Genomic DNA, 57671 nt, shown 5'->3' with positions numbered 1-57671 from the left:
CCTCAATGGCTGGGTGATAAAGTTTATTTCAGGAGTGACAGGAATGGAGAATTCAATTTGTACAGTTATGATATGAATTCCAAAGAGATTACTCAACTTACCAATTTTAAAGATTTCCCGGTTTTAGATCTTTCCGCAGGAAATGATGAAATCATTTTTGAGCAAGCCGGATACCTGCATACCTATAATCCGGAAACTAATACTACTGAAAAAATAGAGGTTGGGATCGCGACAGATCTTCTTGAACTGCGCCCAAGGTTTGTAAAGGGTGATGAATATATTCGTACCGCCTCCGTTTCGCCTACCGGTGCAAGGGTGGTAATGGATTTTAGAGGGGAAATAGTAACGGTGCCCGCTGAAAAAGGCGATGTGGTTAATATAACTGAAACCCCGGGGGTGCACGAACAAGACCCTGTATGGTCTCCAAATGGAAAATTCATCGCGTATTTTAGCGATGAAAGCGGAGAATATGCACTGCACGTTCAGGATCAAAGCGAACAAAAAGAGGCTAAAAAATTTAAACTTGAGGGTGCAGGTTTTTATGCTTATCCAAAGTGGTCGCCAGATAGTAAGAAAATAAGTTTTGTAGATAATGGGCGTAATCTTTATGTGTTAAACATAGATTCCGGAAAAGTGACAAAAGTTTCTCAGGATGAACGATATATACCGGGAGTTTTTAGGAACCTTTTTGGTAGTTGGTCTCACGATTCTAATTGGATTAGTTACACCATAGTAACAGGAACCAGCTTTGAACAGGCCTATGTGTATTCGCTTTCAGAAGATAAATCTTATGCAATTTCCGATGGTTTCTCCAGCGTTTCAAGTCCGGTTTTTGATCCAAGCGGAAAATATCTTTATATGTTAGCTTCTACAGATGCCGGGCCGGTGGTGAATTGGTTTGATCAGTCTAACCAGGATATGGAAATGACCAGTTCGATTTACCTGGTGACTTTACAGAAGGATGTAGAATCTCCATTTGCAAGAGAAAACGATGTTGAAAAGATTGAGCAGGCAGAAAAAGAGGAAGAGAAAAAGAAGAAGGCGGAAGAAGAGGATAAAGAAATCAAAGTTCCCGACTTGAAAATTGATTTCGAGGGAATAGAAAACAGGATCGTGGATGTACCGCTTCCTGCCGGCAAGTATGCTAACCTAAGTTCGCCAAAAGAAGGAAATCTCTATTATTTAGCTTATCCTCCTCACGAGCAAAACAAGGGAACTCTAAATCTGTACAATCTTAAAGAAAGGGAGAATAAGAAGATAATGCCTGCCACTTTTTACGAGATATCTGCCAATGGAAAAAAGATACTTTATAAGGCAGAAGAAAAATGGGGTCTCGTTGAAATTGATAAAATTGAAGAAAAGCGAACGCTTAATACCGGTGATATTCAGGTTAAAATTGATCCCGTAGCAGAATGGCCAAATATTTTTGATGAGGCCTGGCGAGTTAATCGAGACTACTTTTATGATCCCGGGATGCACGGCGTAGACTGGGATAAAATGAAAGAAAAATATCAGCCTTTTATAGGAGATGTTACTTCCCGAAGCGACCTCTACCGGGTGATGGAATGGATGTTTAGTGAACTTGGAGTTGGGCATCACAGGTTTTCCGGTAGAGGTGACAGGCTTCATTCTAAAGAATCTGTAAAAGGAGGTCTCTTGGGAGCAGATTTCAGTATAGAAGATGACAGGTATAGGTTTGAAAAAATCTATGGCGGGCTCAATTGGAACCCTAATTTGCGTTCTCCCCTTACCGAACCCGGAGTAGATGTGAAAGAAGGCGATTATCTATTGGCAGTAGATGGAGAAGAGCTAGAGGCTAGTGATAATATCTATAAGTTATTTGAAAATACGGCCGGGAAAATAGTGATGCTCACCGTGGGTCCTAATCCTAATATGAAGAATTCAAGAAAAATTAAAGTAACTCCGGTTGAAAATGAAATTGCTTTAAGAAACCGCGATTGGATAGAAGGCAATATTCAAAAAGTTCACGAAGCTACCGATGGCCGGGTTGCCTATGTTTATGTGCCAAATACTGCCACGGAGGGACATGAGTACTTCAAACGCTACTTCTTTCCGCAGGCGAACAAGCAGGCGATTATTGTAGATGAACGTTTTAATGGCGGTGGCCAACTGGCAGATTATGTTATAGATATTCTTAAAAAACCAGAGCAGGCACACTGGAGGTTTCGCTATGGAAAAGATCTAAAATCGCCAAGTGCTTCTATACAGGGGCCAAAAGTGATGATTACTGATGAAACTGCAGGTTCCGGTGGGGATTATCTGCCGTGGATGTTTAGAAAATTTGATCTTGGAACTATCGTTGGAAAAACTACCTGGGGCGGCCTGGTAGGCGTATTGGGTTATCCTGAATTTATAGATGGCGGCTCTGTTACCGCACCTAATGTTGCTTTTTATACCGAAGAAGGTTTTAGTGTAGAAAACGAAGGAGTAGCACCAGATGTTGAGGTGGAACAATGGCCGGAAGAAGTTCTTGAAGGAAGAGACCCTCAACTGGAAAAAGCCATTGAGATTGTGCTGAAACAGCTGGAGGCTAATCCGCCGGCAGAAGTGCCTTCCCCGGTATATCCTGATAAAACTGATAACTAATATTCTTTCGACTTAATTTAAATTTAGAAAGCGGGAATTTGAATTACCAGGTGCGCGTCTAAAAGTCTTATAAAAATGAATAAACTCACTTATTTCTTATTGCTAGCAATTACCCTGTCATCTTGCAAGAATAAGGAAGTCAAAGCCTACGATCTTGTTATTTATAATGCTCAAATTATAGATGTAGAGAGTGAAAGTCTAAGCAAAGGACAATCAATTTTTATTTCAGATGGTGAAATTGTTGAGGTTCGTGAAAGTATTGAGAATGAGAAATTTGTTGCCGATCGATTAATTGATGCCGAAGGAAAGTTTGTAATACCGGGACTATGGGATAACCACGTTCATTTTAGAGGGGGTGATACTTTGGTAGAAGAAAACAAAGACCTTCTACCACTTTTTTTAGCATACGGAATTACCACTGTACGCGATGCCGGTGGTGATATCACTCCGAGTGTAATGGAATGGAAAGATCAAATTGCTAATAGTGAATTAGATGGTCCCAGGATTTTTAGTTCGGGGCCCAAGCTGGATGGTGATAAACCGGCCTGGCCTGGGTCTATAAAAGTTTCAAATTCGAGCGATATTGGAGCTGCCTTAGATTCCCTGGAGAAATTAGATGTAGATTACGTAAAGACCTATGATGGAAATCTTTCCGCAGAAAATTATTACAATATCATTAAAGAAACTGAAAAACGTGGCCTAAAAATCACCGGCCATATGCCCATGAGCGCCAATTTCATGAAAGCGGTTTCGTTAGGTCTTGATGGTGCCGAGCATATGTATTATCCGCTGAAAGCCTGTTCTCCTGCCGCCGACAGTCTTACTAAACCCGATCTTGGCTACGGAATGATAGAACCATTAATAGATACCTACGATCCCGAACTTGCAGCAGAGGTTTTTGCTAAAATGAGTCAAGAAAATGTATACGTAACCCCCACACTTTATATAGGTAAAACCTTGGCGGAAATTTTGGAAGTAGATCACAGGCAGGATTCATTGTTAAACTATATTGGTCCCGGAATTCAAAAAACCTACCAAGGTAGAATAGAAGGAGCAAAAAGAGCAAAAGCATCCGGTAGTAAGATGAGGGAAAAAATGGAAGAAATAAGTGTGCGAATGATTGAGCCAATGGAGAATGCGGGCGTTAAGCTTTTAGCAGGTTCAGATTGTGGGGCATTTAATTCTTATGTCTATCCCGGCGAATCTTTGCACGGGGAATTAAATGCCCTTTCTAAAGCAGGTTTAAGTAATGCCCAGGTATTAAAAAGCTCTATAATTAACGGCCCCGAATTTCTGGATCTTGGAGATAAATATGGAAGTGTGGAAGAAGGAAAAATAGCCGATCTCTTGCTTTTGGAAAATAATCCTCTTGAAAATTTGCAGAACCTAAAGGAAATCACAGCGGTAATAAAAAGCGGAAAGGTGTTTACCCGTGAAGATTTGGGAAAAATGCTTCAGGATATTCAATAATAGTTTCAGCTGCCCAATTTAGCATAGTTAATTAGTTAGGATATATTATTTTCGAAATTCAATTTTCAAGTATAAATAAGGGAAAAACCCCAGTTCGCAAATCATACAATCGCTTATCTTTAATAGGATAAAAATGGAATGTTATGATACAGGGTGGTCTTATAGGTTTGGTGTTTTTGCTTAGTATTAGCTTTAGCGATGATATAAGAGTGGTAGATATGGTTGTGAATAGCTATACCGAAGAATGTGTGGGAGAAAGGGAAGGAAATTGCTTACTCGTGCAGGAAGGAGACCATATAGGTACAGATAACTGGAGCCTTTTTTATTATGAGGACAGCATAGAAGGCTTTGATTATGAGCCCGGTTATATTTATCATTTAAAAGTGAAGAAGAAGAAAATAAAAAATCCGCCTATGGATGGTTCTTCAATTTCATATCGACTGGTAAGGATAATGTCTAAGGAAAAGGTTTAAATTGAAGATCTTCAGGGTTTCTTCTTTTTTATTACTACCATCTTTTTCAAATCTTAGCTAACTTGCAAAGAAAAAATAATTCTTGCCCAGATCTAAAAAGTCATTAGAAGCCAATAAAGTCAGTTTTAAAGGAAGTTTTGCATCCTTAAAATTTGTACCTAGATTTTTTAAGGAAATCAGGAAAGTAAACCCTTTGCTGTTTTACGCTAATGTATTGGCAAGGACCATTAACGCCATTTTACCGGTTGTTATCCTTATTGTAGGAAAATTGATTATTGATGAGGTGGTTTTACAAATTGCGGCCGAAGAAAAAGACCTTGATAGGTTATGGTTACTGGTAGCAGCAGAATTCGGTCTGGCTATTTTATCAGATCTAATGAGTAGGGCGATTAGTTTGACTGATGGTTTGTTGGGAGACCAATATAGCATAGGTACTTCGGTTCGAATTATTAAGAAAACTTCAGAATTAAACCTTGATCAGTTAGAAGATTCTGAGTTTTACGATAAACTGGAACGAGCCCGGCAGCAAACCACCGGTAGGGTTGGGTTAATGTCTAATATTCTTACCCAGGCTGAGGATTTGGTGGTAATTTTCACTTTACTTGCTGGGGTAGTCGCCTTTGAACCCTGGCTAATAATTTTACTGGTGGTTTCCGTAGTTCCTACAATAATAAATGAAATCAAATTTAGTGGCACCAGTTATTCCCTGGCCAGAAGTTGGACCCAAGAACGTCGGGAACTGGATTATTTGCGCTATGTAGGCGCTAGTGATGTAACGGCAAAAGAGGTAAAACTCTTCGGACTTTCAGATTACCTGGCAAACCGATTTAAAAACCTTTCCGACACTTATTATTTAATGAGTAAAAAACTGGCAAAACAGCGCGCCGGTTGGGGTTCAGTTTTCAACGTGATTGGTACAGGAGCCTATTATGGTGCTTATCTTTTAATCGTTTTTAGAACCGTAGCGGGAATTTTTACACTTGGTGATCTTACTTTCCTATCGGGTTCTTTTAACAGACTTCGATCTAAATTGCAGGGCTTTTTTACCCGCTTTACCGCAATTACCGAAAGTGCACTCTACCTTCAGGATTATTTTGAATTTCTGGACCTTAAATATTCCGATGAAACTTCGGAAGAAAAATTACCGCTTCCAAAGAAAATTAAAAAAGGATTTGAATTTAAAAATGTCGGATTCAAATATCCTAAATCTGAAGCCTGGGTGGTTAGAAACATCAATTTTGAATTAAAAGCAGGAGAAAAACTGGCCTTTGTAGGAGAAAACGGCGCTGGGAAAACCACGCTGATAAAATTATTACTTCGGTTTTATGAACCTACTGAAGGTGAGATTCTACTCGATGATATTCCGGTTAAAGAATATAATCAATCCCAATATCAACAATACTTCGGGGTGATTTTTCAGGATTTTGTAAAGTTTGAATTAACGCTTCGTGAAAATATTGCCATGGGCGAAATTGAAGAAATCGGTAATCAAAATCGAATTGACAGCGCTGCGCAAAAAAGTCTGGCGAACGAGGTAATTTCTGATATGCCGCGAGGTTACGATCAGCAATTGGGGAAACGCTTTAAGCAGGGAAAAGATCTTTCGGGTGGGCAGTGGCAAAAAATTGCGATTGCCCGTGCCTATATGAAAGATGCAGAGGTTTTAATTTTAGACGAACCGACTTCGGCGCTAGATGCCCGCGCTGAAACCGAAGCTTTTGACCGATTTATTAAGCTTACTGAGGGGAAAACTGCGGTAATTATTTCGCATCGTTTCAGCACAGTAAGAATAGCCGATAGAATTATGGTTTTAAAAAACGGTGCCGTACTGGAAATTGGAACGCATCAAGAATTGATGCAAAATGATATGCTGTATGCCGAATTGTTCAACCTACAGGCGCAGGGATATCAATAAGAGATCTTTAAACAATGAGCTTAAATCATTACGCAATTTTTACACCCGATTTTTCTCTACTGGGAAAATGGCTACCGCAACTTTTGAAAGGAAATTCTCCAGAAGAATTAAAGGAATTGCAGGGAAAGAAAGGCCTGCTTTTTTCTGAATCGATTTTAAATAAATTTATTGAGGAAGATTATAAACACGGGAACTCTGCCTTGATTTTTAATGAAAATCGTTCCTTACGAACTTTTTCCAGTGGGGAGAAACGAAAAGCTTTGCTGCAATATTTACTTAGTCAGGAGCCTGATTTTCTGGTTTTAGACAATCCTTTTGATAGTCTTGATAAAACATCGGTATCTGATTTAAAATTGACCTTGCAGCATATTTCTAAAACAACTGTTATCATTCAGATTTTTAATCGAAAAGAAGATTTACTGCCTTTTGTAGATTTAATATTGAAAGTCGAAAACGAACAAGTTGTCGAAAGCTTTGAGGTTTCAGAATTCCAGGGGAATAATGAAAGCAATTTTTCAGAAGTAAATATTCCTCCAGCACCAGTAAAATTCCAGGACGTGCCAAATATATTGGTGAAAATGAAAAATGTCTCGGTTTCTTATGGGGGTAAACCGGTTTTAGAAAATATTAGCTGGGAAATTAAAAAAGGAGATTTTTGGCAACTTACTGGGCCCAATGGTGCAGGGAAAACTACTTTGCTTTCTATGATTTACGGCGATAATCCCAAAGCCTATGGCGTAGACTTATACTTATTCGGAAACAAAAAAGGCAGTGGTGTAAGTGTATGGGAGATTAAAAAGAAAATCGGGTATTTCTCGCCTGCGCTTACCGAACTTTTTCACCGAAGAAATACTGTTTTGGAGATGCTAATTTCAGGTTTGGTAGATAGCGTTGGTTTGTACCAAAAACCTGGAGATGCAGATATCAGGTTGGCTAAAGAATGGTTAAAAATCCTGAATTTGGAAGATAAATCAGCTAAGATTTTTACAGAATTATCTGAACTTCATAAAAGAATGGTTCTTATTGGCAGGGCGATGATTAAGCATCCGCCTTTACTTATTTTAGACGAACCCACAACCTCGCTAGACGATAAAAGTGCGCTGCAAATCACTTCGCTCATTAATTTAATCGTCAGGGAAAGTCCTACCGCGGTGATTTTTGTTTCGCATAGAAAAGAGAAAGGTCTGGAACCAAAGGCTATTTACCATCTAATTCCATCAGAAAATGGATCTAAAGGGGAAATACTTGTAGAATAATTGTGGAAAAAATTGAATAACTTCCAGAGATAATTTTCCTTTAAAATATGGGATTCTGTACTTTAGCGGGAAATAAAATTTAAAATTTTGGCAGCCAAGAAATCCCCTAAAGTTACCCCGTTAATGAAGCAGTACAATGCTATTAAAGCAAAGTATCCAGATGCTTTGCTCTTGTTTCGTGTGGGTGATTTCTATGAGACTTTTGGTGAAGACGCGGTAAAAACAGCTAGGATTTTAAATATTATTTGCACCAATAGGAACAATGGCAGCGAGCGTACCGAGCTTGCCGGATTTCCACATCATTCTTTAAACACCTATTTGCCAAAATTAGTAAAAGCCGGAGAACGGGTGGCCATTTGCGATCAATTAGAAGATCCTAAAATGACCAAAAACATTGTAAAACGTGGTGTGACCGAATTGGTGACTCCGGGTGTGGCTTTAAGCGATGAGGTGCTTCAGAGTAAATCGAATAATTTTTTATGCGCTATTCACTTCGGAAAGAAAATCTTTGGAGTTTCGTTTTTAGATGTTTCTACCGGTGAATTTTTAACGGCGCAAGGAAATTCAGAATATATAGATAAATTACTTCAGAATTTTAGCCCTAGTGAAGTCTTGATTCCGAAGAAAAATAAGAAGGATTTTAAGCAGATCTTCGGCGAAGATTTCCATACGTTCTACCAGGAAGACTGGGTGTTTAAACAGGATTTTGCTTACGAAACTTTAAATGAACATTTTCAGACCAAATCTTTAAAAGGTTTTGGAATCGAGCATTTGGAAGAAGGAATTATTGCTTCCGGTGCTATTTTACATTATTTAGCCGAAACCCAGCATCGAAAACTTCAGCATATAACCTCAGTAAACAGAATTGCAGAAGAGGAATATGTATGGATGGACCGGTTTACGATTAGGAACCTGGAGTTATATCATTCTAACGCCGCAAATGCGGTGACCTTATTGGATGTGATTGATAAAACTATTTCGCCGATGGGTGGAAGGCTTTTAAAGAGATGGCTTGCATTGCCTTTAAAGAATGCCGAGAAAGTAAAAAAGCGCCACGAAGTAGTTGGTTTTTTACTCGAAAATCCTTCAGTTTTAGCTGAAATTCAGCAAAACATTAAAAAGATAAGTGACCTGGAAAGGCTTATTTCTAAAGTTGCTACAGGGAAGGTAACTCCACGAGAGGTAATTCAGCTTAATCATTCTTTACAAGCCATAATTCCTATAAAAGAGCTCGCGCTGAAAAGTAAGAATGAAGCCATTAAAGTGATTGGCGATAATTTACACTCTTGCGAGGTTTTGCGAAGTAAAATTACTGAAAGTTTACACGAAGATGCACCGGTAAATATTTTAAAGGGGAATTGTATTGCTGAAGGTTTTTCGGAAGAACTGGATGAGCTTAGAAAAATAGCTTTTTCAGGAAAAGATTACCTCGATAATATGCTGAAACGCGAAACCCAAAGTACCGGGATTTCTTCTTTGAAAATTGGTAGTAACAATGTTTACGGTTATTATATTGAAGTGCGCAACACGCATAAAGATAAAGTTCCCGATAGCTGGATTAGAAAGCAAACCCTGGTAAATGCCGAGCGGTATATTACCGAAGAATTAAAAGAATATGAAGCAAAGATCTTAGGAGCTGAAGAAAAGATCTTGCAGCTGGAACAGCAGCTTTTTAACAAGCTGGTAATTTGGATGAACGATTATATTCAGCCTGTGCAGCAAAACGCCCAACTTATTGCGCAGTTAGATTGCTTGTGCTCTTTTGCTGAGCAAGCTAAAGCTGAAAATTATTGCAAACCTGAAATTGAAGAACATCACGATTTAAATATTGAGGAAGGCCGGCACCCGGTTATTGAAAAGCAATTGCCTATTGGCGAATCTTATGTGACCAATAATGTTACTTTAGATCGCGAAAATCAGCAGGTAATTATGATCACTGGGCCAAATATGAGTGGTAAGTCGGCTATTTTAAGGCAAACCGCGCTTATTGTTTTAATGGCGCAAATGGGAAGTTTTGTACCTGCAAAAGCGGCAAATATAGGTTTGGTAGATAAAATTTTTACCCGGGTTGGCGCCAGCGATAATATTTCTATGGGTGAGTCTACTTTTATGGTAGAAATGAATGAGACCGCCAGTATTCTTAATAATATTTCTGACAGAAGTTTGGTGCTTCTAGACGAAATTGGCCGTGGTACCAGCACCTATGATGGTATTTCTATTGCCTGGGCTATAAGCGAATATTTGCACGAACATCCCGCGAAACCGAAAACACTTTTCGCTACGCATTACCACGAGCTTAATGAAATGTGCGATACTTTTGAGCGGATCAAAAATTTTAATGTTTCGGTAAAAGAATTGAAAGATAATGTGCTTTTTCTTCGGAAACTGGTGCCGGGAGGTAGTGAGCATAGCTTTGGGATTCACGTAGCCAAAATGGCCGGAATGCCACAGCAGGTTTTACACCGCGCAAATAAAATTCTGAAGAAACTGGAGAAATCCCATAAAATGGAAGATTCCAGTGAGCTTTTAAAGAAATCGGCCGAGGAAGAGATGCAGCTAAGTTTTTTCAATCTGGATGATCCTATTTTACAGGAATTAAAAGAGGAGGTCTTACATATAGATATTGATACGCTTACTCCCGTAGAGGCATTAATGAAGCTTAATGAGATTAAAAGGACACTGGTTGGTAAAGAAAAGGCTAAAGCCAAAGCTTAGGTAGTTTCCAGTCTTCGTTTATGGGTTTTAAGTAAAAAATAGGGGAATATATTATTAAGTATTGGTAAACAATGAGTTGTAGTTTGTAAACTTTCGACAAGAATTACTGAAGAAATTTTTTATTTCAAATTTTCCTTATTTTTTATAAAAAGCCTTTGACATTATAAGATTTATATTAAATTTGCATCCGCAATACGCTATTGCAGCCACGTTAAACGTGGAAGTTCTTTTAAACACGCGAAAATAGCTCAGTTGGTAGAGCGCCACCTTGCCAAGGTGGAGGTCGCGGGTTCGAATCCCGTTTTTCGCTCATACATAAAATTACCACGCTCGGGTGGTGGAATTGGTAGACACGTTGGACTTAAAATCCAATGGACAATGTGTCCGTACGGGTTCAAGTCCCGTCCCGAGTACTTAAAGCCTTGTTAATCATCTGATTTTCAAGGCTTTTTTGTTTTTGAAAATTGTATTTGTACGTTAAATTGTACGCAAAATGTTAAAAAATATCAGATTCACTATTTTAACTTTCTCCTGTAAGATTTTTCCGATATTATTGAATCAATCTAACATAAATTGCTTTACTACTTATAAAAACTCACAAATAACATTAAGTAACCACTAATAACAATAAATATTGAAGAATAACACTAAATAATATATTTTATCGATCAGTTATATTTTATGGGTGATTTTAAAAATGATTGGAAATAACCTATATTTTTCTTCTCAATACTTTTAGTTGGTTTTTCTTTTTGGAGTTATATATTCCAGGTTCATTATCGAAGTTTATAAATTACGGAACAACTGAATTTTAAATATTGCGCATCGCGATACGTGATATAAATAATGATGTTTCAGTAGCTTTTTTAAGTTAATGAATTGCCATTAGATTGAAACTGGAATGACAATATTTAATATTGAGTGTGAATTGTATATAAAATTGCATCTTTATTCAAAATCTTTGAAATCTATTTTACGATAAGATTTTGAATTCTTTGGAGATTTTTTCTACTACGTATTCTGGGATATTAAGTTCCTTTGTGAATACCGGCCAATTAGAAATCTGTTCCTGGACTTTCTCAATTATGCCTTTTGGATTTTTTATCGAAAATTCTTCTGCTAACGTAAGCAAATCCTGTAACTGTATGTTCTCTCGCTTATTATTTAAGGAAAGTGCACGACTCACTTTATGATAATTAAAGTCTACGTTTAATGGGTAGGTGAGGTCGTAAGCAGGAGCGAGGTTCCATTTGTCTGTTTTTTTGTCATATATAAAGGAATGATTTTTTAAGTGGTCATCAATATTGGCAAAGACCAAATTGAAAACCATTCGCTTAAAAAGTTCCTGAATCTCATTGTAAGGTACTTTTAAATCCAGAGCTAATTTGAAAAGGTTTTCATAAGATGAGTTCTCTGGTTTTTGAAAGTCCCATCCGGTCAGTCCGCTTGCGGTTAAAACGTGTTGTTTTGTTCCATTTTGCCTATCATATCTCAAGGTGGTGAAATGTTTATCGTTAATCAGTTTAGAAGGCATCATTGTTATTCCTGCAGCGGTAGCCACCTTGTAGTAAGCATATTCTATTACTTCTTTATTATAACTATCTTCATATAGAGAAAGCTTTACCAGGTAATGCTTGTAATCTTTAGAGGAAACGATATCACCCGGAATAATCTCTCCTGTTTCAATGTTTTCGGAAATTAAAAGTTTAGGCCTGGCTCCACCAGCAGAGGTTCCCATTTTAAAAATATTTAATAAAGCAAGATTATCAAATTTCTTTTCTGAAGTTTGCTCTTTTTGATCTATAACTTGCTTTAATACACTAATAATTTCTTCAAGGTCAATTGCTGAAGTTTTTGGGATATTTTGTGCCGGTTCATATTCCAAAGCACCCATACCACGATTAGCTACATAGGTTAACTGCTCCAGTGGGGTGAGTTTAGTTTTATCTTTATTATTGGCTTTAAACCATTCCTTGAAAATGATATTTCCAAACATATCTGGAAGGGAATCAGCTATGGCCGGAGGAAGACCTTTAAAAGTATTTCCTTCAAATTCAGAGAATACCTGTACAGGTTTTATTCGTTTAATGATATATGGAAAAATGTTTCGCAATTCATTGGTTTCTAAAAATTCAGGATTATACTGAAAGAAACTTTTTCGTTGATCCAAATCGTAACCTAACTTTCCAACCTCATAATCAAATAGCTTTACATTTAAGATAGTATTTTTAGCCATAATGGTTAATATAAGGAGGGATTAGTATTTTTTTCATTATAAGCTTTTACACCTTTATAAAACTTCTCCAAATCATCGAAATGGTGGGCAATTTTTAAAATGGTATCAATTGTTGAGTTTTTACCACTTTCAAATTTTTGAATAGTATATCGGGATATTCCCAGTTGATCAGCCAATTCTTGCTGGCTTAATTCAAAACGACCTCTCTGAAGTTTGCACCATTTACCTAGTTCTTCTTTGGTTTGCTTTATAGTGACGAGTTCGAGCATAATGTATGTTATAATAAACAAATATAGCTAAAAATCTTAATATGTGTATTATAATAAACCCAGTAATTAGGTTTATTCTGTCTTTTGCCCCATATTTACCATAACCTTGCGCCGGATCCTATGCTGTTTTTATAGTATACGGGAAGTTAAGCGTTAAGTAAAAACAGCATAGGTCGCATAGGATTGTGGTTCTTTTATTTGATCTATTTAACAGCATTAGCCGCAAACTAAGAATCATTGTTCTTATTTATAAAAATCAGGATGTGTATCAGTAGACTCCGAGCCCATCCAACAAGTATCCGAAAAATGAAACAGCGGTTAAAACAGCTTACATCAAGGAACAATGGATGGGGTGAAGACCAGAGAAAGGAAACACTCAACCACTACGTTAGAGGTTGGATGAACTACTTTAAAATGGCAGATATAAAAAGCCTGCTGAGAAACATAGATCGCTGGTATCGTCGACGTCTAAGGATGTGTATCTGGAAACAATGGAAACGCATTCGCACGAAAGAAAAGATGCTTATCAAGCTTGGCTTGAACAAGTGGAAAGCGTGGGAATATGCCAACACGAGGAGAAGTCACTGGCATATCGCCAACAGCTTTATCCTCACAAGGACCATTACCACGCACAGACTGAGAAAGGCTGGCTACCCTTTTCTGCTGGATTATTATCTTAAAGTTAGAACGTAAATTAGGGAACCGCTCAGTACGGATCCGTACGCTGAGTGGTGTGAGAGGACAGATAGGGAACAATAATCTTAATAAGATAATCCCTATCTTCCTACTCGATTTTGAATGCTGAGTATTCTAAATAGATGTACTCGAACCTTCAGGTGGGTAACTGGATTTGTTTTTTAATGCGTCAATTTGTTCGCGGGTAAATTGCGGAAGTGGCATTTCTCTTTCTTTCTTCAAGTTTTCAACTACGGCTTCTGCTTCAGCAGTTTTTTCTTTAGAAAGTCCCTGGTCTTTTCCGAAGTAAATAGTTTGCGATGGGAAAGCGAAATCGGTACCACTACGGTCTACAACATCCATCATTCGTAGCATGAGATCTTCACGAATTTCCAGGAATCCATTATAATCCTTAGCTTCCAAATAGGCGAAAATTTCAATATCCAGTGAATGGGCTCCAAAACCAATAAACCTAATTCTAGCCGGTTCTTCATAGACCTTAGGGTGCGCATAAAGCACTTTTCTCAATTCGGTAAGTAAATAGCGTAGCTGATCTGGCGATGTTTCGTATCTAAAATTTAAAACACTTATAAATCTAAACCTGTCCCTGTGGGCATAATTCTCAATCGTGTCAGATGAAAATGCTCCATTGGGAATGGTAACTACGGTGCGGTCTAAAGTTCTGATTCTGGTAGATCGAATACCAATCTTTTCAATTGTTCCAGTGATTTGCCCCACCCGGCAAAAATCGCCAACACGAATGGGCCTGTCGGCAATTAGGGTCACACTTCCCACAAAATTTTCTATCGTTTTTTGAGCTCCCAGGGCAAGAGCAATACCACCAATTCCCAGGGCGGCCAAACCGGTAGTTACATCAATGCCAATTGCCCCTAAACTAAATATTATACCAAAAATAACAATTGCGATCTTAGCCGCCCGCTGCAGAAATAATACTATTGAAACTCCCGCCGGATTTCCGCGTAATAACATTTTTTCCTGACTAAATTTTCCTATAAAATCTGATAGTCGCCAGAGGAGAATAAGAACAGCTACAATACCAACTATAATGGTGATAGCACTAAATTTTTGACGCAAAATAATAGATAGTTCCAGGTTTCTTGAAAATGCAACAAAAATCCAGACGACTACATATAATTTTAAGGGAAGTTTTACCGCGGTAATTATTCCTGAAATGGGTTCTTCTCTAATCCTTTTCCAAAGTTTTTTTAATAGAAAAATTATTGAAGAAATAATCAAAAAAGAAATAAGATAACTTAATCCAATAAGTAATAAGGCCACAATCCATTGTCCGGCAGGTACCCCACCCCAAAGATATTTATTAAGAAATCCCGGAATTATTTGGTCTACAAAAGCCGAATTTTGAAGGCTAACCGAACTTATGGCTTCGACTGTTTCAGCTGAAAAAAGCCAGATTCCATTTCCGGTTTCATCATCGTGCCGTTTTAGAAAAATCTCAATCAATTCATCGTCAGGGCTTACACTTCCTACTTTCTCCAGTTTTGGTTCAAAATCATCATCGGTTTTTCCCTTGGGATCATCGCTTATTAGATAATAGGGGAGCATACTTCCCTTTTGGTCAAATAGGCGTTGCAAAACCAGGACCACCCGTTCTTTCTCTTCTTCAGAAGTAATATTTCCCGGGAAATTGAGGTATCTCGAGGCGCGATTATAATTTTGCCCGGCCACAGCATTTATAAACCCAGTTACCGTACCACGTGGGGTTCTTCTGCCTAAAATATCTTCAGGAATTTCCTGGGCATCAGCTTCATTATTTTGACTATTCCCTAACGGAAACTGGGCGTTAGCAGGTATACTGCTAATGAATAGGAAAGCGATTAAGAATATGAATTTTACATAAAAAGGCTTGAATTCTCTCTTCATAACTGGGAAATTGGCTAAGTTAAACCGAAGATACTAAATTGTAAAGATTATAAGGTTTTACAAACCTTACGGGTAATTAAATTCTTTAAAGTTTAAGAATATTTTCTGAAAAGTTGATTTCCAAATAACGCTCTTATTCGCTACATTCGGTTAATATGGTTTTCTTCGAAATTAATAACCCGGGGCTTTTCTTTATTTGTGTGCTTATCTTTTTTGCCGCGGTTTTTCTAAGATATTTAATTTCCGCGGGAATATTCTACTGGTATTATTATAGACTGAAAAGTGAAAAATTCAGCAATAAAAGGTTAAGTAAACGTGGTTTTAGAAAAGGGCAGTTAAAAAAGGAAATTTACTGGAGCATGTGGTCATCGGTGATTTTTGGCTTTTTTGGCGCGCTTACCTATTTTCTTTGGCAAAAAGGCTTTACTGCAATTTATTTGGAGCTAGATAAATTTGGATTATGGTATTTACCGGCCAGTTTTATTTTACTTTCTCTGCTTCACGAAACTTATTATTATTGGGTGCATCGCTGGATGCACAAGCCAAAAGTTTTTAGGAATATTCATAAAGTGCATCACGATAGTTTAGTGCCCAGCCCATGGACGGCTTTTTCCTTTCATCCGTGGGAATCGCTGCTAGAAGCTATAGTAGTTCCGGTAATTCTACTCTTTCTGCCCGTTCATCCCATTGTGATTGGTGTTTATTTGATTTTTATGACGCTTAGCAGCGTGATAAATCATTTGGATATTGAAATTTATCCTAAAGCTTTTATGAATAGCCGCTTCGGAAAAATGTTTATTGGTGCCACGCACCATCATTTTCATCACGCCGAGTTTAAAACTAATTTCGGACTTTATTTCACTTTCTGGGACAGATGGATGAATACCGAAAGCAACTCAAAAATTTCTTCGGAATAAGGTGCTAAGAACTTTTCCCCGTCATCCTGAACTTGTTTCGGGATCTAAGTTATGGGTATTTTAGTCCTGTTAGAATTTGAAACATGTTCAGTTCAACGGTTGATTTATTTATAAATAACAATTCTTCCTTTCCTATATTTCAAACATTTTCTCAGGTTTCCTTATCTTGAAGCCAAAATAAAAAATTCATGATAAGAAAATTACCTATTCTGGGGTTGGCCGCAATACTTGCAGCTGGCTGCGGAAGTGAGAAATCTGTTTTTAGTAGTAAAGAGAAGTCGGCTGAAAACACTTCAAAAAAATCTACAAGCAGACTCAAATCCTACGATGAAGTCATCACTTCAGAAGCTGAATCTGATGAAGGACTTTTTACAACACATTTTGTAGATGATAAACTTTACTTTGAAATTCCTGTAGATTTACTGGAGAAAGATATGCTATTGGTAAGCCGTATCGCCGGTGTGCCCGATGGTTATGGCGGCGGTTATGTGAATGCCGGTTCTAAAGTTAACGAGCAGGTAGTGCGCTGGACGAAACGAAAAGGAAATATTGATGTAAAGGTGATTAGTTTTGAAAATATGAGCGATGAAGAATCGCCTATTTACAAATCGGTGCAGGCCAATAATTATTTCCCGATCCTCTTTAGTTCAGAAATTGAAACTTATAACGCAGATTCCACAAGTGTGGTAATTGAGGTAAGTGATTTGTTTGAAAACGAGGTGCAAGCTATTAATGGACTTTCTTCTTCTCTTCGGAAACGTTATAAAGTAAAGAAACTGGACCAGAGCAGGTCTTATATAGAGTCTGCCAGTTCTTACCCAAAAAACGTAGAGGTAAAACACGTAATGACTTACGAGGCTGAAGAGCCGCCAACACGCGACCAGGCTGGGACTATTTCTATGATAATGAATCAATCTATGATCTTGTTGCCAGACGATAAAATGCAGCCAAGAATTGCAGATCATCGAGTGGGCTGGTTTACTATAGATAAATACGATTATAATTCAGAAGAATTAAAAGCCGATGATTATGAACTGATTCGCCGTTGGGAATTAGTGCCTAAAGATATTGAAGCTTACAAACGTGGTGAACTGGTAGAGCCTGAAGAGCCTATAGTTTATTATTTAGATCCTGCCACGCCTGAAAAATGGCGCCCTTATTTTAAACAGGGAATTGAAGACTGGAATGTGGCTTTTGAAGAAGCAGGATTTAAAAATGCGATTATCGCTAAAGATCCGCCAACCAAAGAAGAAGATCCCGAGTTTAGCCCTGAAGATGTGCGTTACTCGGTGGTGCGTTACGTAGCCAGTACTACCAGGAATGCGGTGGGGCCTTCGGTAACCGATCCGCGAACCGGGGAGATTATTGAAAGTGACATTATTTGGTATCATAATCATTTGCGTTCTTACCGAAACCGGTATATGATTGAAGCCGGAGCGCAAACCGAAGATGCCAGGACTTTAAATACCCCCGAAACTGAAATCGGAGAAATGATGCGTATGGTAATTGCTCACGAAGTTGGCCACGCGCTTGGACTTCCGCATAATATGAAAGCGAGTTCTGCTTACCCAACAGATTCGTTAAGATCGGCTGAGTTTACCCAGAAATATGGTTTAACGCCATCTATCATGGATTATGCAAGGGTAAATTATGTTGCGCAACCGGAAGATGAAGGAGTGAGATATATTAGAATGATGGGACCTTATGATTTATATGCCATCAACTGGGGTTATAGATATTTGCCTGAAGCCGAGTCCGCCGAAGCGGAAAAAGAAAAATTAGATGAATGGATTTTAGAAAAAGCTGGAAATCCATGGTATGAATTTGGAAATGGTTATGGCGGAGTAGATCCACAATCGCAGCGAGAAAGTTTGGGAGATGACCAGGTGAAAGCCAGTGAATACGGATTGGCGAATCTTAAAAGAGTAGTGCCAAACTTAATTGAGTGGACTTCTAAAGACGGTTACGGTTATGACGATCTTGAAGAAGTGTACAGAGAGTTAACTTATATGTGGAGAGGTTATGTATCTCACGTGGTCGCCAATGTTGGCGGGGTTTACGAAACTCGTAAAACCTCTAATCAGGATGGCGTGGTTTATGAAAATGTTCCGAAGGAAAAGCAGGAAGAAGCTGTGAACTTTTTAGTTAAAGAGGCTTTCACAACACCAGATTGGTTGCTTAACCAGGAAATTTTAAACCGAATTGAAGCTTCGGGAGCTATAGAACGAGTGCAGAATTTGCAGACTCGTACCTTAAGTAGTTTGCTGGATGAAGATCGTTTAAACAGAATGATCTCCAATGAAGAAGTAAATGGTGATAAAGCCTATTCCGCGGTGAATTTAATGAGCGATTTACGAAAAGGTATTTTCAGCGAACTTTATAATCGAAATAAGGTTGATGCTTACCGGAGAAACCTTCAGCGTTCTTATGTAGATATTGCTTCAGAATATCTTAAAAAATTAAATGCTGAAGATAACGAAGCTTTATTGAAATCTGATATTTTACCTCTTATGCGCGGTGAAATGCAAACATTAAAGCGTGAGATAAATCGTAGAAAATCTGGAGTGAATCATTCATTGACTCAATATCACTGGGAAGATTTAATCGCCAGGATAGATGCTGCCTTAGATGTAGAATCTTAATTTTTAGCAGCAAAATCCATAGAAACCCCGAAAAGCGTAAACGTTTTTCGGGGTTTTATTTTTTGCTCAATATTCTGTCCCGACGCTTCGGGATCATTTTAGAATCTAAGTTGTTGCTTTCTGTGATGAGTTTATAAATTTCTGAATTTGTTCCATTTCTTTAATCGAATTGGTTGGAATATGTCTTGCTTTGCCGTTTTTAAGTTTTAGGCTTAAGCGTTTTCTTCCGAAGAAATTTTTTAGAATAGGATGCTGAATTTCATCTAAAGGAATCACTTCTTTAGTGCTAAGATTAGTGAAATAATACAATGTAAAAAGCGACACGAGACCAATCGGAATCCAAAGCCAGGTGAGAAAATCCCAGTTGGCTACCGGAGTTTTAAAAACCCGGAGTAACATTTGAAATATATTTGTAAACATCACGAATTTTAGCATCCAATAGGTGATTTTGATATTATCATCAATTTTTAGCTGCCTGTTCTCCTCGTCTAATTTTATCTTCATTGATCCAACAAAAATTTTAGTGAAAATACTAAAATTTCATAATGAATTTTAATTTTATAGGATTACCAATTATTTTTCTTTGGTTAACCTCATAAATATTGCATTTTTCTTATTGCGAAGGAAGCTTTACAGCGTATCTTTATGGCGTTAAAGTTACCTATAAACTTTAGCTCCAAAAGCGAGCATATGCAGAAGCCCCCCAGGTATGAAATTTTACTAGCCGAAGACAATTCACTTATTTTAAAGAATTAAGAAGTTTAAAGAAATTAGTGAATTGCCCAATAAAAGGCTTCTGGCAGGGTGGCGAATTAATAGATCACCTAAAACAAACTGCAAACTCAGAGCATTTAAAACTTATTTTTTTAGATCTAAATATGCCACGGGTAAATGGCTGGGATGTTTTGGGTTTTCTTGAAAATTTTAAATATAAAAATTCTATTTATGTAGTTATACTAAGTGCTTCTATGTATGAACCAGACCAAAATCGAGCTTTAAAATACAGTAGGGTTATTGGTTACTATGATAAATTTTTAGATACTCAGGAGCTTTCCGAAATTTTAGACCAGGAGGTTTTAAGAAACACCTTTAATTTTGAATTTAAGGAAGAATTAGAAGAAGGTGAAAGACCTCATGCGATTTAACTTAAGACTTAATCACCTAAAAATCTATTGTACCGGAAAATCGAAATAAGTTTCAGGATATGGTTCATTTCTCAAGGTATAATGCCACCACTCTTCGGGATAGGGCCGAAAGCCATTTTTAATCATTATTCGCTTCAATAACGAACGGTTAGCTCTTTGTTCTTTAGTGATTTTATTTGTGTTGTGGTGAGAAATATCTCCGAAGAAATCATAACCACTTCCCATATCTAACTCCTCTCCGGTTTGGATATTAATAATAGTAAGATCTACAGTGCTGCCTCGGGAATGCCCCGATTTAGTAGCGATGTAACCTAGCTGAAACAGGTCTTTTTTGGCAACATTTGGATAGAATTTTTGTTTGGTAAGCGTGTCTGCAGGAATTCTAGCCCATTCAATGAAATGGTTAACCGCTGTTTGCGGACGGTATGCATCAAATATTTTGAAACAATAACCTTCTGCCATTAAATCTTTTTGAGCTTCTTGCAGTGCAGTTGCAGCCGCTTCGGTTAAAATGGCTACCGGCTTTTGGTAGGCGTTTACCGGTTTTCCGATAAAATTATTACTTCCGGCATATCGAATGTCAAGCTTAATATCAGGTATTTTCTCTTTGAGGTAAATAAAGCCTTCCGGTAGCTTTTTATCCTGGGCCGTGACGAAATTAAAACTAATTAAAATTAATAAAAGGTAGGTTAAGCTTTTCATTTGTATTCAATTTTAAGCCAAGTTACTTAAAATATTATTCCCTGATATTCCTCATATTATTTTGGTATTTAAAAGGCTAATTTTAAGCTGTTTAATTTAAATAATCAAGCCATGGAATTAAAAGGTAAAGTAGCGCTCATAACTGGAGCAGCGTCGGGAATTGGAGAAAGTACAGCTTTGCTTTTTGCAAAGGAAGGTGCCCGGGTTTTTCTAACCGATATAGATATTGAAAAAGGAGAGAAACTGGCGAAGAAAATTAATGAGGATGGTGGAGAAGCTGTATTTTTTAAGGCAGATATTTCTAAAGCCCAGGACTCTGAAAACAGTGTTATTCAGGCAGTAAAGAAATTCGGTAAATTAGATATTGCAGTGAATAATGCGGGAGTGGGAGGGCCACAACACCCCGTGGGCGAATATCCGGTTGAAGGCTGGGATAAGGTGATTGCTATAAATCTTTCGGGCGTTTTCTACGGGATGAGATATCAAATTCCAGAAATGCTTAAAAATGGTAAAGGTTCAATTATAAATGTGGCTTCTATTTTGGGAAGCGTAGGTTTTGCGAATTCGGCAGCATATGTTGCGGCAAAACACGGGGTGGTAGGTTTAACAAAATCTGCAGCCCTGGAATATTCTGCCAAAGCTATAAGGGTAAATTCTGTTGGCCCTGCGTTTATAAATACCCCAATGTTAAAAGATTTAGATAAAGATTTGTTATCGCAGTTGGTAAATGCACATCCAATTGGGAGATTGGGAGAGGCAGATGAAGTAGCCCAGTTATTTTTATGGCTGGCAAGCGAGAAGTCGTCTTTTGCTACTGGCGCTTACTATCCTATTGATGGTGGGTATTTAGCGCAATAATTCTTTTTAAATTAATTGCTTAAGAACCGATGAAAAATTATTTTCGTCGGTTTTTTTATTGAAGTTTGTTTCTCCTTTTTATGAGCTATAACTTTATGATTTTCATAAGAAATAGAAAAGGAAATTGCTGTTTTAAAATAGTAATTTAGTGGCTTTAATTTAGCACATTTAAACTGAAGATTTAGATAATATTTATGGTAGAATCTGACACCTCTAAACTTCCTAAAGAGGAATTAGCCAATCTTAAAAATTATGCCAGCGGATTACTTAAAACCGTTAGAGAACCACTATTGGTATTGACTGTAAACCAAAATGTAGTGGCATACAACGCTAATTTTGAGAAAAAATTTAAAATTAGTGAAAAAGAGGAAGGGGTTTCAGTTTTTAATTTTAATCAGAAACAATTAGATACTGCTGAATTTAGAGAAATTCTGAAAGAGCTTCAAAATGGAGAGAAATCTATTTCTGATAGAATTGTAGCGCTACATTTTTCCGAAAATACAAAAAAGAAATTCTCTGTAAATGCTTCTTTACTTTCACTGCCAGCTACAAATCCGTTAATTCTTATAAGTTTTAAAAGGCTTAAATCAACTGGCAGGTTATCCCGTCAGGAAAAAGTTTTTAATAGAATTGTAGACAATATTCTTTCTAATGCGCCAGCTGCAATTTGTATTCTTAGAGGGCCCGAGCATACTTTTGAGGTAGCAAATGAAAATTATCTTAAATTAATTGGTAACAGGAATATTATAGGGAAAACGGTAAAGGAAGCCCTGCCAGAGGTAGGGAATCAAGGTTTTATAGATCTTTTAGATACCGTATACTCAACAGGCGAACCATATATTGGTAACGAGCTTGCTATTAATCTTCAGGACAAAAAGGGGGAATTTAAAAATTCATTTCTCAATTTTGTTTATGAACCCACCCGGAATAAAAAAGGTAAAATAGATGGTGTTTTTGTCCATGCTATTGATGTGACCGAGCAGGTCCTGGCTCGTAAAAAGATTGAAGAAAATGAAGACCGGTTAAAAGAAGTTATTGATGCCGTTCCTGCAATTATTTGGATTACCAATGATCAAGGAGAAAGTACCTTTTTAAATAAAAATTGGTATTCCTATACTGGTCAAAAAGTGGAAGCTGCAAAGGTTTTTGGTTGGTTGGAAACAATTCATCCTGAAGATTATGATGGAGCTAAAACGAGTTTTCTTGAAGCGCAAAAAGAAAGAAAACCATACAGCTCTACCTTTAGGCTTCAAAGTGCAAAAGGGGATTACCGTTGGGTTATGGATAAAGGAAGCCCCAGGTTTGACGCGAACGGGGAATATGAGGGGATGATAGGTACGGTAATAGATGTGCACGACGAAAAAATAAAAGAAAACCTGGTGCGGGAAAAAGAACACCGCATGCAGGGAATTGTAAAAGAAGCTACGGTAGCAACCGCTATTTATACCGGGATAGACATGAATATTGAGCTGGCTAACGATGCCATGCTTAAACTTTGGGGAAAAGATACTTCGGTTATAGGAAAGCGCTTAGCCCAGGCTCTTCCCGAGTTAGACGGACAACCTTTTTTAGAATTACTTAGAAATGTTTATAGAACCGGCGAAACCTATTGGGGAAAAGAAGATAAAGTAGATCTTCTTATAGATGGTGAAATGCAAACCGGTTTTTACAATTTTACTTACAAACCATTGCGGGATAAAAACGGGGAGATCTACGGGATTTTAAATATGGCAATAGATGTAACCGAATCTGTGAAGTCTAAAATGCTATTAAAGGAAAGTGAATTTCATTTTAGGCAAATGGCCGATTTAATGCCTGGAATGGTTTCAAAAACCGATGCCCGTGGAAATGATATTTATTTCAATAAAAACTGGTTAGATTTTACAGGGCAGGCAAGTGAAAGCCTTAAGAAAATTGGCTGGGTAGAATTTATTCATCCCGATGAAAAACAAACGTATTTAGAAGCCTGGGAAAATTGCCTTGACACCGGCTGCGATCTTGAAATGCAACTGCGTTTAAAAAATAAAGAAGGAAAATATATTTGGCATCTAAGCAGGTGTGAAGCGGTTAAGGAAGACGATGGCTCCATAAAAATGTGGATTGCCGCAAATACCGAAATCGATAAAATTAAGGAAGAGGAAAAACGTAAAGAAGAATTCCTTAAAATGGTTAGTCACGAGTTAAAAACCCCGGTTACCTCTATAAAAGGTTATGTACAATTATTATTAAGCTTACTTAAAAAACAGGGGGAAGCAGAAGCTTCTAACCTACCATTAAAACCTTCCTTAGAACGTATAAATCACCAGGTTTCAAGATTAACAAGATTAATTTCAGAAATACTGGATCTTTCCAGAATACGGGAAAATCAGTTGGAATTAAAGAAGGAAGAATTCAATTTAAATGAACTGGTTGCCGAGACTATTCAGGATATAAATTATACCAATACACAGCATAAAATAGACCTGGAAAGTGAAGTGCAGGCTATGGTAGTGGCAGATAGGGATCGTATTGGGCAGGTAATTATTAATTTAATAATAAATGCCATAAAATATTCACCTGGCAGCCTCAATATTAACGTAAAGATCGTAAAGAAAGCCAGCGATAAAATAAAAGTAATTATAAAAGATTACGGTATTGGAATTAGTACCGAAAACCATAAAAAAATCTTTAAAAGATTTTATAGAGTGGGGGTTAAAAGTGAAGAGACTTATTCAGGTTTTGGTATAGGATTATATTTGGCGAATGAAATTATGGAAAGACATAATGGAGAAATAGAAGTGAAAAGCAAATTAGGCGAAGGTTCAGAATTTTCATTCATTCTGGATGCTGCGCAAATTACCTCTTAATATATAAATATGCAGAAAAATACAAAGATTCTGGTTGTAGATGATGATTCGGGAATTGGTGAAATGTTAAAAACATTACTGGAATTTTACGGTTATGAAGTAATTGTAACCGAAAAGCCATTATTGGCTGAAGAATTAATCCAGCAGAAAAATATAGATATCGTACTTTTAGATATGTTAATTTCTGGCGTTGACGGCACCGATGTTTGCGCCGGAATAAGAAAAAATCCTGATATTGAAAAAACTCCTGTTCTTATGATGTCGGCCTTGCACGATGCCGGTCCAAAATGTAAAAATGCAGGCGCTAACGATTTTATTGCAAAACCTTTTGAAGTAGAAGACCTTACTGAAAAGATAGAAAAAATACTTGGCGCACAAAAAGAATAGAATACATTTCTTTTGTAGATATGGAATTTATCCAATAAATTTGATTAATATTGGATAAATTCCTAAACATTAGAAATTATGGGCCAGCCTCCATCTATAGACATCAAACATTTTAAAGAAGTAAGGGAAGAAAATAACTTTACCCAATCTGAATTTGCCGAACTTTTAGGGATAAAAAACTCAACAGCCGATATTGAACGCGGGCGTACCAAACTTTCTGGAAAAGTGGTCGCCGAGCTTTTAAGTCAGTTTGGAATAAATCCTTTATGGCTGTTTGGGCAGAGTGGTCAAAAGTATTTACAGTTAAGCAAAGGCGATGTGAGCCCTAAGGTTGTTACCGTAGATTCTTCAGATAATGAAAATATGGTAATGGTAAACCAAAAAGCGGCTGCCGGTTATCCTCATAACGTTCAGGATGTAGAATGGTACCAGCAATTACCAGCATTTGATATTCCCCTGCCGGAATTTAGAAACGCCACCTATCGTGGGTTTCAAATTGAAGGAGACAGTATGTTGCCCAACTATTATCCCAAAGAATGGGTTTTGGCTAAAGCGGTACCAGATTTAGACCAGGCGAGTAATAATAAAATTTATGTGGTGGTTTTACAGGATTCTGTGCTGGTTAAAAAACTTCAAAAACTGCCCGATGCTTCTAAAATCCTTTTAATTTCATTAAATGAAGAATATCTTCCTATAGAAGTAAATATTAATGAAGTACAGGAACTCTGGCAGGTAAATTCTAAACTTACCTTTAATTTAGACAACCCTTCAGAAAGCGGACTGTTTAGAGAATTAAAGCAATCTATGGAAGATCTTAAACGGGAACTAAAATCGTTTAAAAAGCAAGCATAAAAAAAATCCTTTTTGAATTTAATCAAAAAGGATTTTCTCTTTGGTTGGTTAATTTGTTAGATCCTACATGTCGTCTGTAGCATCTTCTACTTCATCTCCTACGTCTTCTGCAGCGTCTTCAACATCGTCTGCAGCTTGTTCCACACCAGATTTTTCTTCTCTACAAGAAGTAAAAACCGCAGCGGTACTAAAGGTAATAGCGAGCATTAAAATTAATTTTTTCATAGTTCTAAGTTTAGTTAATTATTAATAGAATTAATAGTCGTCGTTACCTTCAACTTCATCCTCAACTTCGTTGGCAGCATCTTCTACTGCGTCACCGGTTTCATTAGCTGCATCTTCAACAGCGTCTCCGGCATCGTTAGCGGCATCTTCAATGTCATCTCCAACATTATCCAAATCATCCTCCATCTCGTTCATTTCGCCTTCCATTTCTCTTTCCATTTCTCTTTCCATTTCTTCACCCTCCATTTCCATTTCGTTCTCTTCTTCATTAACCTCACGGCAGGAAGTAAAAGCTGTACTAAGGGTAAAAAACATAGCGAGCATTAAAATTGATCGTTTCATAAATTTGGTTGTTTCTAGTTTATTAAAGCAAAATTAGAAATGTAAAAGTGGATTTTAACAGAAACAATATTAAAATTTTCATAAAAAATAACGAAAACACTTCCTTTAAACCTGTTTTATTGTTTTTGTTTAATTATCGTCAATTTTATCTAACTCTTCGTCTATTTCTTCATTTACCTTGCCGTCTACTTTTTCGCCTGCACGTTCCAGGATTCCTTTACGTTCTTCTTCAGGCTCTGCTGCTTCCTCTTTTTCAACTTCAACTTCCCTAACCACGGTTTCTTTTTCTGTAGTTTCACGGCAGGAGGTAAAGCTCACAGCGGTAAACAGTAAAATTACTCCAGTAATAAGTACTCGTTTCATAATGTTTAGTTTATTAATTTATATGTCGAAATTACAATATAAATGTTAGCTGTATTTATTTTTTAGGAAACTTTAGCTAAACCCGGGTAAACGCTTTAGGTAATTAATTACGGTTTGGGTAGCCCCGGTATTACTATTAATAAAGTGTCCGGCAATCATTCCGGTTTTTTCTCTGTAATCTTTATTGGCAACTAACTTTACTAATACCTCGTTAAATTCTGAAGAATTTTCTACTGAAAATAAACCGGCAAGCTGCCGTAACCGAATAGCTTCCGGGAAGTTTTTATAATTCTTCCCTATAATAACAGGAATTCCGAAGGTTGCGGGTTCTAAAATATTATGAAGTCCCGAAGTTCCCGCAGCGCCGCCTACATACGCAATACTGGCATAACTGTAAACCTTGCCCAATAAACCTATGGTGTCTAAAATTAATACCTCAAAATTTGCCAGGTCGTGGTTCTCCTTTTTTGAATATCGAATAGTTCTCTTCTTAATTTTTTGCTCCAGCACCTTTATTTTTTCTTCCTTAATCTCGTGAGGTGCGATTATTATCTTTATTTCTGCTGAGGTTTTATTGATAAATGGAAGCAAGATTTCTTCGTCTTCAGTCCAGGTACTTCCAGCAACGAGACAGGTTTCATTATTTATAAATTCTTCGGCAAAATCGAGCTTATTATCATATTGTATTTGCCTTGATACGCGATCAAATCGCGTGTCACCGCTTAGGGTAATATTATTAAAACCAATAGATTTAAGTAATTCTACTGAAGCTTCATTTTGCACAAAAAAATGATCAAATCTTGAGAGGGCTTTCCGCATAAGTCCGCCATAAGGTTTAAAATATATTTGGTTTTCTCTAAAAGCTCCCGAAACCAATAAACTTTTAATATTTCGGTTATCCAATTCGGTTAAGAAATTTGGCCAGATCTCATATTTAATAAAAAATGCAATTTTTGGCTTAACTAGCTCAAGAAATCGATTTGCGTTGCCCGGGGTGTCCAGCGGCAGATAGGTAATTACATCTGCCAGCGGATGGTTTTTCTTGTTTTCGTAACCCGAAGGAGAAAAAAAAGTAATCAATACTTTATACTTGGGAAATTCCTTTTTTACCTCTTCAATAATGGGCAAAGCCTGTTCAAATTCGCCCAGGGAAGCCGCATGAAACCATAAGTATTGAGAAGCAGGATCTATTTCAGCCTCTAATTTATCAAAAACCGATTTTCTGCCCTCGGTAAACAATTTGAGTTTATGATTAAACCTGCCTGCCAGCGGTAATGCTTTTCCGGCAATTTTCGTAGCTAAGTTGTAAAGTGACTTCAAAATAACTTGTTTCTTATGCGAAAATAGGCCTTTAATTAAAATTGATTGGCAATAGGGAGCTTATTTCGTATTTTCGTGACTCTAAAAAAACACATGAAACCGGCATTATGCGGGTTCCAAATAATGGCAGTAAATGAACAGAATCATTAGTCCCTGCTAATTTAAATTGGGAAGAAAAAATATAGATAGATGAGAAAGATACAGATGGTTGACCTTAAAGGTCAATATGATGGAATAAAAGATCAGGTAAATTCTTCTTTTCAGGAAGTTATAGAAAATGCGGCATTTATTAATGGTCCTGAAGTTCAGCAATTTCAAAAAGATTTAGAAGAATATCTCCAGGTTAAGCACGTAATTCCCTGTGCCAATGGGACCGATGCTCTACAGATAGCGATGATGGGTCTTGATCTAAAACCGGGAGACGAAGTAATTACTGCCGATTTCACTTTTGCGGCTACCGTTGAGGTGATAGCGCTTCTTCAGTTAACCCCTGTGCTTGTAGATGTTGAACCCGATAGTTTTAATATAGACCCCGAAGCCATAAAAAAGGCAATCACGCCAAAAACCAAGGCCATTGTTCCTGTTCATCTTTTTGGTCAGGCTGCCAATATGGATGCGATTATGGAAATTGCCAAAGAGCACAATCTTTATGTAATTGAAGATAATGCGCAGGCCATTGGAGGGAATTATCATTTTAAAAACGGCGAAACTCAAAAAACTGGTGCAATTGGACATATAGGTGCTACTTCTTTTTTTCCTTCTAAAAATTTGGGGTGTTACGGTGACGGTGGTGCTATTTTTACCAACGATGATGATTTGGCGCACACTATTCGAGGAATTGTAAATCACGGTATGTACGAGCGTTATCATCACGATGTAGTGGGAGTTAATTCCCGGTTAGATAGTTTGCAGGCGGCGGTTTTACGAGCAAAACTTCCAAAATTAGATTCTTATAATGAAGCCAGAAGAAAATCTGCCAAACAATATTCTGAAGCTTTTAAAGGCCAGGAAGATATAATTACACCGGTACTACTAGACAAAGAAGATACTCACGTTTATCACCAATATACCTTGAAAATTAAAAACGGAAAACGTGATGCCCTGGCAAAGCACCTGCAGGAGAAGGGAATTCCATTCGGAATTTATTATCCAATTCCCCTACATAAGCAAAAAGCCTACACAGATTCAAGATATAATGAAGCCGATTTCCCGGTGACCAATCAATTGGTTCAGGAAGTACTTTCCTTACCAATGCATACCGAATTGGATGATGAACAAATTGAGTATATTACCGCTACCATCAAGAATTTTTTAGACACTTAAATTTTTAATATGAAAAAACTTTTAATTTTTTGCTTCGGAATATTCTTATCTGCAGGGCTTCAGGCACAGGATTTCTACATACAGGCCGGGAAATTGGTAGATACAAAATCAGGAAAAGTACTAACTGAAAAAACAATAATTGTTTCTGAAAAAAGGATTAAAAGTATAGAAAACGGATTTGTAAATCCGGAAAGTGAAAATGATTCACTAATAGATCTACGTGATAAAACCGTGCTTCCGGGGCTAACCGATATGCATGTGCATCTGGAAAGTGAAACAAATCCGCAAAAATATATGGAGCGTTTTATAAACGATCCAGAAGATGCGGCATTTAACTCGGTTGGTTTTGCTAAAACCACGCTATTGGCCGGTTTTACTACAGTTAGGGAATTAGGCGGAAGCGGGGTAAATATTGCCCTTCGCGATGCTATAAATAAAGGAAAAATTGACGGTCCTAGAATTTTTACCGCCGGAAAATCTTTAGCAACTACAGGAGGTCACGCCGATCCAAGCAACGGAATGAATAAGGAATTAACCGGAGACCCCGGGCCAAAGGAGGGTGTGGTTAACGGTCCTGAAGATGCTGCAAAAGCAGTTCGGCAACGTTATAAAAATGGTGCCGATTTAATTAAAATTACAGCTACCGGCGGAGTTCTAAGTGTAGCTAAAAGCAGTTCTAATCCGCAGTTTACCGAAGACGAAATAAGAGCAATCGTAGAAACTGCAAATGATTATGATTTTCACGTGGCAGCGCACGCTCACGGCGATGAGGGGATGCAGCGCGCCATTAGAGCCGGTGTAAAAACCATTGAGCATGGTACAAAGATGAGCAAAGAAACAATGGATTTAATGAAAGAACACGATGCTTACCTGGTACCAACAATTACAGCCGGGAAAGAGGTGACTCAAAATGCCGAAATTGAAAATTACTATCCTGAGCTTGTAGTACCAAAGGCAAAGGAAATTGGACCTCAAATTCAGGATATGTTTGCGCGCGCCTATAAAAGGGGAGTAGGTATTGCTTTTGGTACTGATGCCGGAGTTTTTAAGCACGGTGAAAATGCGCGGGAGTTTGTTTATATGACAGAAGCCGGAATGCCGGCAATAGAAGCAATTCAAAGTGCTACAATTACGGCAGCTAAAATTTTAAAAATGGAGGATGAAATTGGTCAGATTGCCGAAGGCTTTTATGCCGATATTATTGCAGTAGACGAAGATCCAACCGAAAATATTGAGACTTTAAAAGAAGTGAAATTCGTAATGAAAGAAGGAAAGATTTATAAAAAATAAATTCCTTTATCACTTCCAGCGGAGTTGTGAAGTTTTTTCTGTAAACAGATAGAAATAAAAAATCCTGAAGTTCACAACTTCAGGATTTTTTACTTTCAGGAATTTCTTCTGTCTCTTGGAATCCAAGTTTCTACCGTCACGCTGAATTTATTTCAGGATCTAACGTATTAGAAGCTGAAACGCGTTCAGCTTGACGAAAGATTGTTATTCAGAAAGCCTACTTTAATTCTGATTTTTCAGTCCTAGATAGAAGCCGAAGCGGTTTCCATTTGTCGGTCTATTTTTTTAACTAACCCCTGTAAAACTTTTCCGGGGCCTACTTCGGTAAAATTAGTAGCACCGTCCTTAATCATATTTTGAACACTTTGTGTCCATTTCACTGGGGCGGTTAATTGAAAAACCAGGTTTTTCTTAATCTCTTCTGGGTCGGTTACAGCAAAAGTGCTCACGTTCTGATAGATTGGACAGGTTGGGGTATTAAATGTTGTGTTTTCTATTGCAGCAGCAAGTTCTTTTCGGGCTGGTTCCATTAATGGCGAGTGGAAAGCACCGCCTACAGGTAAGATCATTGCTCTTTTGGCACCGCGTTCTTTTAAAGTTTCACAAGCAGCTTCAACCGCTTTTATATCTCCAGAAATCACTAATTGCCCCGGGCAGTTATAATTGGCAGCTACTACAATTCCATCTGTTTCGGCGCAAACAGCTTCAACAACTTCATCTTCCAGGCCTAAAACAGCGGCCATAGTAGAAGGTTCTAATTCGCAGGCTTCCTGCATTGCCATAGCACGTTTATAAACCAGCTTTAATCCGTCTTCAAAAGAAAGGGTGTTATTGGCCACGAGTGCAGAAAGTTCACCCAGAGAATGTCCGGCAACCATATCTGGTTTAAAATCTTCGCCTAAAACCTTGCTTAAAATAACCGAGTGTAAAAATACGGCTGGTTGTGTAACTCTGGTTTGCTTTAGGTCTTCAGCAGTACCTTCAAACATAATATCGGTAATTGAAAAACCTAAAATTGCGTTGGCTTTTTTAAATAGATCCTGTGCTTTAGTAGATTTTTCAAAAAGGTCTAATCCCATTCCTGAAAACTGGGCTCCCTGACCGGGAAAAATATATGCGTTCATAATATTCAATTTAGATTCGGCTAAAATAGAAATAATAAAAAAGACCTCATAACAAATGCGCTGTTACGAGGTCTTTCCTTGAGAATTTCTAAATCTAAAGATTCAATTTTCCTTTTTCTCCAATATCTCCTTTTTTGTCACCGGTTACTGCTGCCGCTCCTATTTTTAAAAAGGTTACAAATTTATTTTGCTTGTTATCCCAAAAATAAGCTTCTTTTGGAACTACTTTTATTGCGGTTAAATTAGGATCATCTACCCCATTAAACCAGGCATCATCCATTTTTCCGTAGAATTCTTCTAAAACATTTTTATTGGTTTCTATAGTAGCTTTCCCGTAAATGCTTATAAATTCCATATCTGAGGTATCACTATATAGAAGTTGAACATCATTATCTTTGGCGATATCTCCATTATGGTCGCTATCCAGCCTGCTAAAGAACCAGATATTTCCTTCTTTATCTACCTCTTTGGTAGTCATTGGTACGGCACTTAAGGGTTTGTTGCCAAAATCTGTAACGAACATACAGGTTTTAATGTCTTTTACCATTGACTTCATTTTATCTAAAGCCTCGTCTTTATTCAAATTTTCAGTACTCATTTTTTTTAAGTTTAAGTTGGAAGTTTGAATTTAATGAGTATCCACGCCTATCTGCGCTAATAAACTCCTAAAAGAATAAAGTGTCCTGTTAAGAATTGTGAAATTAGCTGAATTGCTTAATAATACTGGTAACCTGAGCTTTATATCCGGCACCAAAAAGATTAAGATGAACCAATAAATAGTAAAGTTGCCAAAGCCGAATTCGTTCTTCGAAACCCGATACTAAAGGAAAATCCTTTTTGTAGCTATTAAATAATTCCTTATCAAATCCGCCAAAAAGTTGCATCATTGAAAGGTCCATTTCACGTGGAGCAAAAGCTGTGGCAGGATCTATAAGGCAGGGATCGCCATTTCCATTAACCAGATAATTACCACCCCAAAGATCACCGTGAATTAGCGAGGGTTTTTCATCTGGAATTATTGCTGAAATATTGCTGAAAAACGATCTAGTGACACCAAGGTCATAACCTCTATCTTTCGCTATCTTTAGTTGAGGTTCCAGTCGTTCAGAAATATAGAAGTTGGCTGCTGAGGCTGCAGCATTGTTTTGTTGCGGAAGACTACCAATATAATTATCCCGGTGAAATCCGAATTCCTCTGAAGTGGTTCTATGCAAAGCGGCCATTTGCTTTCCAAAATCTTCCCAGAAAGTGGAGGATTTGGCGGTACTCTCTTTGTATTCCAAAAGTAAATATGAAGTATTTTCAATTTTACCAATTCCCAGAATATTGGGAACATCAATTACTTTTGGTTTTTGAAGAGCTTCCAGGCCGGCTTTTTCGGCTTCAAACATTCCCGGGAACTTTTCAGCATTATTTATTTTTACTACCTGCTTTTTCTCTTCCGAAGTAATTAGGAAAACATCATTGATATCTCCACCGGTTAGTCGGTTAAATTTTGCGTTGTTTAGGTTATGTTCTTCAGCTATTTTATTTAGAATGTTATTTTCTAACATAGGTAAGGTAAGTAAAGGCGTAATCGTGTTTTTCGTCTTTCGGGTGAAAGTCTTCGGCTATTAACTTCCATTTTTCTTCATCTATTTCCGGAAAAAAAGTATCGGCTTCAAAAGTACCGTGCACTCTTGTTAGTTCAATTTTATCGGCCACGTCCATTCCTAATTCATAAATTTCACCGCCACCAATTATAAAAGGCTGTTCATCTTTTCTGGCAAATTCCAGCCCTTTTTCTAAAGAAGAAACCACGGTGGCATCTTTGTGCAGATAATTATCTTTTCGGGTAATTACAATATGGGTGCGATTTGGAAGTGGTTTCGGGAAAGTTTCAAAAGTTTTTCTTCCCATAATAATGTGATGCCCGGTAGTAAGTCTTTTAAAACGCTTAAAATCGTCTGGCAGGTGCCACACTAAATCCTGATCTTTTCCCAGCGCATTATTTTCCGCGGCAGCGGCAATCATTGTTATCATATTTTAAGTATTGTATGGTTGATCTGGCTTTTCGGGATCGTTAGTCTTTGGTTTAAAACGCTCGTTTCCGCTTTTTAATTCCGGCGTATTTTCTGGTTTTTGGGTAGTTTCTTTTTGCGGCGGATTTGCAGGAAAATCTTTCTCAACCTGCGTTTGCATTTTCGCAATTTTTTCTTTTTGTTTCTGTACTAATTTTGCCATTTGCTTATCCTGCCATTCTTTACCCAGGAATTTATTGGTGATAAAAACATTAAATACGTGAACCAAAAAGATAAACGCCCAAAGTAAAATGGCCCATACAAACCAGTTATAGCCCAATGGCATAAAATTCTCCTGATAGCCAATAACCACATTTAAAACGATGAGAAATACGGCCCCGATTAGAAATATTATAAAATGCTGAAATAATCTCTTTTTTTGCAGGGTGCGTTTACGTGCGTGTTCATAGAGTTCACGCTGTTCTGCATCGAGTTTGGAAGTGTTTTTCTTTTTAGAAAACATAATTAGAATTACTTTAGTGTCTATTCCAAATTTACAGTTTTTGTTAACAATTCGTAGAGGAAAATGGAGAATTTAAGAAAAGGCTTTCCGGTTTTAGAACAATATACCTATTTAAATACCGCGGCTTCGGGATTATTGCCGGAAACGGTTTGGGAATTCAGGCAAAATCACGATTTAGATTTTCTTCTTGGAGCAAGCGTTTTTAAAGAGAAGCAAGCCGGGATTTTAAGCAAAACCCGGGAGCTTGTTGGCGAAACTTTTGTATGCCCACATGCACAGGTGGCTTTAGTGCCCAATTTCTCTTACGGATTTAATACTTTGCTGGAAGGGCTTGAAAAACCTCAAAAAGCACTACTGGTTAAAAATGATTATCCGTCGCTAAACTGGGCCGTAGAATCCAGGGATTTTGAAATATCTTATGCTGAAATTAATGAAAGTCTAGAGAAAAATATCGCTGAAGCTTTCGAGAAACAGCAACCCGATTTCTTTGCTTTTAGCGTCGTACAATACATTAACGGAATTAAAATAGACCTGGAATTTCTTCAAAATCTAAAAAAGGAATATCCTGAAACATTATTTATAGCCGATGGAACCCAGTTTTGCGGCACTGAAGCTTATAATTTTAATGAGAGTGCTATTGATATTCTAATTTGCAGCACCTATAAATGGCTAAACGCCGGGTATGGAAATGCATTTATGCTCTTTAAAAAAGAAGTGGAAGGAAAGATTGCTCCAAAAGCTTTAGGTTTTGGTTCTTTACAGGGAAAATACAAAGCTCACGAGGGAAATTTTATAGGAAAGTTTGAGCCCGGCCACCAGGATACGCTGAATTATGGAAGTTTGGCCGAAGCTTTAAAACTGATTAAAAAGATAGGAATAGGTGAAATTTCATCGAGAATTAAGGCTTTAAGCAGGAAAGCTAAATCTGAATTTACCAAAATGAATCTCCTGGAAGAAAGCGTGGTAAATCGCGCTGAACATTCTTCTATCTTTAATATAAAAGGCAACAATAAATTGTTTGAATACCTAAGAAGCAAACAAATTATTACATCACAACGCGGAGAAGGAATACGCGTGAGTTTTCATTATTTTAATACTGAAAATGAGCTGAATTTGCTTTTAAAGGAATTGAGGAATTTTGGGATCTGAATTTTTTATACTTTTTTCCTGAAAATATAATTTTTATAATATTTATTACTATCCTCAAAACTGGTTTGGATTTCTAATCCGGCTTCTTTTGCCAGCCACTCGACCACTGCATCATCGTATTTTTGTGAAATTTCGGTATGAATACTTTCCCAGGCATCAAAACTTACTTCTAAATCCAGTTTATTTATAGCCACTTTTTGATTCTCCTTGCTAACCAGGTAGCTTTTTGCAGTACCACTTTCAGGATCGTAAGTTTCCCAGTGAATAAAATTATCAGGATTAAAATTTGCATCTAATTCTTTATTGATTCGGTTCAATAAATTTTTATTAAAAGCTTCCGTAATTCCGGCTGCGTCGTTATAAGCATCTAATATTTTCTGAGGGTCTTTTTTCTGATCAAAGCCCATAAAAAGCATATCTTCTGATGACATTGCTTCCTGAATATTCCGAAGAAATTCAATGGCGTTTTCGTGTAAAAGATTACCAATATTAGAGCCTAAAACTAAAATTATCTTCGTGCGGCTACTATAATCGGCCAGGTTTTCCAGGGTTTTAAAATAGGTGCCCTGTTGGATTTTAACACTCACTTCTGGTATTTCATTTTTTAAAGAGTTTTCCAGCTCCTTCAAAACACTTTGGCTAATATCAATAGGTAAATAATTAAAATCGTATTCCTTGTCTACCAGTTCTTTCAATAAAACTTTGGTTTTCTTGCCGTCTCCGGCGCCGAGTTCAATAAGGTCAAATCCGCCTTTTTTATTGATGATTTCAGCAATAGCCGACTTATGTTTTTTCAGAATATTTAACTCGCAATTAGTGAGATAATATTCTGGCATTGCCATTATTTGCTGAAAAAGTTTATCTCCTTTTTCATCATAAATATATTTTGAAAGTAAATATTTTGGAAAGCTGGTTAGGCCTTTGTACACGTCTTCTTCAAAAGCCGACTGAAATGTGGTTGGTGTGGTTTTCATTTAAATTTGTTGGTTATTTAGCCAATCTTAAGCCGGTGAATTGCCAGCGTAAATGTGGATGAAAAAAATTGCGATAAGTAGGGCGGGAATGATTTGGTGATGTGGCAACTGAAGAACCGCGAAGCACTTTTTGGCTTACCATGAATTTACCATTGTATTCGCCAAGTGCACCTTTGGGTTTAGTGTAATTAGGGTAGGGGGAATAAGCGCTCTCTGTCCATTCCCAGCGGGTGCCCCAGTTAAAATATTGCTGTGCGGTTTCCCATTCAAATTCGGTTGGTAATCTTAAATTTTTCCATTGGGCAAATGCAAAAGCTTCAAAATATGAAATGTGACTTAGTGGGGCTTCAGGCACCAGTTTTGTAAGTCCGTTTAATGTATATTGATGCCACTCTCCATCTATTTTATGCCAGTAAAATGGCGCTTCAATATTGTTATTGTTTACCCAATCCCAACCTTCGGCGTGCCAAAGCAAAACATCTTTATAAGCTCCGGCTTCTATAAATTCTATAAACTCGGCATTGGTAACCAATTTGTTCGAAATCTGGTAATCGTTTAAATAAACCTTGTGAACGCCCTGTTCATTGTCGTAGCAGAAATCATCGGTTTTATGGCCAACTTCGTAAACGCCTTCAGAAATCGAAATCCATTCTTGTTTAAAATCCTGGATAGGATTCTCTTTAAATTGATCGTTATATTCAGGAAATAATGGATTATTCCCGAGGATATATTTAATATCGGTTAATAAAAGTTCCTGGTGTTGTTTTTCGTGGTGGCAACCAATTTCTACTACCCCGCAAAGTTCTTCTGAAATTTTCTCTCCTTTTAAAAATTTCTGCATTGCCTTTGATACATAGTTTCGGTACTCATAAACCCAGGCAACGGTGGGACGTGATAAATTTCCCCGATTGGTACGAATTACCTTATCGCCAACACTTTCGTAATAACTATTAAAAACGTAGGCTGAATTCTTATCAAAAAGTTTATAATTCTTAACATTGGGTTTTAAAACAAATTCTTCAAAAAACCATGTGGTATGGCCAAGGTGCCATTTGGGGGGAGAAACATCTTCTATAGGTTGTACCACATAATCTTCGGTTTCCAGAAAGGAACAAATCAATTCAGAATGTGCCCTGGTTTTCTTAAAAAAATCGAGTAATTGTTCTTGTGACAGCATAAAAAAGAGTGGTACTTTTTTGGGTACCACTCAAATTTACAATTTTTTCTTTCGGTCTGAAACCAACGCTAGTTAAGGCCAAGTTAAAGTATAACTTGCTTACTATAGATTTAATGGAAGGGTGTAACTTATTTTTGTAGGTTTTCCTCCACGGGTTCCCGGTTTCATTTCGGGAATCTTTTTCAGCATATTTTCTACAGCTGCGATTACCGGTTTTTGATCACCTTTTACAGAATTTACCACCGTTTTCCCTTCTTCGTCTACGTGCATTTTTACTACAACCTTTCCTCTTATAAATTCCCCTTTATCATTTCTTGGGTATTTATAATTGTTTTTAACGTGTTCCATTAATTTTTGGTTGAAACAGTTTTTTAGGTCTTCACTGCTTTCACACCCAGGCCATACCGGTGCTTTTTCTCGTACGGTAACCGTATTTCCTTCTACATTTACATCGTCTTGAGCAAATGCAAAACTGCCGGTTAAAAGAAAGAAGCAAAACATTAATTTTTTCATAGCTTGGGGGATGTGGGTTTCCTTACTGTTTTTCTAGAAATTAAAAGGAACGGTAAAATTGCGGTCGTCTGGTTCGCCCTGTAAAGTTCCCGGTTCCATATCAGGAATTTTTTCTATCATTTTCTTAGCGGCAGCGTTTACTTTAGGTTCAGGACCGTCAACCGAATTTACTACTGCTTTACCTTCTTCAGTAATTGTAAAAGAGATCTTTACTTTTCCGCGAATATAATCACCGTCCTCGGTTTGCGGGTATTCGTAATTTTCTCTCACGTGTTGTGATAGTTTTTGATTAAAACAGGCTTTTACGTCTTCGGCGTCTTCACAACCGGGCCAAACCGGCGAAGTTTGTTGTGCCTGGGCACTGGTTAAGCCTCCAATTACAAAACATGCGATAAGCATTAACTTTTTCATAAACTTTAAAATTTTAATTAAATTATTTTGGGTTATACCGCCACCTTTGCTTTTATGCCAGGATGCGGATTATAATCTTCTAATTTAAAATCTTTATAGTCGAAATCAAAAATATTTTTTATTTCAGGATTTATTTTCATTGTTGGTAAGGCTCTTGGCTCCCTGGAAAGCTGCAATTTTACCTGATCCATATGATTGCTGTAAATATGAACATCCCCAAAGGTGTGAATAAAATCGCCTGCTTCATAACCGCAAACCTGCGCCATCATCATTGTTAAAAGCGCGTAAGAAGCTATATTGAAAGGTACCCCAAGGAAAACATCGGCGCTTCTTTGATAAAGCTGAAGGGATAATTTTCCATCTGCTACATAAAACTGGAAAAACGCGTGGCAGGGCGGAAGTGCTGCTTTTCCGTTAGCTACATTTTCTGAAAAAGATTTTGAAGAATCTGGCAGTACAGAAGGATTCCAGGCAGAAACCAACATTCTCCTGCTATTGGGATTCTTTTTCAGGGTTTCAATAATTTCTTTAATCTGGTCTATTTCTTCGCCATTCCAATTACGCCATTGCTTACCGTAAACAGGGCCTAAATCACCATTTTCATCGGCCCATTCATTCCAAATTCTAACGCCGTTTTCCTGCAAATACTCAACGTTGGTATCGCCTTTTAAAAACCACAGTAATTCATAAATAATAGATTTAAGATGTAGTTTTTTGGTGGTAACCATTGGGAAACCTTCTCCAAGGTCAAACCTTAATTGATGACCAAAAATACTCCTTGTGCCCGTGCCGGTTCTATCGCCTTTATCGGTTCCGTTATCTAAAATATGTTGTAAAAGCTCGTGATATTGTTTCATAAGTTTAGGGTGCAGAAGATTAGTTTTGCTAAAATAGCAAAAGCTTCTTAAATAAAATCCTGAAAGGTATTTTTATAAATTATCCAATAATCATTCCGGCGATTGTTGCCGAAAGTAGCGATGCAATAGTTCCGCCAATTAAAGCTTTCATCCCAAATTCAGATAAAGTTTTTCTTTGCCCCGGTGCCAGCGAGCCAATCCCTCCAATTTGGATTCCTATTGATGCAAAGTTTGCAAATCCGCATAGCATATATGTCGCCATAATTACCGATTTTTCGTAGGTAAGGCTAAGCGCGTTTGCGGTATTTTTAAGATCGGCCAGTTGAACGTAGCCTACAAATTCACTTGCTGCCAGTTTAATTCCCAGCAATTGCCCCATAAGCATCATATCTTCTTTTGCAACGCCAATAAGCCACATTAAAGGAGCGAAAATAGTTCCTAAAATAGCTTCCAGGGAAAACCCTGAATATGGGGTGTTTTCAGCTAAAAATGCATTTATACCCGTCCAGGAACCTGTCCAGTTCAGTATATAATTAATCATTGCGATAAATGCAATAAATACTAAAAGCATTGCTGCTACATTGGCGGCAAGTTTTAAACCTTCTGTAGTTCCATTGGCAATGGCATCAAGAATATTGGAGCCAATTTTATCTGAAGAAACATCAACGTTAGTATTAATTTTATTCTGTTGCGGGTATAATATTTTGGAAACTACAATCGCTCCCGGCGCCGCCATTACTGATGCTGCCAATAGGTGTTTTGCAAATTGAAGTCTAAGTTCGGGATCGTCACCACCTAGAAAACCAATATACGCGGCGAGTACACCACCGGCAACTGTTGCCATACCACCAATCATTACCAGCAAAATTTCAGAACGATTCATTCGTTCCAGGTAAGCTTTAATCATAAGTGGTGCTTCGGTTTGTCCCAGGAAGATATTCCCGGCCACACTTAAACTTTCGGCTCCCGAAATTCCTAATAATCGGGTAAGGATCATCGCCATTCCCTTTACTACAATCTGGATAACGCCCAGGTAAAATAGCACCGAGGTTAATGCTGAAAAGAAAATAATGGTGGGTAAAACCTGGAAAAGGAAAATAAAGCCGAAACTATCAACATCCATCATTCCCCCGAGAAGAAATTCACTTCCTGCCGCGGTAAAATCAAGGATTAGCACGAAGATATTTCCTACGAATTCAAATATATTCTGGATAAAAGTAATTTTTAGAACTCCAATTGCTAATAATAATTGGGCTCCAAGACCAATACCAATTGTTTTCCAGTTTATGGCTTTACGATTATTACTGAATAAGAAAGCGATAATAAGCAAGGTGAGCATTCCTAAAGCTCCACGGGCAATACTGCTAACTGAAAGTCCCGCACTGGGAATCATTTCTTTTACCATTGGTGCCGGAATTACCTCTTTTGGATCATTAAATGAGGTATCCTTAAAATGAAATTCTTTATTGGCGTGGTTAATTGCCAGGCTAGAATCTGTAAGAGTAGAAACACGATAATTTACAATACTATCCTTAGGAGTGTTGTAAAATAATACGAGCAGTTTATTTTGAAAAATATAATTTCCCCTGGCAAGCGTATCATCGGTTTTAATGATGCTAAATATTCCCTCGTCTAAGTTTAAGGTGTTGCCATTAATAAAGTTTTCCTGTGCAGATTCCTGCTGGTCCTGGTCTAAAGTCCAGGTTTTTGAAATGTCTTGAGAAAAAGTGCTGGTCACACTAAATAGAACTAAAATCAGGCAAAACCAGGTTTTATTCATAAAGTCGGGCATTATTTGCGTTTGGAGATTTCGTCCCGTATACGTGCCGCTTTTTCGTAATCTTCATTATTTACGGCCTGGGAGAGCAAAGTTTTTAGTTCGTCTAAAGATAATTTTTTGTAATTGATGTCGTCAGATTTTATATCAATATCATCTGGAAGTAATTCTTCTGAAATTATTTCTTCTTCCTGCTTTTCGGCGGCTTCCTGTTCTGCTTCATCTCCTTTCAGGAAGATTCCAGCTTTATCAAGAATGTTTTTATAAGTAAAAATAGGAGCATCAAACCTTAGCGCTAAAGCAATAGCATCGCTGGTACGCGCATCAATAATTTCTTCAATCTTATCGCGTTCGCAAATAAGGCTGGAGTAAAAAACTCCATCTACCAGTTTATGAATAATTACCTGTTTAACGGTGATCTCAAACCTGTCAGCAAAATTTTTAAAAAGGTCGTGGGTTAAGGGGCGGGGAGGTTTAATCTCTTTTTCCAGGGCAATCGCGATAGATTGCGCTTCAAAAGCTCCAATAACAATGGGGAGTTTACGTTCTCCCTCTACCTCGCTTAAGATTAAAGCGTAAGCTCCGTTCTGGGTTTGACTATAAGAAATTCCTTTTATATTAAGGCGCACTAAACTCATATATCATCAATTAAAAAAGGCTGTCTAAAGCAGGACTTTCACCGTATTTAGACAGCCCTTTTAAGGGGTGCAAGTTATAAAAATTATGCGTTTTTCGCTTTAAATTCCTTTAGTTTTTCGTTTAGCTTAGGTACGATCTCAAAAGCATCACCAACTACCCCGTAATCTGCGGCCTTAAAGAAAGGTGCTTCAGGATCGTTGTTAATCACTACTTTAGTCTTGGCAGCGTTAATTCCGGCTAAATGTTGAATAGCGCCAGAAATTCCCACAGCAATATAAAGGTTAGAAGCTACAGGTTTTCCTGTTTGCCCAACGTGTTCGCTGTGCGGTCTCCAACCCATATCACTAACAGGTTTAGAACAAGCGGTAGCTGCGCCAAGAATATCGGCCATTTCTTCTATCATTCCCCAGTTTTCCGGACCTTTAAGTCCGCGGCCACCAGAAACTACGATCTCCGCATCGGCAATTGTTACCTTGTCTTTTGCTTTATCTACCGATTCTACATTTACAGTAAAGTCACCTTCTTTTAATTCTGGTGAAAAATCTTCAACAGTAGCATCTCCTGCATTTTCTTTTAAGCCGAAAGCATTTTGAGATAATCCCACGATCTTAATATCTGTAGTGATTTTGGTAAAGTTGAAAGCTTTATTGGTAAAAGCACTTCTTTTTACTGTAAAAGGATCTGTGCTTTCTGGTGCTGCCATTACGTTAGAAGCATAACCAGCTTCTAAATGCACGGCTAAAAGTGGAGCCACATATTTGCTGTTCGCGCTTTGGCTTACCACAACTATTTTGCTTCCTTCTTTCTTTGCGGCTTGTGTCAAGGCATCAGCATAAGCTTCAGCATTGAATTTGCTTAATTTATCGTTTTGGATGTTAAGCACTTTGCTAACACCATATTTTCCAAGTTCAGAAGCATCAGTAGCGTTAAAACTTACTGCAACTACTTCATCACCGCCGGCTACTTCTTTTGCGTAAGAAGCAACTTCAAAAGCAGCTTTTTTAAACTTGCCATCTTCGGTTTCTGTATATACTAAAACTGACATATTATTTATTTTTTTTGTCATTCCCGCGCAGGCGGAAATCTATTTTATACTACTTTCCACATTTATTTCAGTAAAGGCGGAAATCTTATTTTCTAATTTATATCGCTTTGGCTTCGTTGTGAAGTAAATCTATCAATTCATCAAGATTTTCAGGATCTACCAGTTTTACATCTCCTTTTGGAGCTGGTTTTTCAAACTTCACAGCTTCGGTGTGAGTAGTTGCCTCATCGGGTTCTACAACATTAAGCGGCTTTTTACGGGCCTGCATAATTCCACGCATATTTGGAATCTTAAGATCGCTCTCTTCAACCAAACCTTTTTGTCCTCCAATTACTAAAGGAAGGGAAGCGGTTAAGGTTTCTTTACCACCATCTATTTCTCTAATTGCTGTAGCTTTATCACCTTCAACTTCCAAACTTATACAGGTATTAATGAAGTTAGCGTCAAGAATTGCAGCAAGCATTCCCGGTACCATTCCACCATTATAGTCAATAGATTCGCGGCCGGCGATTATAAGATCGTAACCACCTTCTTTAGCAACTTTTGCCAATTGTTTTGCTACCTGAAAACCATCGGTTGCAGGAGTATTTACTCTTATAGCATTATCGGCTCCAATAGCCAGGGCTTTTCTTAAAGTTGGTTCAGTTTCAGCGCCACCTACATTTACTACATCTACACTTGCGCCTTGTTTTTCTTTAAACCACATGGCACGGGTAAGTCCAAATTCATCATTTGGGTTAATTACAAAATTCACTCCGTTGGTATCGAATTTTGAATCGCCTTCGGTAAAATTGATTTTTGAGGTAGTATCAGGAACATGACTAATACATACTAATATTTTCATTATAGCGAGTTTTTAAAATTTATAACGATTTCGTTTACGAAGTTACATAATTTAATTCAGAAAATGCTATGCACGCATAATAAATTTCAGGAATTTTAATTCTTTAAATTTTATTGAATTCTTAAATAAACAGCAAATAATATAATTTAACAGCATAAAATAATAGTAAAATTCCTTATTTATTAATTGAAAGGCGTGTATTTTTAATTGATATAGCCTGTTTGCAAATTTTTGTGGATTATTAGTGGTGAAAACTTTATTGAATTACTATTTTTGTTCTTTCAAGATATATAAATAGTATAGCATATAATGAAGACAATTCAATTTAGGGAAGCCGTTCAGCAAGCGATGAGCGAAGAGATGCGAAAAGACGAGTCTATTTATTTAATGGGCGAGGAAGTAGCAGAATATAATGGTGCTTACAAAGCCTCTAAAGGTATGTTGGACGAGTTTGGCCCTGAGCGCGTGATAGATACCCCAATTGCTGAACTTGGATTTTCGGGAATTGGAGTAGGTTCAGCAATGAATGGTAACAGACCAATCATTGAATTTATGACCTTTAACTTCTCTTTAGTTGGAATTGACCAGATAATAAACAATGCGGCCAAAATGCGCCAAATGAGTGGTGGGCAGTTTAATATTCCTATTGTTTTTAGGGGACCAACTGCTTCTGCAGGACAATTGGGTGCAACGCACTCCCAGGCTTTTGAAAGCTGGTTTGCTAATTGTCCGGGTTTAAAAGTTATTGTTCCTTCAAACCCTTACGATGCTAAAGGTTTGCTAAAAGCCGCAATTAGAGATGACGATCCTGTGATCTTTATGGAAAGTGAGCAAATGTATGGCGATAAAGGGGAGGTGCCGGAAGAAGAATATGTTATCGAAATTGGGAAAGCCGATATTAAAAGGGAAGGTAGTGATGTAACTATTGTTTCTTTCGGAAAAATTATAAAAGAAGCCTACAAGGCAGCTGATAAATTGGCTGAAGACGATATTTCTTGCGAGATTATAGATCTTAGAACAATTCGCCCAATGGATCACGAGACCATTTTAGAGTCGGTTAAGAAAACCAATCGTTTGGTGATTTTAGAAGAAGCCTGGCCTTTTGGAAATATTGCTACTGAAATTACTTACCAGGTGCAATCCAAAGCTTTTGATTATTTAGATGCGCCAATTGTAAAAATTAACACTGCCGATACCCCGGCACCTTATTCTCCTGTATTGCTTAAAGAATGGTTGCCAAACAGCGACGATGTAATTAAAGCAGTGAAACAGGTTATGTATATTGACTAAACCAGCATGATGCTGGACGCAAAAATTAGTAATAAACAGTCATTTAATTATAAGTCTGTGAGTAATTCCATTTTTGGAACAAACTTACAAATAGATAGAAAATCCTTATAAATTTGAAACTTCATCGGATGCTGATTCGGTGAAGTTTTTTTTTGCCCTGAAGAATGAAGATGACGAAAGCAAATTTTCTTTCCCTATTCTTATTAATGTGCTGTACCATGCTTATGGCACAAACCAAAGTTGGCGGCGTGGTTAAAGACCAAAACGGCGAAGCACTTCCATTTGTAAATGTGATCTTTAATAATTCTTCGGAAGGAACAACTTCTGGTGAAAACGGGAAGTTCTATTTACAAAGTGAAAATAACCACACCGAACTCAAAATTTCTTTTATCGGTTATAAAACCGAAATAATCCCGCTTCAGCAAAAAACCAATCTGTCTCTTGAAATTGAATTACAGGAAGAGGCTTCCAGTCTTGCAGAGGTTAAAATTGTCAGGGGAAAAACTTCAAAAAAGAATAATCCCGCTATAGATATTTTAAAAAAGATATGGGAAAATAAACGCGATAATGGGGTTTCTGCTTTTAAACAATATGAGTATAAAAAATACGAAAAACTGGAATTCGATTTAGACGGGATTGATAGCTCTGTAGTGAAAAACCCGGTTTTTAATGGTATGGAATTCATTTTTGACTATTCTGATACCAATAGAATTTCGGGAAAAACCATTCTTCCAGTTTTTATTAACGAATCGGTTTCTAAGGTTTATGGCGATAATATTGAAAATGAAGAACGCGAAGATCTCTTGGGAAATAAGAATTCTGGTTTTGAGCAAAATCAAAACCTAATTGCTGCGGTAAAAGATGTGTATGATGAATATAATGTCTACAACAACTATATCAAGGTTTTTGATAAAAGTTTTGTAAGTCCGCTTTCTACAACAGGCATCAACAACTACAATTATGTATTGAGCGATAGTACGTATATAGAAGATAAATGGTGTTACAATATAATTTATTATCCGCGTCGTGAGAACGAATTAACTTTTAAAGGAGATTTTTGGGTAAACGATACTACCTGGGCGGTGAAGAAAATAAATCTTGAAGCTTCCCGCGATGCCAATATAAACTGGGTAAAGGAGCTGTATATAGAGCAGGAATTTGAGGTGCTTAACGATTCGGTTTTTCTGATTTCTAAAGATTATTTCCAGGCTAATTTCTCATTAACCAAAAAAGAAAGTTCAAAAGGAGTTTACGCAAAACGCACCCGGGTTTTTGAAGAGTATCAATTCAACATAAAGAAAGCAGAAGATTTTTACGATAAACGAGCTTATAAATTTAACGAAGAGGTCTATAAACGGGATCAGAAATTTTGGAAAGAAAACCGTTTGGAAGAGCTAAATAAGGAAGAGGAAGATATTTATGTGATGCTGGATAGCTTAACCAATGTCCCCGCCTTTAATAGAATTTACGATATCGCAACCATCGCAGAATCTGGTTATGTAGAATTTAACGGTTGGGATTTTGGCCCTGTGTATTCTTTGTTCGACTATAATCAGGTAGAAGGATTTAGAACCCGTGTGGGCGGTAGAACTTATTTTGGGCAGCACGATCCCTGGCGAATTGAAGGTTATTTAGCCTATGGTTTTAAAGATGATAAATTTAAATATGGAATTTCAGGGAAATGGCTTTTAGATTCCAGGTCGCGTTTAATTATTTCTGGCGGAAAAAGAAGGGATATAGAACAACTGGGCGCAAGTTTAACCAATAATACTACAGATGTTTTGGGGCGTAGCTTAGCATCATCTGGTTTGGTAAGCGTGGGCGATAATAATAAATTGAGTAATATAGATTTAAGTACCGTAAATCTTGAAATTGAGCCATGGTATAATTTTAATGTTCGGTTTGGTGCTTCTTACCGCGAGTTAAGTTCGGCCTCCCCGGCGTTTAGTTTAGATTATTATACTAATGAAGCTCGAACCGAAACTGCTTCAACCATAAAACAAACCGAAATTTCTACCATTTTCACTTATACTCCCGGCAGGCAAACTTCTGGATTTGGAGTTGAACGAAATGTAGTGAACGAAGAAGAATTTCCTACCTTTTTCCTTAATTACACCCTGGGTTTAAAAAACGTATTAAATAGCGATTTTAATTACAAGAAGGTGCAGTTTTTTTACGATCAGCCACTTAAAATTGGCGGATTTGGAAGGGCAAATGCCAGTTTAGAAGCCGGAAAAACCTTTGGGGAAGTTCCATTGGGACTTTTAAACGTGGTGCCGGGAAACCAAACTTATTTCGCTATGTATAATTCATTTCCGGTGCTTAATTTCTATGAATTTGTAACCGATACTTATATTTCAGCGCATTTTGATCATAATTTCAATGGACGATTATTTGCCCGAATTCCGCTTTTACGAGAATTAAATTTACGGGAATTGGTAGGCGCCAGAGCTGTTTGGGGAGAGATTTCAGAAGAAAATAAAGCTTTAAATGCGTCCGGAATTCCGCTGAGAGCACCAAGTAAAGCACCATATTACGAGTATAGTGTAGGAGTAGGAAATATTCTTAAATTTCTAAGTATTGAAGCCCATTTTAGAGGAAATTATTTTGATGTTCCAGAGTCGCGGTCTTTTGCGGTAACAGCTTCCTTTGGTTTTCACTTCTAAATACGCCGAATTAATATTGATTTTCACTATATTTGCCGCCCTTAAATGAGAAAAAAGAAAGAAAAATGTCAGAAAGTTTTGATGTATTAATAGAGATCCCAAAGGGGAGTAGAAACAAATATGAGTACGATTTTGAGCTAAAGAAAGTCCGTTACGACAGGATGATCTTTTCTTCTATGATGTACCCGGCCGATTACGGTTTTATACCAAACACCCTTGCGCAGGATAGTGATCCATTAGACGTCCTGGTGTTGGTTAGTGAACCAACTTTCCCAGGAGTAGTAATGGAAGTTAAGCCAATTGGTGTTTTCCATATGGCCGATGAAAAAGGACCCGATGAGAAAATTATTTGTGTACCGGTTTCAGATCCTATTTGGAATAGATTGAATGATCTAAATGAATTGAACGGTCACATGGTTAAAGAAATTGAACATTTCTTTAAAGTTTATAAAGATCTTGAGAAGAAAAAAGTAGATGTTGGTGGTTGGGGAGATGCAAAAGAAGCTCGAGAAATTATAAAACAATGTGTAGAGCGCTTTGAGAATTTTGATGGTGATAAAGGTCAGTTTGGAATACAACCTTAATTTCAGTCATATAATTTTGATGATTTAAAAGCAATAACCTTAAAAAGTTATTGCTTTTTTAATTATCATTGATTTACTACATTAGCCATATTAACTAAAACTTAACAATTAATATGGAATCAATGATGATTTATATGCCTGCAATACTTGCAGTCGTTGGCCTCGTTTTTATGTGGGCCAAACGTTCCTGGGTATTAAAACAGGATGCCGGAGACGGCAAGATGAAAGATATTTCTTCACACATCTACGAAGGGGCGCTCGCCTTTTTAAATGCAGAATATAAATTACTTAGTTTTTTTGTAGTAGGAGCCAGTATTGCACTAGCTGCTATTGCTTATGTAGTGCCAACCACGCATTACCTGATTATCGTTGCTTTTATTTTTGGTGCGTTTTTCTCTGCCCTTGCCGGAAACATGGGAATGAAAATCGCTACCAAAACTAATGTTAGAACCACCCAGGCGGCCAGAACAAGTCTACCGCAAGCATTAAAAGTTTCTTTTGGTGGCGGTACCGTTATGGGGCTTGGCGTTGCCGGTCTCGCCGTATTGGGACTTACCGGTTTTTTTATTCTTTTCTTTCATTATTTCATGGGGGGCGAATGGACAGATACTACACAAATGACGGTAGTCCTGGAAACTCTTGCCGGTTTCTCTTTGGGTGCCGAATCTATAGCCTTATTTGCCCGTGTGGGTGGCGGAATTTACACTAAAGCGGCCGATGTTGGTGCCGATTTAGTAGGTAAAGTTGAAGCAGGAATTCCTGAAGACGATCCTCGAAATCCAGCCACCATTGCTGATAATGTAGGTGATAACGTTGGGGATGTAGCCGGAATGGGTGCCGATCTCTTTGGAAGTTATGTAGCTACCGTTCTTGCGGCGATGGTTTTAGGAAACTATATTATTGAAGATATGGGCGGAAATATCGTTGATTCCGGATTTGGTGGAATTGGCCCTATTTTACTGCCTATGGCTATTGCCGGTGCCGGAATTATCATTTCTATAATCGGAACTTTATTAGTGAAAATTAGCAGTAACTCGGCTAAAGAAGCTGAGGTTCAAAAAGCATTAAATATTGGGAACTGGACAGCTATAATTCTTGTAGCTGTGGCCAGTTATTTTCTGGTAACCTGGATGCTTCCTGAAGAAACCCTAACAATGGGCTTTTTTGTTGGCGGGGCCGAAGGTTTTGAATATATGGATATCTCATCTATCAGGGTGTTTTACGCTTGTTTAGTAGGAATTGTTGTTGGGGGTGTGATTTCAGCAGTAACCGAATATTATACAGGTCTTGGTAAAAAACCGGTGCTTTCTATCGTACAAAACTCAAGTACGGGTGCCGGAACCAATATTATTGCCGGTTTAGCTACCGGGATGATCTCAACATTTCTTTCCGTATTATTATTTGCAATTGCAATTTGGGCATCTTACGCTTTTGCAGGCTTCTACGGTGTTGCGCTAGCAGCTTCAGCAATGATGGCCACTACGGCAATGCAGTTGGCAATTGATGCTTTTGGCCCTATTGCCGATAATGCCGGTGGAATTGCTGAAATGAGTGAACTTCCGGCTGAGGTTAGAGAACGTACAGATATCCTGGATTCCGTAGGAAACACTACCGCGGCTACAGGGAAAGGTTTTGCGATTGCTTCAGCAGCGCTTACTTCTCTGGCGCTTTTTGCCGCGTATGTAACTTTTACCGGAATTGACGGAATCAATATTTTTAAGGCTCCTGTTTTAGCGATGTTGTTTATTGGCGGTATGGTGCCGGTCGTATTTTCCGCATTAGCAATGAAATCTGTTGGGAAAGCAGCGATGAAAATGGTAGAAGAAGTTAGACGACAGTTTAAAAGTATTCCCGGGATTATGGAAGGAACCGCGAAACCTGAATATGATAAATGTGTGGCGATTTCTACTGAAGCGGCTTTAAAAGAAATGTTGTTGCCGGGAGTTTTAACCATTGGTTTCCCTATCGCGATCGCCCTTATCCCGATGCTTTTTGGATATGAAAATGTATTGATTGCTGAAATGCTTGGAGGTTATATGGCCGGAGTGACGGTAAGCGGAGTGCTTTGGGCAATTTTTCAGAATAACGCAGGTGGTGCCTGGGATAATGCTAAAAAATCTTTTGAAGCAGGAGTAATGATTAATGGAGAAATGACGTACAAAGGTTCTGAGGCACATAAAGCGGCAGTAACCGGAGATACCGTTGGTGATCCTTTTAAAGATACTTCAGGACCTTCGATGAATATTCTAATAAAATTAACCTGTTTAATTGGTTTGGTAATCGCCCCCATTCTTGGAGGCCATACCGAAGGCGATATTCCTAACGAAGGGGCTTCTATAGAAATGGAAGAAAGTATAAATGCTGAAGATCTTTCAGAAGAAATTCAAGTAAATATGACTTCGGAAGGAAATAAAACCATCGCTAAAGTAAGAATCACCACTACCAAAAAAGGGAAAACCACAGTTCAGCAAAAAACCTTTACAGGTACTAAAGCTGAAGTTGAAAAACAAGTACAGGATTTAAAAGATAAAGCCTAGTATTTTAAGGTTTTTAGAAAATAAAAAGGCTGTTTGATTTTTTCTGTTTTCGTCAAGCTGTCCCGATGCTTCGGGATTGTTTCAGCTTCTAACATGAAATAAATTATAATCATGTTAGATCCTGAAATAAATTCAGGATGACGTTTTAATAGGATGTCAAACAGCCTCTTTTCTTTAAAATACAGACTTATTTAGCCTTTTTATTTACGCGTTTTTCAGCGAGTTTATTTAGGTCTTCATCTGCGGTGTATTCCTCATCAAGGGTTTTCTGCAATGTTTTTGCTGCATCCTTATGGCCTAATTCTTTGGCATATCTCACCAAAGTACCGTATCCGGAAATTTCATAGTGTTCCACCCGCTGGGCATCTGCAATAAGACCGGCATCCCTTACATCATCTTCTGCATCTTCTTTTAGAAATGACTCTGCTTCTTCAATAAGGCCTTTCATCGCTTTGCATTCTTCACCGGTAGGTTTAAACCCTAAGTCTTTACTTACTTCTTCCAAACGTTTTTTGTGCTCTTTAGTTTCTTCCAAATGGTCTTCAAAAGCTTTCTTCAGTTTTTCATCGTTCGCAGCTTTTGCCATTTTTGGTAAGGCTTTTACTAACTGGCTTTCGGCACTATAAAGGTCCTTTAATTGGTGTTCGAATAGATCTTCTAACTTTTTCATAATTAAATATTTAATGGTTAAAATTGTTAGATAAAATTATAAGCAAACTGAACTAAAGCAAGTTAAATGAGTGATAAAGCTTTGTTGTTTATTCCTTAAAATTTTTTAAGCGGAAGTTTACCTTTTTAATTTTAACAAAGCTACAACTAAGCTTCCGCAGTAATTCCCTTAATTTTAATTAGAAACTTTTTATTAACCAAAATTGAATGTTATGGCTAAAGATCACGGACCATCAATTAAGAATGATGAACAGTATGAGGAACTTCGCGATAAAGGAATGAGTAAATCTAAAGCCGCGAGAATTGCAAACGATTCTAAGTCTGGTGAAAAAGGCGGAAAAGCCGATAAATATGAAGAACGCTCTAAAGAAGAACTCTATGAGAAAGCCCAGGAGGTTGGTATTGAAGGCCGAAGCGATATGACCAAGGATGAGTTAATTAAAGCTCTTAGAAACCACTAGAATGAGATCTATCTGGAACGGCTCTATTAGCTTCGGACTGGTTTCCATACCGGTAAAATTATATTCTGCTTCAGAAAGTAGAAAACTCGATTTAGATATGCTTGATAAGCACGATAATGCCCGAATAAGGTATAAACGTGTGAATGAAGATACCGGGAAAGAAGTGGAGTGGAAAGATATTGTAAAGGGTTTTAAAAAGGATGAAGATTATATTGTGCTCGAGAAAGAGGATTTTGAAAATGCAAACCTTAAAAAGAGTAAAACCATAGATATTGAAGAATTTGTGGCCGAAGATGATGTGGCCGAGGTGCTTTATAAAAAACCATACTTTCTCGAACCACAAAAAGAAGGAGGAAAATCTTATAATCTACTCCGAGATGCATTAAAAAAAACCGGGAAACTGGGTGTGGCTACTTTTGTGATGCGCCAAAAAGAGCATTTAAGCCTGGTTGGCGTTTATGATAAAGCCCTGGTACTTCATGTAATAAGGTTTTCAGATGAAATCAGGGAAACCAAAGACCTGAAATTGCCAAAAACTAAAGTCGCCAAAAAAGAGGTAGATATGGCTATTTCTCTTATAGAACAATACACTACAGAGTTTGATCCAGATAAGTTTAAAGATGTTTATAACGATCAATTAATGAAGATCATTGAATCTAAGAGCACCGGTAAAAAGCCGAAGCCGCAAAAATTTAAAGATGAACCTACCCAGGCCAAAGATCTTATGGCTAAACTAAAAGCCAGTTTAGATAAAAAGAAAAAATCTAAAGCATCCTAAGCGATGGGTTTAGAAGATTATAAAAAGAAACGTAACTTTAATAACACACCAGAACCCGGTGCCGATTTTTCTACCGAAAACCGGGGAAGGTTTGTTATTCAGCGGCACGAGGCTACGCGCCTGCACTACGATCTACGCCTGGAAATGGAAGGCGTTTTAAAAAGTTGGGCTGTTCCTAAAGGTCCCTCCATGAATCCTAAAGACAAACGTCTTGCCATAGAAACCGAAGATCATCCCGTAAAATATTTACATTTTGAAGGTACAATTCCTAAAGGAAATTATGGTGCAGGGGAGATGCAAATTTGGGATAAAGGCACGTTTAAAGCTGCGGCAAAAACCAATGATAATCTTGAAGAACAATGGGAAGATGGTAACCTGAAAATCGTCTTTAGCGGCAGCAAAATTAAAGGTGAATTTGCGTTAGTGAAAACTAAGCGAGGTGATAAAAAGAACCAGTGGTTGTTGATTAAAAAGAAAGACGATTTTTCTACCGATCTGGATTACGATGCGGAAGTTTTTACTGAAAAATCTTCTAAAAGCAAGGATTCCGATAAATCTAAAGGAAAAGTCAGGAAAATAAAACCTTCAGAATTTATAAAGCCCATGCTCGCTACCACGGGCAAAAGAATATTTAACGATCCCGATTGGATTTACGAGTTAAAATGGGACGGTTACCGCGCGCTGGCCAATATTGAAGACGGCAAAGTAGATCTTTATTCCCGCAATGGGATTTCCTTTAATTCTAAGTTTTCAAAATTGGTTAAAGATTTAGAACAGATTGAGCACGATGTGATTTTAGATGGTGAAATCGTGGTATTGAATAAAGAGGGAATTCCGCAGTTCCAGGCTTTGCAAAATTATAATGAAAACACGCCGGGAGCCTTGCGTTTTTATGTTTTTGATATGCTTTTTCTCAATGGCCATTCTATGCTGGATTTACCACTTTTAGAACGCAAAAGTTTAATCCCTGAAGTTTTGGAAGATCTGGACATGGTTCAATATTGCGATCATATAGAAGGAATGGGCACCGCATTTTATAATAAAGCCATAGACCTTGGATTGGAAGGGGTGATCGCCAAAAAAGCCGATGCTACCTATTCTCCCGGGTATAGAACTGAAAAATGGCTAAAGTTAAAAGGTGAAAACACCCGGGAAGTGCTTATTTGCGGTTACACCACTTCAGAAGGTGCTATTTTTGGTTCCTTAATTATGGGCGCTTATGAAGATGAAGATTTAAAATATATTGGAAATTGCGGCACCGGTTTTTCGAACGACGAACAGAAAGCATTGCTAAAAAAGTTTAAAAGTCGTGAGCGTAAAACCTCTCCTTTTTCAGAAAAAATAAATTTAAAAGGAAGAGAACCGGTTTGGATGCGCCCCGATTTGATTGCTGAAGTAAAGTTTTCAGAAATTACAAAAACCGGTAAATTAAGGCATCCGGTTTTTAAGGCTTTGCGAAAAGATAAAGAACCGGAAGAAATTTTAGCCGAAGACATTGTTGAAAATAAAGTTTCCGAAGAAAAGAAATCAACAAAATCATCTTCTATAAGGAAGTCAGGAGAAAGCCTGGAAATAGATGGGATAGATGTTCCGTTTACTAATCTGGACAAAGTATACTGGCCTGATTCCGGGTTCAGGAAATACGATTTAATAGATTATTACATCCAGGTTTCAGAAGTGATGTTACCCTACTTAAAAGATCGTCCCCAAAATTTACATCGGCATCCTAACGGCATTAAAAAACAGGGATTTTACCAGAAAGACAACGAAGGAAATTTACCCGATTGGATAGCAACCACAGAAATTTATTCGGAATCTTCTGAAAAGGATATTGAGTATTTGCTTTGCCAAAATGAACCAACGCTTTTATATATGGCTAATTTGGGTTGTATAGAGATCAATCCGTGGAATTCCCGGGTGAAGAATCTTGATTCACCAGATTATACGGTAATAGATTTAGACCCTTCAGATAAAAATACTTTTGAAGAGGTTATTGAAGTTGCCCAGGCTGCAAAAGAAGTGATGGATTTGGCTAAAATTGAGGGTTATTGCAAGACTTCAGGTTCAAGTGGACTTCATATTTATATTCCGCTGGGCGGAAATTATTCGTATGATGAAGCACGGGATTTTACCAAATTGCTGTGTTATTATATCGCAGATAAAGTTCCAAAATTAACCAGTATGGATCGTGCTAAAAAGAAGCGAAAAGACAAGATCTACCTGGATTATTTACAAAACCGAAGAGGCCAAACTTTAGCTTCTGCCTATTGTGCACGCCCAAAACCCGGTGCGCCTGTTTCCGCTCCTTTAGAATGGAAAGAAGTGAAAAGCGGACTTAAAATTCTCGATTTTACCATTACAGATATGCCGCAGCGAATTCAGAAAAAAGGAGATCTATTTACCAAAGTACTGGAAGAGGGGATTGATATGGAGAAGGCCATGCAAAACCTGGAATCTTCCTAAAGTTTATTTAAAAGCAGGGCCAGGCTTCTTTATAATTTTTAAATTGACTGGATAATCGAGTCTTGATAGCTCCAGGTTTACCTCGAAATTTAAATATATTTTCTATAAATACTCCCTTGAGCTTGCTCGGGGGGTAATTTATGTAAAGTGCAAATTAATGAAGAAAAGATTACGCAAACTTGCTGGCCGGTATAAGCTTATAGACCAGGTTTTAATTACGCCCTATAGAAGCTATGGAACCCATTCACACCTTTATATAAAAGGGCGCGTGTTGGATAATGAACCCTTAAAAATCACCCAGGATGCGAATATTTTTAAAACGATAAAAACCACTTATAAACAATTTGATACGTTTGAAATTCCTGATGCGCAGGTAGATTTAAGTCTTCCGGGAAAAGTACAGGCCACCACACAAACTGATGACGAAGGTTTCTTTTTATTTGATAATACAATAGAACAAAACCTGGCAGAACACGCCGACGAAGAGGGCTGGCTGGATTATGATATTTTTTATAAAGGTCCGTTAGGAAAAAAGACAGAATTGTTGGAAGATCCTTTTAAGGGAGATTTTTTAATTCCCGATCCAAATGCTGAATATGGAGTAATTAGCGATATAGACGATACTATTTTGCACACCGGCGTAACTTCATTTTTAAAACTGCGGTTGCTGAAAAATTCACTGCTTACCAATGCTTATAATAGAATCCCACTAAAGGGTGCAGCTGAATTTTACCAAAAACTGCACACCGGTAGAGATGGTACGCCTAATAATCCTATTTTTTATTTAAGTAACAGTCCGTGGAATTTATACGAATATCTCAAACTATTTTTAGATCACAATGCTTTCCCGAAAGGGCCAATTTTGCTTCGAAAATTCAGAACGCCTTTTGATGGGAGTATAAAACCTGAAAAACCGCACAAACAAAAAGAGATCGCAAATATTTTAAAGACTTATCCTGAAATGAATTTTATTCTTATTGGTGATAGTGGCGAGCACGATGCATCTATTTACACCGAAATCGCTGCACAGTATCCAGATAGAATTCTGGCAATTTATTTAAGAAGCGTAAAGCATAAAAAACAAATGAGCCGCGTGCGCAGTATCATAGATAATTTTGAAACCACGCCTGTACTAATGGTTGAGACCTCTCAAGAAACCGTAGAACATGCCAGGGAACACGGTTTTATTTAGAAAACTAAAAATTTAATCGTCTATACTTTGCCCAACTGCTGTTTTTCTACTTGCAGGCGCTTTTCTTGGCATTGTTCTAAATATATGATCCCATAACGGAGAGGAAACCCCAAAGGCCCTGTCTGATTCGCGATAATGGTGAATACTGTGATGGTGCCATAAAGTTTTCAGGAAATTATTGGGCACTTTAAAAGCGTGTACCGAATAATGCACAGCCAGGTAACCCGCGTATCCTATTAAAAATCCGGCTAAAAATCCGAATACATAATCGCCTAAAACTGCCCGGTAAATTATAAAAAGTACTGTAGCGATTATAAGGCTTAAAACCGGAGGCATTGCCAATCGTGATTTATCTTTAGGATAATCGTGGTGCACCCCGTGCATAGTATAAGAAATTTTCTTTTTACGTTCACTAGTTGCGGGAATATGATACAAATACCGGTGCATTATATATTCTACAAAAGTGAAAAAGAAAAGTCCGGCTACGAAGAGGCCTACCATTATTGGTGTTTCAAACCCTTTTTCGATAATTCCGTAGTAAATTAATGCCACTGCAATTACTCCAAAAATAATCAACGGAAAAGAAATATGCGTGTGCGTAAGTTTTTCTAAAATTGGGTTGTCAAATAACTTTGGAGAACCCTTATGTTTTGGTCTTTTAAGTTTTGTTGATTCCATTTTTATTAGATTTAAAATAAACCATGAATTTCAGCGTCAATACGGTTGATAATATCTCCCAAATCTTCGGGGTTATCTACAAAATTAATATTGTCTACGTCTATTATTAACAAATTTCCTTTGATATAATTGTGTACCCAGGCTTCATATCTTTCATTTAACCTGCTTAAATAATCTATTGAAATCGAGTTTTCGTAGTCCCGACCTCGTTTATGTATCTGCGACACCAAATTAGGAATACTACTTCTTAAATAAATAAGAAGATCGGGTCCCTGCACCACGCTTTCCATAAGGTCAAAAAGCGAACTGTAATTTTTAAAATCCCTATTGGTCATTAAACCCATTGCATGTAGGTTTGGTGCAAAAATATGGGCATCCTCATAAATAGTTCTGTCCTGTATTATCTTTTTTCCGCTTTCACGAATTTGTAAGATTTGCCTAAACCTGCTATTTAAAAAATAGATCTGCAGGTTAAAAGACCAGCGTTCCATTTTATTATAAAAATCTTCGAGATAGGGATTCTCCAATACATCTTCATACTGCGCTTCCCAGTTGTAATGTTTTGCCAATAATTTAGTAAGCGTGGTTTT

General features: G+C 37.5%; 51 protein-coding genes and 2 tRNA genes (2 of these 53 only partly in view). 27 read left to right on the top strand and 26 right to left on the bottom strand.

From position 1 onward, the window contains the following. The 8 genes from AO058_RS01275 to AO058_RS01240 form a co-directional block, all read left to right on the top strand. Positions 1-2607, top strand: the 3' portion of a protein-coding gene (locus AO058_RS01275; protein WP_075324867.1) for a S41 family peptidase. 654 nt of this gene lie to the left of the window's left edge; the window shows 2607 of its 3261 coding nt (coding positions 655-3261); the start codon falls outside the window, past its left edge; its stop codon occupies positions 2605-2607. Between the two features lie 75 nt (positions 2608-2682). Next, complete coding sequence (locus AO058_RS01270; protein WP_075324866.1) at positions 2683-4077, top strand: amidohydrolase family protein; 1395 nt, start codon at positions 2683-2685, stop codon at positions 4075-4077. A 143-nt stretch (positions 4078-4220) separates the two neighbouring features. Beyond that, entirely contained in the window at positions 4221-4550 is a 330-nt protein-coding gene (locus AO058_RS01265) for a DUF4377 domain-containing protein (protein ID WP_075324865.1), read from the top strand. Positions 4551-4632: 82 nt separating this feature from the next. After that, positions 4633-6465 carry an ABC transporter ATP-binding protein gene (locus AO058_RS01260; protein WP_075324864.1) on the top strand — a complete coding sequence of 611 codons (1833 nt, stop codon included), beginning with the start codon at positions 4633-4635 and terminating at the stop codon, positions 6463-6465. A gap of 14 nt (positions 6466-6479) precedes the next feature. Continuing rightward, a complete protein-coding gene (locus AO058_RS01255; protein WP_075324863.1) occupies positions 6480-7721 on the top strand; it encodes an ATP-binding cassette domain-containing protein in 1242 nt (413 codons plus the stop codon). Between the two features lie 123 nt (positions 7722-7844). After that, a complete protein-coding gene (mutS, locus tag AO058_RS01250) occupies positions 7845-10436 on the top strand; it encodes a DNA mismatch repair protein MutS (RefSeq protein ID WP_075324862.1) in 2592 nt (863 codons plus the stop codon). 237 nt (positions 10437-10673) lie between these two features. Next, a tRNA-Gly gene (locus AO058_RS01245) sits at positions 10674-10746 on the top strand. A gap of 18 nt (positions 10747-10764) precedes the next feature. Next, a tRNA-Leu gene (locus AO058_RS01240) sits at positions 10765-10849 on the top strand. A 560-nt stretch (positions 10850-11409) separates the two neighbouring features. On the opposite strand, the gene AO058_RS01235 is transcribed toward AO058_RS01240, so the two are convergent. Further along, the gene (locus AO058_RS01235; protein WP_075324861.1) at positions 11410-12672 is read right to left on the bottom strand and encodes a type II toxin-antitoxin system HipA family toxin; all 1263 of its coding nucleotides are present in this window, start codon (positions 12670-12672) and stop codon (positions 11410-11412) included. A gap of 5 nt (positions 12673-12677) precedes the next feature. Further along, complete coding sequence (locus AO058_RS01230; protein WP_075324860.1) at positions 12678-12941, bottom strand: helix-turn-helix domain-containing protein; 264 nt, start codon at positions 12939-12941, stop codon at positions 12678-12680. Positions 12942-13202: 261 nt separating this feature from the next. Here AO058_RS01230 and AO058_RS18910 point away from each other — a divergent pair, with 261 nt between their 5' ends. Then, positions 13203-13634, top strand: a complete 432-nt coding sequence (locus AO058_RS18910) for a group II intron maturase-specific domain-containing protein (protein WP_442974478.1) — start codon at positions 13203-13205, stop codon at positions 13632-13634. Between the two features lie 117 nt (positions 13635-13751). Here the strand turns inward: AO058_RS18910 and AO058_RS01220 are convergent, their stop codons facing one another. Then, positions 13752-15518, bottom strand: a complete 1767-nt coding sequence (locus tag AO058_RS01220; protein WP_075324859.1) for a mechanosensitive ion channel family protein — start codon at positions 15516-15518, stop codon at positions 13752-13754. Between the two features lie 155 nt (positions 15519-15673). Here AO058_RS01220 and AO058_RS01215 point away from each other — a divergent pair, with 155 nt between their 5' ends. Both AO058_RS01215 and AO058_RS01210 read left to right on the top strand, forming a co-directional pair. Continuing rightward, positions 15674-16435, top strand: coding sequence for a sterol desaturase family protein (locus AO058_RS01215; protein WP_075324858.1), 762 nt, complete (start codon positions 15674-15676; stop codon positions 16433-16435). Positions 16436-16623: 188 nt separating this feature from the next. Beyond that, positions 16624-19077 carry a zinc-dependent metalloprotease gene (locus AO058_RS01210; protein WP_075324857.1) on the top strand — a complete coding sequence of 818 codons (2454 nt, stop codon included), beginning with the start codon at positions 16624-16626 and terminating at the stop codon, positions 19075-19077. A 105-nt stretch (positions 19078-19182) separates the two neighbouring features. Here AO058_RS01210 and AO058_RS01205 read toward each other — a convergent pair whose 3' ends face one another. Continuing rightward, entirely contained in the window at positions 19183-19581 is a 399-nt protein-coding gene (locus AO058_RS01205; RefSeq protein ID WP_075324856.1) for a hypothetical protein, read from the bottom strand. A gap of 269 nt (positions 19582-19850) precedes the next feature. Between AO058_RS01205 and AO058_RS01200 the strand changes: the two genes are divergently transcribed. After that, a complete protein-coding gene (locus AO058_RS01200; RefSeq protein WP_075324855.1) occupies positions 19851-20222 on the top strand; it encodes a response regulator in 372 nt (123 codons plus the stop codon). Between the two features lie 24 nt (positions 20223-20246). On the opposite strand, the gene AO058_RS01195 is transcribed toward AO058_RS01200, so the two are convergent. Further along, the gene (locus tag AO058_RS01195) at positions 20247-20924 is read right to left on the bottom strand and encodes a M15 family metallopeptidase (RefSeq protein ID WP_075324854.1); all 678 of its coding nucleotides are present in this window, start codon (positions 20922-20924) and stop codon (positions 20247-20249) included. 111 nt (positions 20925-21035) lie between these two features. On the opposite strand from AO058_RS01195, the gene AO058_RS01190 reads away from it, so the two are divergent. The 4 genes from AO058_RS01190 to AO058_RS01175 all read left to right on the top strand — a co-directional run bounded on the left by AO058_RS01190 (position 21036) and on the right by AO058_RS01175 (position 25867). After that, positions 21036-21782, top strand: coding sequence for an SDR family NAD(P)-dependent oxidoreductase (locus AO058_RS01190; protein ID WP_075324853.1), 747 nt, complete (start codon positions 21036-21038; stop codon positions 21780-21782). Between the two features lie 194 nt (positions 21783-21976). Next, positions 21977-24628, top strand: coding sequence for a PAS domain S-box protein (locus AO058_RS01185; RefSeq protein WP_075324852.1), 2652 nt, complete (start codon positions 21977-21979; stop codon positions 24626-24628). Between the two features lie 9 nt (positions 24629-24637). Beyond that, complete coding sequence (locus tag AO058_RS01180) at positions 24638-25015, top strand: response regulator (RefSeq protein ID WP_075324851.1); 378 nt, start codon at positions 24638-24640, stop codon at positions 25013-25015. A 78-nt stretch (positions 25016-25093) separates the two neighbouring features. Next, on the top strand, positions 25094-25867 hold the full coding sequence (locus AO058_RS01175) for an XRE family transcriptional regulator (RefSeq protein ID WP_075324850.1): 774 nt from the start codon (positions 25094-25096) through the stop codon (positions 25865-25867). 63 nt (positions 25868-25930) lie between these two features. On the opposite strand, the gene AO058_RS18460 is transcribed toward AO058_RS01175, so the two are convergent. The 4 genes from AO058_RS18460 to AO058_RS01160 form a co-directional block, all read right to left on the bottom strand. Next, the gene (locus AO058_RS18460) at positions 25931-26092 is read right to left on the bottom strand and encodes a Vmc-like lipoprotein signal peptide domain-containing protein (protein ID WP_177195648.1); all 162 of its coding nucleotides are present in this window, start codon (positions 26090-26092) and stop codon (positions 25931-25933) included. 30 nt (positions 26093-26122) lie between these two features. Next, positions 26123-26434: a hypothetical protein gene (locus AO058_RS01170; protein ID WP_075324849.1), complete on the bottom strand. Its 312-nt coding sequence runs from the start codon at positions 26432-26434 to the stop codon at positions 26123-26125. 129 nt (positions 26435-26563) lie between these two features. Continuing rightward, entirely contained in the window at positions 26564-26797 is a 234-nt protein-coding gene (locus AO058_RS01165) for a hypothetical protein (protein WP_075324848.1), read from the bottom strand. Between the two features lie 72 nt (positions 26798-26869). Beyond that, a complete protein-coding gene (locus tag AO058_RS01160) occupies positions 26870-28117 on the bottom strand; it encodes a 3-deoxy-D-manno-octulosonic acid transferase (protein ID WP_075324847.1) in 1248 nt (415 codons plus the stop codon). Between the two features lie 189 nt (positions 28118-28306). Between AO058_RS01160 and AO058_RS01155 the strand changes: the two genes are divergently transcribed. Then, a complete protein-coding gene (locus AO058_RS01155) occupies positions 28307-29440 on the top strand; it encodes a DegT/DnrJ/EryC1/StrS family aminotransferase (protein WP_075324846.1) in 1134 nt (377 codons plus the stop codon). A 9-nt stretch (positions 29441-29449) separates the two neighbouring features. Beyond that, positions 29450-30730, top strand: a complete 1281-nt coding sequence (locus AO058_RS01150) for a metal-dependent hydrolase family protein (RefSeq protein WP_075324845.1) — start codon at positions 29450-29452, stop codon at positions 30728-30730. A gap of 242 nt (positions 30731-30972) precedes the next feature. Here the strand turns inward: AO058_RS01150 and fabD are convergent, their stop codons facing one another. The 5 genes from fabD to AO058_RS01125 form a co-directional block, all read right to left on the bottom strand. Then, positions 30973-31854: an ACP S-malonyltransferase gene (fabD, locus tag AO058_RS01145; protein ID WP_075324844.1), complete on the bottom strand. Its 882-nt coding sequence runs from the start codon at positions 31852-31854 to the stop codon at positions 30973-30975. 94 nt (positions 31855-31948) lie between these two features. Further along, a complete protein-coding gene (locus AO058_RS01140; RefSeq protein WP_075324843.1) occupies positions 31949-32452 on the bottom strand; it encodes a pyridoxamine 5'-phosphate oxidase family protein in 504 nt (167 codons plus the stop codon). Positions 32453-32555: 103 nt separating this feature from the next. Next, the gene (locus AO058_RS01135) at positions 32556-33407 is read right to left on the bottom strand and encodes a fructosamine kinase family protein (protein WP_075324842.1); all 852 of its coding nucleotides are present in this window, start codon (positions 33405-33407) and stop codon (positions 32556-32558) included. Continuing rightward, positions 33394-33876, bottom strand: coding sequence for a dihydrofolate reductase (locus AO058_RS01130; RefSeq protein WP_075324841.1), 483 nt, complete (start codon positions 33874-33876; stop codon positions 33394-33396). Before AO058_RS01130 ends, AO058_RS01135 begins: the two co-directional genes overlap by 14 nt. A gap of 3 nt (positions 33877-33879) precedes the next feature. Next, complete coding sequence (locus AO058_RS01125; RefSeq protein WP_075324840.1) at positions 33880-34377, bottom strand: 2TM domain-containing protein; 498 nt, start codon at positions 34375-34377, stop codon at positions 33880-33882. Between the two features lie 63 nt (positions 34378-34440). Between AO058_RS01125 and AO058_RS01120 the strand changes: the two genes are divergently transcribed. Then, positions 34441-35526, top strand: a complete 1086-nt coding sequence (locus tag AO058_RS01120) for an aminotransferase class V-fold PLP-dependent enzyme (protein ID WP_075324839.1) — start codon at positions 34441-34443, stop codon at positions 35524-35526. A 5-nt stretch (positions 35527-35531) separates the two neighbouring features. On the opposite strand, the gene egtD is transcribed toward AO058_RS01120, so the two are convergent. The 9 genes from egtD to AO058_RS01075 form a co-directional block, all read right to left on the bottom strand. Beyond that, entirely contained in the window at positions 35532-36500 is a 969-nt protein-coding gene (gene egtD / locus AO058_RS01115; RefSeq protein ID WP_075324838.1) for an L-histidine N(alpha)-methyltransferase, read from the bottom strand. A gap of 13 nt (positions 36501-36513) precedes the next feature. Next, positions 36514-37677: an ergothioneine biosynthesis protein EgtB gene (egtB, locus tag AO058_RS01110; RefSeq protein WP_075324837.1), complete on the bottom strand. Its 1164-nt coding sequence runs from the start codon at positions 37675-37677 to the stop codon at positions 36514-36516. Between the two features lie 102 nt (positions 37678-37779). Continuing rightward, positions 37780-38190, bottom strand: a complete 411-nt coding sequence (locus tag AO058_RS01105) for an energy transducer TonB (RefSeq protein WP_075324836.1) — start codon at positions 38188-38190, stop codon at positions 37780-37782. 33 nt (positions 38191-38223) lie between these two features. Next, the gene (locus AO058_RS01100; RefSeq protein WP_075324835.1) at positions 38224-38601 is read right to left on the bottom strand and encodes an energy transducer TonB; all 378 of its coding nucleotides are present in this window, start codon (positions 38599-38601) and stop codon (positions 38224-38226) included. A 32-nt stretch (positions 38602-38633) separates the two neighbouring features. Further along, positions 38634-39458, bottom strand: a complete 825-nt coding sequence (locus AO058_RS01095) for a thymidylate synthase (protein ID WP_075324834.1) — start codon at positions 39456-39458, stop codon at positions 38634-38636. 79 nt (positions 39459-39537) lie between these two features. Further along, the gene (locus tag AO058_RS01090) at positions 39538-41238 is read right to left on the bottom strand and encodes a NupC/NupG family nucleoside CNT transporter (protein WP_075327846.1); all 1701 of its coding nucleotides are present in this window, start codon (positions 41236-41238) and stop codon (positions 39538-39540) included. A gap of 11 nt (positions 41239-41249) precedes the next feature. Continuing rightward, a complete protein-coding gene (locus tag AO058_RS01085; protein ID WP_075324833.1) occupies positions 41250-41873 on the bottom strand; it encodes a bifunctional nuclease family protein in 624 nt (207 codons plus the stop codon). 83 nt (positions 41874-41956) lie between these two features. Further along, positions 41957-42919, bottom strand: a complete 963-nt coding sequence (locus tag AO058_RS01080) for an electron transfer flavoprotein subunit alpha/FixB family protein (RefSeq protein WP_075324832.1) — start codon at positions 42917-42919, stop codon at positions 41957-41959. Between the two features lie 97 nt (positions 42920-43016). Then, positions 43017-43763 carry an electron transfer flavoprotein subunit beta/FixA family protein gene (locus tag AO058_RS01075; protein ID WP_075324831.1) on the bottom strand — a complete coding sequence of 249 codons (747 nt, stop codon included), beginning with the start codon at positions 43761-43763 and terminating at the stop codon, positions 43017-43019. Positions 43764-44072: 309 nt separating this feature from the next. On the opposite strand from AO058_RS01075, the gene AO058_RS01070 reads away from it, so the two are divergent. The 4 genes from AO058_RS01070 to AO058_RS01055 all read left to right on the top strand — a co-directional run bounded on the left by AO058_RS01070 (position 44073) and on the right by AO058_RS01055 (position 50840). After that, positions 44073-45053, top strand: a complete 981-nt coding sequence (locus AO058_RS01070) for a pyruvate dehydrogenase complex E1 component subunit beta (RefSeq protein ID WP_075324830.1) — start codon at positions 44073-44075, stop codon at positions 45051-45053. A 170-nt stretch (positions 45054-45223) separates the two neighbouring features. Continuing rightward, positions 45224-47719 carry a DUF5686 and carboxypeptidase-like regulatory domain-containing protein gene (locus AO058_RS01065; RefSeq protein ID WP_075324829.1) on the top strand — a complete coding sequence of 832 codons (2496 nt, stop codon included), beginning with the start codon at positions 45224-45226 and terminating at the stop codon, positions 47717-47719. Between the two features lie 65 nt (positions 47720-47784). Next, positions 47785-48303, top strand: a complete 519-nt coding sequence (locus AO058_RS01060) for an inorganic diphosphatase (RefSeq protein WP_075327845.1) — start codon at positions 47785-47787, stop codon at positions 48301-48303. Between the two features lie 113 nt (positions 48304-48416). Continuing rightward, complete coding sequence (locus tag AO058_RS01055) at positions 48417-50840, top strand: sodium-translocating pyrophosphatase (RefSeq protein WP_075324828.1); 2424 nt, start codon at positions 48417-48419, stop codon at positions 50838-50840. Between the two features lie 187 nt (positions 50841-51027). Here AO058_RS01055 and AO058_RS01050 read toward each other — a convergent pair whose 3' ends face one another. Then, a complete protein-coding gene (locus AO058_RS01050) occupies positions 51028-51510 on the bottom strand; it encodes a YciE/YciF ferroxidase family protein (protein WP_075324827.1) in 483 nt (160 codons plus the stop codon). Positions 51511-51721: 211 nt separating this feature from the next. On the opposite strand from AO058_RS01050, the gene AO058_RS01045 reads away from it, so the two are divergent. The 4 genes from AO058_RS01045 (at position 51722) to AO058_RS01030 (ending at position 56403) form a co-directional block, all read left to right on the top strand. Continuing rightward, on the top strand, positions 51722-51970 hold the full coding sequence (locus AO058_RS01045) for a DUF7218 family protein (RefSeq protein WP_075324826.1): 249 nt from the start codon (positions 51722-51724) through the stop codon (positions 51968-51970). A 1-nt stretch (position 51971) separates the two neighbouring features. Then, the gene (ku, locus tag AO058_RS01040) at positions 51972-52748 is read left to right on the top strand and encodes a non-homologous end joining protein Ku (RefSeq protein ID WP_075324825.1); all 777 of its coding nucleotides are present in this window, start codon (positions 51972-51974) and stop codon (positions 52746-52748) included. Positions 52749-52751: 3 nt separating this feature from the next. Beyond that, positions 52752-55211, top strand: coding sequence for a DNA ligase D (gene ligD, locus AO058_RS01035; RefSeq protein ID WP_075324824.1), 2460 nt, complete (start codon positions 52752-52754; stop codon positions 55209-55211). Between the two features lie 157 nt (positions 55212-55368). Then, positions 55369-56403, top strand: coding sequence for an App1 family protein (locus AO058_RS01030; RefSeq protein ID WP_075324823.1), 1035 nt, complete (start codon positions 55369-55371; stop codon positions 56401-56403). A 12-nt stretch (positions 56404-56415) separates the two neighbouring features. On the opposite strand, the gene AO058_RS01025 is transcribed toward AO058_RS01030, so the two are convergent. Then, complete coding sequence (locus tag AO058_RS01025) at positions 56416-57081, bottom strand: sterol desaturase family protein (RefSeq protein ID WP_075324822.1); 666 nt, start codon at positions 57079-57081, stop codon at positions 56416-56418. A gap of 11 nt (positions 57082-57092) precedes the next feature. Beyond that, positions 57093-57671 carry the 3' portion of a deoxynucleoside kinase gene (locus AO058_RS01020; RefSeq protein ID WP_075324821.1) on the bottom strand. It continues 36 nt past the right edge of the window, so the window shows 579 of its 615 coding nt (coding positions 37-615); the start codon falls outside the window, past its right edge; it ends in the stop codon at positions 57093-57095.

The sequence above is a fragment of the Salegentibacter sp. T436 genome (assembly GCF_001932675.1).
Lineage (GTDB): Bacteria > Bacteroidota > Bacteroidia > Flavobacteriales > Flavobacteriaceae > Salegentibacter > Salegentibacter agarivorans.
The sequence above is the reverse complement of the archived record's forward strand: the minus strand, read 5'-3'. Positions and strand labels throughout refer to the sequence as shown.

What these genes read in the sequence shown, in the direction of transcription:
- AO058_RS01270 (WP_075324866.1), top strand. Translation starts at nt 2,683, where the DNA reads ATGAATAAACTCACTTATTTCTTATTGCTAGCAATTACCCTGTCATCT.
- AO058_RS01055 (WP_075324828.1), top strand. Translation starts at nt 48,417, where the DNA reads ATGGAATCAATGATGATTTATATGCCTGCAATACTTGCAGTCGTTGGC.
- AO058_RS01180 (WP_075324851.1), top strand. Translation starts at nt 24,638, where the DNA reads ATGCAGAAAAATACAAAGATTCTGGTTGTAGATGATGATTCGGGAATT.
- AO058_RS01120 (WP_075324839.1), top strand. Translation starts at nt 34,441, where the DNA reads ATGGAGAATTTAAGAAAAGGCTTTCCGGTTTTAGAACAATATACCTAT.
- AO058_RS01060 (WP_075327845.1), top strand. Translation starts at nt 47,785, where the DNA reads ATGTCAGAAAGTTTTGATGTATTAATAGAGATCCCAAAGGGGAGTAGA.
- AO058_RS01190 (WP_075324853.1), top strand. Translation starts at nt 21,036, where the DNA reads ATGGAATTAAAAGGTAAAGTAGCGCTCATAACTGGAGCAGCGTCGGGA.
- AO058_RS01205 (WP_075324856.1), bottom strand. Translation starts at nt 19,581, where the DNA reads ATGAAGATAAAATTAGACGAGGAGAACAGGCAGCTAAAAATTGATGAT.
- AO058_RS01095 (WP_075324834.1), bottom strand. Translation starts at nt 39,458, where the DNA reads ATGAAACAATATCACGAGCTTTTACAACATATTTTAGATAACGGAACC.
- egtD (WP_075324838.1), bottom strand. Translation starts at nt 36,500, where the DNA reads ATGAAAACCACACCAACCACATTTCAGTCGGCTTTTGAAGAAGACGTG.
- AO058_RS01175 (WP_075324850.1), top strand. Translation starts at nt 25,094, where the DNA reads ATGGGCCAGCCTCCATCTATAGACATCAAACATTTTAAAGAAGTAAGG.
- AO058_RS01230 (WP_075324860.1), bottom strand. Translation starts at nt 12,941, where the DNA reads ATGCTCGAACTCGTCACTATAAAGCAAACCAAAGAAGAACTAGGTAAA.
- egtB (WP_075324837.1), bottom strand. Translation starts at nt 37,677, where the DNA reads ATGCTGTCACAAGAACAATTACTCGATTTTTTTAAGAAAACCAGGGCA.
- AO058_RS01080 (WP_075324832.1), bottom strand. Translation starts at nt 42,919, where the DNA reads ATGTCAGTTTTAGTATATACAGAAACCGAAGATGGCAAGTTTAAAAAA.
- AO058_RS01025 (WP_075324822.1), bottom strand. Translation starts at nt 57,081, where the DNA reads ATGGAATCAACAAAACTTAAAAGACCAAAACATAAGGGTTCTCCAAAG.
- AO058_RS01185 (WP_075324852.1), top strand. Translation starts at nt 21,977, where the DNA reads ATGGTAGAATCTGACACCTCTAAACTTCCTAAAGAGGAATTAGCCAAT.
- AO058_RS01170 (WP_075324849.1), bottom strand. Translation starts at nt 26,434, where the DNA reads ATGAAACGATCAATTTTAATGCTCGCTATGTTTTTTACCCTTAGTACA.
- AO058_RS01135 (WP_075324842.1), bottom strand. Translation starts at nt 33,407, where the DNA reads ATGTTAGAAAATAACATTCTAAATAAAATAGCTGAAGAACATAACCTA.
- AO058_RS01075 (WP_075324831.1), bottom strand. Translation starts at nt 43,763, where the DNA reads ATGAAAATATTAGTATGTATTAGTCATGTTCCTGATACTACCTCAAAA.
- AO058_RS01215 (WP_075324858.1), top strand. Translation starts at nt 15,674, where the DNA reads ATGGTTTTCTTCGAAATTAATAACCCGGGGCTTTTCTTTATTTGTGTG.
- AO058_RS01130 (WP_075324841.1), bottom strand. Translation starts at nt 33,876, where the DNA reads ATGATAACAATGATTGCCGCTGCCGCGGAAAATAATGCGCTGGGAAAA.
- ligD (WP_075324824.1), top strand. Translation starts at nt 52,752, where the DNA reads ATGGGTTTAGAAGATTATAAAAAGAAACGTAACTTTAATAACACACCA.
- AO058_RS01125 (WP_075324840.1), bottom strand. Translation starts at nt 34,377, where the DNA reads ATGTTTTCTAAAAAGAAAAACACTTCCAAACTCGATGCAGAACAGCGT.
- mutS (WP_075324862.1), top strand. Translation starts at nt 7,845, where the DNA reads ATGAAGCAGTACAATGCTATTAAAGCAAAGTATCCAGATGCTTTGCTC.
- AO058_RS01050 (WP_075324827.1), bottom strand. Translation starts at nt 51,510, where the DNA reads ATGAAAAAGTTAGAAGATCTATTCGAACACCAATTAAAGGACCTTTAT.
- AO058_RS01155 (WP_075324846.1), top strand. Translation starts at nt 28,307, where the DNA reads ATGAGAAAGATACAGATGGTTGACCTTAAAGGTCAATATGATGGAATA.
- AO058_RS01030 (WP_075324823.1), top strand. Translation starts at nt 55,369, where the DNA reads ATGAAGAAAAGATTACGCAAACTTGCTGGCCGGTATAAGCTTATAGAC.
- AO058_RS01235 (WP_075324861.1), bottom strand. Translation starts at nt 12,672, where the DNA reads ATGGCTAAAAATACTATCTTAAATGTAAAGCTATTTGATTATGAGGTT.
- AO058_RS01165 (WP_075324848.1), bottom strand. Translation starts at nt 26,797, where the DNA reads ATGAAACGAGTACTTATTACTGGAGTAATTTTACTGTTTACCGCTGTG.
- AO058_RS18910 (WP_442974478.1), top strand. Translation starts at nt 13,203, where the DNA reads ATGTGTATCAGTAGACTCCGAGCCCATCCAACAAGTATCCGAAAAATG.
- AO058_RS01070 (WP_075324830.1), top strand. Translation starts at nt 44,073, where the DNA reads ATGAAGACAATTCAATTTAGGGAAGCCGTTCAGCAAGCGATGAGCGAA.
- AO058_RS01195 (WP_075324854.1), bottom strand. Translation starts at nt 20,924, where the DNA reads ATGAAAAGCTTAACCTACCTTTTATTAATTTTAATTAGTTTTAATTTC.
- AO058_RS01100 (WP_075324835.1), bottom strand. Translation starts at nt 38,601, where the DNA reads ATGAAAAAGTTAATGCTTATCGCATGTTTTGTAATTGGAGGCTTAACC.
- fabD (WP_075324844.1), bottom strand. Translation starts at nt 31,854, where the DNA reads ATGAACGCATATATTTTTCCCGGTCAGGGAGCCCAGTTTTCAGGAATG.
- AO058_RS01105 (WP_075324836.1), bottom strand. Translation starts at nt 38,190, where the DNA reads ATGAAAAAATTAATGTTTTGCTTCTTTCTTTTAACCGGCAGTTTTGCA.
- AO058_RS01085 (WP_075324833.1), bottom strand. Translation starts at nt 41,873, where the DNA reads ATGAGTTTAGTGCGCCTTAATATAAAAGGAATTTCTTATAGTCAAACC.
- AO058_RS01255 (WP_075324863.1), top strand. Translation starts at nt 6,480, where the DNA reads ATGAGCTTAAATCATTACGCAATTTTTACACCCGATTTTTCTCTACTG.
- AO058_RS01220 (WP_075324859.1), bottom strand. Translation starts at nt 15,518, where the DNA reads ATGAAGAGAGAATTCAAGCCTTTTTATGTAAAATTCATATTCTTAATC.
- AO058_RS01140 (WP_075324843.1), bottom strand. Translation starts at nt 32,452, where the DNA reads ATGAGTACTGAAAATTTGAATAAAGACGAGGCTTTAGATAAAATGAAG.
- AO058_RS01265 (WP_075324865.1), top strand. Translation starts at nt 4,221, where the DNA reads ATGATACAGGGTGGTCTTATAGGTTTGGTGTTTTTGCTTAGTATTAGC.
- AO058_RS01090 (WP_075327846.1), bottom strand. Translation starts at nt 41,238, where the DNA reads ATGAATAAAACCTGGTTTTGCCTGATTTTAGTTCTATTTAGTGTGACC.
- AO058_RS18460 (WP_177195648.1), bottom strand. Translation starts at nt 26,092, where the DNA reads ATGAAAAAATTAATTTTAATGCTCGCTATTACCTTTAGTACCGCTGCG.
- AO058_RS01045 (WP_075324826.1), top strand. Translation starts at nt 51,722, where the DNA reads ATGGCTAAAGATCACGGACCATCAATTAAGAATGATGAACAGTATGAG.
- AO058_RS01150 (WP_075324845.1), top strand. Translation starts at nt 29,450, where the DNA reads ATGAAAAAACTTTTAATTTTTTGCTTCGGAATATTCTTATCTGCAGGG.
- AO058_RS01210 (WP_075324857.1), top strand. Translation starts at nt 16,624, where the DNA reads ATGATAAGAAAATTACCTATTCTGGGGTTGGCCGCAATACTTGCAGCT.
- ku (WP_075324825.1), top strand. Translation starts at nt 51,972, where the DNA reads ATGAGATCTATCTGGAACGGCTCTATTAGCTTCGGACTGGTTTCCATA.
- AO058_RS01065 (WP_075324829.1), top strand. Translation starts at nt 45,224, where the DNA reads ATGACGAAAGCAAATTTTCTTTCCCTATTCTTATTAATGTGCTGTACC.